The organism is Thalassospira lucentensis, assembly GCF_011806425.1.
GTDB classification, from domain to species: domain Bacteria; phylum Pseudomonadota; class Alphaproteobacteria; order Rhodospirillales; family Thalassospiraceae; genus Thalassospira; species Thalassospira lucentensis_B.
Genome location: NZ_JAATOV010000007.1, coordinates 115,344 through 173,014 on the forward strand (window position 1 = coordinate 115,344; position 57,671 = coordinate 173,014).

General features: G+C 53.0%; 51 protein-coding genes and 1 other RNA gene (1 of these 52 only partly in view). 24 read left to right on the forward strand and 28 right to left on the reverse strand.

All coding sequences use genetic code 11. The annotated features are described in order from the left end of the window. The 14 genes from folP to HCZ99_RS18710 all read right to left on the reverse strand — a co-directional run. Window positions 1-922, reverse strand: partial view of a dihydropteroate synthase gene (folP, locus tag HCZ99_RS18645; RefSeq protein ID WP_167448530.1) — the 5' portion only. The gene continues 194 nt to the left of window position 1, outside the view; 922 of the gene's 1,116 nt are visible here — the first part of the coding sequence; the start codon lies at window positions 920-922; its stop codon lies beyond the left edge, outside the window. 14 nt (window positions 923-936) lie between these two features. Continuing rightward, window positions 937-2,880, reverse strand: coding sequence for an ATP-dependent zinc metalloprotease FtsH (gene ftsH, locus HCZ99_RS18650; protein WP_167448531.1), 1,944 nt, complete (start codon window positions 2,878-2,880; stop codon window positions 937-939). A gap of 86 nt (window positions 2,881-2,966) precedes the next feature. Then, on the reverse strand, window positions 2,967-4,457 hold the full coding sequence (gene tilS, locus HCZ99_RS18655) for a tRNA lysidine(34) synthetase TilS (RefSeq protein ID WP_167448532.1): 1,491 nt from the start codon (window positions 4,455-4,457) through the stop codon (window positions 2,967-2,969). Between the two features lie 12 nt (window positions 4,458-4,469). Next, a complete protein-coding gene (gene ybgF, locus HCZ99_RS18660; protein ID WP_167448533.1) occupies window positions 4,470-5,576 on the reverse strand; it encodes a tol-pal system protein YbgF in 1,107 nt (368 codons plus the stop codon). A 325-nt stretch (window positions 5,577-5,901) separates the two neighbouring features. Beyond that, entirely contained in the window at window positions 5,902-6,402 is a 501-nt protein-coding gene (pal, locus tag HCZ99_RS18665; RefSeq protein ID WP_167448534.1) for a peptidoglycan-associated lipoprotein Pal, read from the reverse strand. Between the two features lie 128 nt (window positions 6,403-6,530). Beyond that, window positions 6,531-7,901 (reverse strand): Tol-Pal system beta propeller repeat protein TolB, encoded by a 1,371-nt coding sequence (gene tolB, locus HCZ99_RS18670; RefSeq protein WP_167448535.1) that lies wholly within the window; start codon window positions 7,899-7,901, stop codon window positions 6,531-6,533. Between the two features lie 40 nt (window positions 7,902-7,941). Continuing rightward, a complete protein-coding gene (locus HCZ99_RS18675; protein WP_167448536.1) occupies window positions 7,942-8,919 on the reverse strand; it encodes an energy transducer TonB in 978 nt (325 codons plus the stop codon). Window positions 8,920-8,925: 6 nt separating this feature from the next. After that, a complete protein-coding gene (gene tolR / locus HCZ99_RS18680; protein WP_167448537.1) occupies window positions 8,926-9,381 on the reverse strand; it encodes a protein TolR in 456 nt (151 codons plus the stop codon). A gap of 2 nt (window positions 9,382-9,383) precedes the next feature. Beyond that, a complete protein-coding gene (gene tolQ, locus HCZ99_RS18685; protein ID WP_167448538.1) occupies window positions 9,384-10,115 on the reverse strand; it encodes a protein TolQ in 732 nt (243 codons plus the stop codon). Window positions 10,116-10,122: 7 nt separating this feature from the next. Further along, window positions 10,123-10,584 (reverse strand): YbgC/FadM family acyl-CoA thioesterase, encoded by a 462-nt coding sequence (locus HCZ99_RS18690; protein ID WP_167448539.1) that lies wholly within the window; start codon window positions 10,582-10,584, stop codon window positions 10,123-10,125. After that, on the reverse strand, window positions 10,581-11,669 hold the full coding sequence (gene ruvB / locus HCZ99_RS18695; protein WP_167448540.1) for a Holliday junction branch migration DNA helicase RuvB: 1,089 nt from the start codon (window positions 11,667-11,669) through the stop codon (window positions 10,581-10,583). The genes HCZ99_RS18690 and ruvB overlap by 4 nt, the downstream gene beginning before the upstream one ends. After that, window positions 11,666-12,376, reverse strand: coding sequence for a Holliday junction branch migration protein RuvA (gene ruvA / locus HCZ99_RS18700; RefSeq protein WP_167448541.1), 711 nt, complete (start codon window positions 12,374-12,376; stop codon window positions 11,666-11,668). Before ruvA ends, ruvB begins: the two co-directional genes overlap by 4 nt. Beyond that, window positions 12,373-12,921, reverse strand: a complete 549-nt coding sequence (gene ruvC, locus HCZ99_RS18705) for a crossover junction endodeoxyribonuclease RuvC (protein ID WP_368484285.1) — start codon at window positions 12,919-12,921, stop codon at window positions 12,373-12,375. Before ruvC ends, ruvA begins: the two co-directional genes overlap by 4 nt. A gap of 88 nt (window positions 12,922-13,009) precedes the next feature. Beyond that, on the reverse strand, window positions 13,010-13,756 hold the full coding sequence (locus HCZ99_RS18710) for a YebC/PmpR family DNA-binding transcriptional regulator (RefSeq protein WP_167448543.1): 747 nt from the start codon (window positions 13,754-13,756) through the stop codon (window positions 13,010-13,012). 481 nt (window positions 13,757-14,237) lie between these two features. On the opposite strand from HCZ99_RS18710, the gene HCZ99_RS18715 reads away from it, so the two are divergent. The 3 genes from HCZ99_RS18715 (at window position 14,238) to HCZ99_RS18725 (ending at window position 21,927) form a co-directional block, all read left to right on the forward strand. Beyond that, window positions 14,238-16,412 carry a HAMP domain-containing methyl-accepting chemotaxis protein gene (locus HCZ99_RS18715; protein WP_167448544.1) on the forward strand — a complete coding sequence of 725 codons (2,175 nt, stop codon included), beginning with the start codon at window positions 14,238-14,240 and terminating at the stop codon, window positions 16,410-16,412. Window positions 16,413-16,769: 357 nt separating this feature from the next. Beyond that, window positions 16,770-18,992, forward strand: coding sequence for a methyl-accepting chemotaxis protein (locus HCZ99_RS18720; protein WP_167448545.1), 2,223 nt, complete (start codon window positions 16,770-16,772; stop codon window positions 18,990-18,992). A gap of 712 nt (window positions 18,993-19,704) precedes the next feature. Continuing rightward, the gene (locus tag HCZ99_RS18725) at window positions 19,705-21,927 is read left to right on the forward strand and encodes a methyl-accepting chemotaxis protein (protein WP_167448546.1); all 2,223 of its coding nucleotides are present in this window, start codon (window positions 19,705-19,707) and stop codon (window positions 21,925-21,927) included. Window positions 21,928-22,026: 99 nt separating this feature from the next. Here HCZ99_RS18725 and HCZ99_RS18730 read toward each other — a convergent pair whose 3' ends face one another. From HCZ99_RS18730 to HCZ99_RS18745, 4 genes are all read right to left on the reverse strand, one after another. Continuing rightward, window positions 22,027-22,842 (reverse strand): TIGR00282 family metallophosphoesterase, encoded by an 816-nt coding sequence (locus HCZ99_RS18730; RefSeq protein WP_167448547.1) that lies wholly within the window; start codon window positions 22,840-22,842, stop codon window positions 22,027-22,029. A 131-nt stretch (window positions 22,843-22,973) separates the two neighbouring features. Further along, window positions 22,974-23,133, reverse strand: a non-coding RNA gene (gene ssrS, locus HCZ99_RS18735) — 6S RNA. 186 nt (window positions 23,134-23,319) lie between these two features. Further along, the gene (locus HCZ99_RS18740; RefSeq protein ID WP_167448548.1) at window positions 23,320-23,667 is read right to left on the reverse strand and encodes a cell division protein ZapA; all 348 of its coding nucleotides are present in this window, start codon (window positions 23,665-23,667) and stop codon (window positions 23,320-23,322) included. Window positions 23,668-23,670: 3 nt separating this feature from the next. Further along, entirely contained in the window at window positions 23,671-23,937 is a 267-nt protein-coding gene (locus HCZ99_RS18745; protein ID WP_167448549.1) for a DUF4164 family protein, read from the reverse strand. A gap of 432 nt (window positions 23,938-24,369) precedes the next feature. On the opposite strand from HCZ99_RS18745, the gene tkt reads away from it, so the two are divergent. From tkt to HCZ99_RS18800, 11 genes are all read left to right on the forward strand, one after another. Continuing rightward, window positions 24,370-26,352 carry a transketolase gene (tkt, locus tag HCZ99_RS18750; protein WP_167448550.1) on the forward strand — a complete coding sequence of 661 codons (1,983 nt, stop codon included), beginning with the start codon at window positions 24,370-24,372 and terminating at the stop codon, window positions 26,350-26,352. A gap of 111 nt (window positions 26,353-26,463) precedes the next feature. Continuing rightward, on the forward strand, window positions 26,464-27,471 hold the full coding sequence (gap, locus tag HCZ99_RS18755; protein ID WP_167448551.1) for a type I glyceraldehyde-3-phosphate dehydrogenase: 1,008 nt from the start codon (window positions 26,464-26,466) through the stop codon (window positions 27,469-27,471). Between the two features lie 186 nt (window positions 27,472-27,657). Beyond that, window positions 27,658-28,380 carry a spermidine synthase gene (locus HCZ99_RS18760; RefSeq protein ID WP_167448552.1) on the forward strand — a complete coding sequence of 241 codons (723 nt, stop codon included), beginning with the start codon at window positions 27,658-27,660 and terminating at the stop codon, window positions 28,378-28,380. 43 nt (window positions 28,381-28,423) lie between these two features. Beyond that, on the forward strand, window positions 28,424-28,858 hold the full coding sequence (locus HCZ99_RS18765; protein WP_167448553.1) for a hypothetical protein: 435 nt from the start codon (window positions 28,424-28,426) through the stop codon (window positions 28,856-28,858). A 72-nt stretch (window positions 28,859-28,930) separates the two neighbouring features. Continuing rightward, a complete protein-coding gene (gene thiE / locus HCZ99_RS18770) occupies window positions 28,931-29,581 on the forward strand; it encodes a thiamine phosphate synthase (protein ID WP_167448554.1) in 651 nt (216 codons plus the stop codon). A 208-nt stretch (window positions 29,582-29,789) separates the two neighbouring features. Further along, complete coding sequence (efp, locus tag HCZ99_RS18775) at window positions 29,790-30,356, forward strand: elongation factor P (RefSeq protein ID WP_167448555.1); 567 nt, start codon at window positions 29,790-29,792, stop codon at window positions 30,354-30,356. A gap of 67 nt (window positions 30,357-30,423) precedes the next feature. After that, a complete protein-coding gene (locus HCZ99_RS18780; protein WP_368484286.1) occupies window positions 30,424-31,233 on the forward strand; it encodes an inositol monophosphatase in 810 nt (269 codons plus the stop codon). Between the two features lie 271 nt (window positions 31,234-31,504). Next, complete coding sequence (locus tag HCZ99_RS20855) at window positions 31,505-32,734, forward strand: OmpA family protein (protein WP_303047865.1); 1,230 nt, start codon at window positions 31,505-31,507, stop codon at window positions 32,732-32,734. A 12-nt stretch (window positions 32,735-32,746) separates the two neighbouring features. Next, on the forward strand, window positions 32,747-33,934 hold the full coding sequence (locus HCZ99_RS18790) for a flagellar motor protein MotA (protein ID WP_167448557.1): 1,188 nt from the start codon (window positions 32,747-32,749) through the stop codon (window positions 33,932-33,934). A 4-nt stretch (window positions 33,935-33,938) separates the two neighbouring features. Continuing rightward, window positions 33,939-35,102 carry a peptidoglycan -binding protein gene (locus tag HCZ99_RS18795; protein WP_167448558.1) on the forward strand — a complete coding sequence of 388 codons (1,164 nt, stop codon included), beginning with the start codon at window positions 33,939-33,941 and terminating at the stop codon, window positions 35,100-35,102. Window positions 35,103-35,244: 142 nt separating this feature from the next. Next, window positions 35,245-36,432 (forward strand): benzoate/H(+) symporter BenE family transporter, encoded by a 1,188-nt coding sequence (locus HCZ99_RS18800; RefSeq protein WP_167448559.1) that lies wholly within the window; start codon window positions 35,245-35,247, stop codon window positions 36,430-36,432. Window positions 36,433-36,448: 16 nt separating this feature from the next. Here the strand turns inward: HCZ99_RS18800 and HCZ99_RS18805 are convergent, their stop codons facing one another. Beyond that, on the reverse strand, window positions 36,449-36,889 hold the full coding sequence (locus tag HCZ99_RS18805; protein WP_167448560.1) for a VOC family protein: 441 nt from the start codon (window positions 36,887-36,889) through the stop codon (window positions 36,449-36,451). Window positions 36,890-36,911: 22 nt separating this feature from the next. Continuing rightward, on the reverse strand, window positions 36,912-37,670 hold the full coding sequence (locus HCZ99_RS18810; protein ID WP_167448561.1) for a hypothetical protein: 759 nt from the start codon (window positions 37,668-37,670) through the stop codon (window positions 36,912-36,914). Between the two features lie 374 nt (window positions 37,671-38,044). Between HCZ99_RS18810 and HCZ99_RS18815 the strand changes: the two genes are divergently transcribed. After that, the gene (locus tag HCZ99_RS18815) at window positions 38,045-41,536 is read left to right on the forward strand and encodes an indolepyruvate ferredoxin oxidoreductase family protein (protein ID WP_167448562.1); all 3,492 of its coding nucleotides are present in this window, start codon (window positions 38,045-38,047) and stop codon (window positions 41,534-41,536) included. Between the two features lie 60 nt (window positions 41,537-41,596). On the opposite strand, the gene HCZ99_RS18820 is transcribed toward HCZ99_RS18815, so the two are convergent. Beyond that, window positions 41,597-42,043 carry an MmcB family DNA repair protein gene (locus tag HCZ99_RS18820; RefSeq protein WP_167448563.1) on the reverse strand — a complete coding sequence of 149 codons (447 nt, stop codon included), beginning with the start codon at window positions 42,041-42,043 and terminating at the stop codon, window positions 41,597-41,599. 106 nt (window positions 42,044-42,149) lie between these two features. On the opposite strand from HCZ99_RS18820, the gene HCZ99_RS18825 reads away from it, so the two are divergent. The 3 genes from HCZ99_RS18825 to HCZ99_RS18835 are packed head-to-tail and all read left to right on the forward strand — an operon-like array spanning window position 42,150 to window position 45,002. Beyond that, window positions 42,150-43,574 (forward strand): hypothetical protein, encoded by a 1,425-nt coding sequence (locus HCZ99_RS18825; protein WP_167448564.1) that lies wholly within the window; start codon window positions 42,150-42,152, stop codon window positions 43,572-43,574. Between the two features lies 1 nt (window position 43,575). Further along, entirely contained in the window at window positions 43,576-44,574 is a 999-nt protein-coding gene (locus HCZ99_RS18830; RefSeq protein ID WP_167448565.1) for a glycosyltransferase, read from the forward strand. After that, window positions 44,571-45,002, forward strand: coding sequence for a GtrA family protein (locus HCZ99_RS18835; protein ID WP_167448566.1), 432 nt, complete (start codon window positions 44,571-44,573; stop codon window positions 45,000-45,002). Before HCZ99_RS18830 ends, HCZ99_RS18835 begins: the two co-directional genes overlap by 4 nt. Window positions 45,003-45,039: 37 nt before the next feature. Here the strand turns inward: HCZ99_RS18835 and HCZ99_RS18840 are convergent, their stop codons facing one another. The 3 genes from HCZ99_RS18840 to HCZ99_RS18850 all read right to left on the reverse strand — a co-directional run bounded on the left by HCZ99_RS18840 (window position 45,040) and on the right by HCZ99_RS18850 (window position 47,359). Continuing rightward, window positions 45,040-45,285 carry a DUF2312 domain-containing protein gene (locus HCZ99_RS18840; protein WP_167448567.1) on the reverse strand — a complete coding sequence of 82 codons (246 nt, stop codon included), beginning with the start codon at window positions 45,283-45,285 and terminating at the stop codon, window positions 45,040-45,042. 102 nt (window positions 45,286-45,387) lie between these two features. After that, complete coding sequence (locus HCZ99_RS18845; RefSeq protein ID WP_439654663.1) at window positions 45,388-46,551, reverse strand: carboxylate-amine ligase; 1,164 nt, start codon at window positions 46,549-46,551, stop codon at window positions 45,388-45,390. A 7-nt stretch (window positions 46,552-46,558) separates the two neighbouring features. After that, the gene (locus tag HCZ99_RS18850; protein WP_167448569.1) at window positions 46,559-47,359 is read right to left on the reverse strand and encodes an N-formylglutamate amidohydrolase; all 801 of its coding nucleotides are present in this window, start codon (window positions 47,357-47,359) and stop codon (window positions 46,559-46,561) included. A gap of 297 nt (window positions 47,360-47,656) precedes the next feature. On the opposite strand from HCZ99_RS18850, the gene HCZ99_RS18855 reads away from it, so the two are divergent. Both HCZ99_RS18855 and HCZ99_RS18860 read left to right on the forward strand, forming a co-directional pair. Beyond that, the gene (locus HCZ99_RS18855; RefSeq protein WP_167448570.1) at window positions 47,657-48,406 is read left to right on the forward strand and encodes a FadR/GntR family transcriptional regulator; all 750 of its coding nucleotides are present in this window, start codon (window positions 47,657-47,659) and stop codon (window positions 48,404-48,406) included. Between the two features lie 59 nt (window positions 48,407-48,465). Next, the gene (locus HCZ99_RS18860; protein WP_167448571.1) at window positions 48,466-49,728 is read left to right on the forward strand and encodes a glycerate kinase type-2 family protein; all 1,263 of its coding nucleotides are present in this window, start codon (window positions 48,466-48,468) and stop codon (window positions 49,726-49,728) included. A gap of 35 nt (window positions 49,729-49,763) precedes the next feature. Here the strand turns inward: HCZ99_RS18860 and otnI are convergent, their stop codons facing one another. Together otnI and HCZ99_RS18870 are read right to left on the reverse strand one after the other, a co-directional pair. Continuing rightward, window positions 49,764-50,564 (reverse strand): 2-oxo-tetronate isomerase, encoded by an 801-nt coding sequence (otnI, locus tag HCZ99_RS18865; RefSeq protein ID WP_167448572.1) that lies wholly within the window; start codon window positions 50,562-50,564, stop codon window positions 49,764-49,766. Window positions 50,565-50,643: 79 nt separating this feature from the next. Continuing rightward, the gene (locus HCZ99_RS18870) at window positions 50,644-51,942 is read right to left on the reverse strand and encodes an NAD(P)/FAD-dependent oxidoreductase (RefSeq protein ID WP_167448573.1); all 1,299 of its coding nucleotides are present in this window, start codon (window positions 51,940-51,942) and stop codon (window positions 50,644-50,646) included. Between the two features lie 173 nt (window positions 51,943-52,115). Between HCZ99_RS18870 and HCZ99_RS18875 the strand changes: the two genes are divergently transcribed. The 3 genes from HCZ99_RS18875 (at window position 52,116) to hemN (ending at window position 54,392) form a co-directional block, all read left to right on the forward strand. Beyond that, entirely contained in the window at window positions 52,116-52,544 is a 429-nt protein-coding gene (locus HCZ99_RS18875) for an HIT domain-containing protein (protein ID WP_167448574.1), read from the forward strand. A 62-nt stretch (window positions 52,545-52,606) separates the two neighbouring features. Continuing rightward, the gene (locus HCZ99_RS18880) at window positions 52,607-52,966 is read left to right on the forward strand and encodes a DUF3088 domain-containing protein (protein WP_175581579.1); all 360 of its coding nucleotides are present in this window, start codon (window positions 52,607-52,609) and stop codon (window positions 52,964-52,966) included. Window positions 52,967-53,036: 70 nt separating this feature from the next. After that, window positions 53,037-54,392, forward strand: coding sequence for an oxygen-independent coproporphyrinogen III oxidase (gene hemN, locus HCZ99_RS18885; protein WP_167448575.1), 1,356 nt, complete (start codon window positions 53,037-53,039; stop codon window positions 54,390-54,392). 70 nt (window positions 54,393-54,462) lie between these two features. Here the strand turns inward: hemN and HCZ99_RS18890 are convergent, their stop codons facing one another. Continuing rightward, window positions 54,463-55,392 carry an EamA family transporter gene (locus HCZ99_RS18890; protein WP_167448576.1) on the reverse strand — a complete coding sequence of 310 codons (930 nt, stop codon included), beginning with the start codon at window positions 55,390-55,392 and terminating at the stop codon, window positions 54,463-54,465. Window positions 55,393-55,657: 265 nt separating this feature from the next. Between HCZ99_RS18890 and HCZ99_RS18895 the strand changes: the two genes are divergently transcribed. After that, on the forward strand, window positions 55,658-56,584 hold the full coding sequence (locus HCZ99_RS18895) for a LysR family transcriptional regulator (RefSeq protein WP_167448577.1): 927 nt from the start codon (window positions 55,658-55,660) through the stop codon (window positions 56,582-56,584). 22 nt (window positions 56,585-56,606) lie between these two features. Here the strand turns inward: HCZ99_RS18895 and HCZ99_RS18900 are convergent, their stop codons facing one another. Next, window positions 56,607-57,602 (reverse strand): mitochondrial fission ELM1 family protein, encoded by a 996-nt coding sequence (locus HCZ99_RS18900; RefSeq protein ID WP_167448578.1) that lies wholly within the window; start codon window positions 57,600-57,602, stop codon window positions 56,607-56,609. Window positions 57,603-57,671: the final 69 nt, after the last annotated feature.

A 57,671-nucleotide genomic window follows, 5' to 3' on the forward strand; every position in this document is an offset into this window, starting at 1 on the left:
GGCAGCCCAAACCGTGGAACAGCGCCAGTCGTGACAAAAGTTCCAAGTTATGCGACAGCGTTTTGCCAAACCCGATACCCGGATCAATACAGATTTTATCGCGTGCAATCCCGGCCCGTTCACAGCTTTCGATACGATCAAGCAGATAGTCATAAACATCAAGTGCCGCGCAATCATATTGCGGGTCTGCCTGCATGGTGCCTGGCTCACCCTGCATATGCATCAGCATCACAGGTGCGCCCAAACGTGCAGCAACCTCAAGCGAACGGTCATCGCCCTCAAGTCCGGTCACGTCATTGATGATGGTTGCCCCTGCCTCAATGGCGGCTTCCATCACATTGGCATGACGGGTATCGATTGACACAACATGCCCGTAATCAGCAAGGGCGCGAATGACCGGCACGACACGTTCGATTTCTTCGGCCTCGGTAACCTCGTCTGCACCGGGACGGGTCGACTCCCCGCCAACGTCAAGGATAGAAGCTCCAAGCGCCGCCAGCTCCCGACCTCGGGCAATTGCCTGTTCTGTGGTGTTATAATCCCCACCATCGGAAAAACTGTCGGGCGTTACATTAACAATGCCCATAACATGGCATGACGCCATATCAAGTCCGGCAAAGTCGGCACGCTTGGTCATCAAGCGATCAAGCACATTGTTTATTTCATCAACACGTCCGCTATTTTGAACCCAGCCTTCAAGGGCAAGGAGCGGTAGGATCATGCTTTCAGCGCCACCGCCATCGCGGCGACGGATGATCTCAAGTGCGGAAAAGCCACGGCGGGATCCCGCCAGTGGAAGCGTATTGGGATCATCGGCATGGTCGATGAAACCGGTAGGTGCGTAATAAAGCGGTCCGTCAAAATCAGCAAAGCCCCGCACATCGGCGGGGCTTCGCAGGACCGATCGGGTGATCTTGTCCATCAGTCTCTTTCTTTTTAGCTGCCCGGTTGCGGCTCTGGGGACAGGTCCCCGCCACTTTCATCCGGGCTGTCTTTGGGGGCAGCGCCAGCACTCGGTACGGTTGAACGACGTCCACCACCCGAATCCTTGCCACTGCCGCTTGAATGACCTGAGCGGTTAATTTCTTCGCCACGCAGAAGCGCGTCGATTTCTTTACCCGACAGGGTTTCGTATTCCAAAAGCGCCTTGGCCAGAACATGCAGGTCATCCAGATGTTCCGTCAGAACCCGCTTGGCGAATTCATAGGCTTCATCCGAATAACGACGCACTTCTTCGTCAATCATCTGCGCAGTTTTCTCAGAGATATTCTTATGCTGGGCAACGCTATGTCCTAAGAAGACCTCTTCCTGATTATCAACATATTTGACGTTACCAAGAATGTCTGAGAAGCCCCATTCAGTCACCATCTTGCGCGCATACTGCGTCACCATGTTGATGTCCGAAGATGCGCCAGTCGTAACCTTGTCCTTACCAAAGATAAGTTCCTCGGCAACACGACCGCCCATGGCGACAGCCAGATCAGAAATCAGCTGTTCATAGGATTTCGAAACCTGATCACGTTCTGGCAAACGCATCACCATACCCAGTGCACGACCGCGTGGGATAATGGTTGCCTTATGGATCGGATCGGACGCCGGGGTGTGCAAGGCGACAAGGGCGTGACCACCTTCGTGATAGGCTGTCAGCTTTTTCTCGTCATCGGTCATGATCATGGAACGACGTTCCGCGCCCATCATGACTTTGTCCTTGGCATTTTCAAAGTCGGCCATGGTGACAACGCGTTTGCCAAGACGGGCAGCAAGAAGGGCCGCCTCATTGACAAGATTGGCAAGATCCGCACCAGAGAAGCCCGGGGTACCACGTGCAACCGTCCGCAAATCAACATCCGGCCCCAAAGGAACCTTACGCGCATGGACACCAAGAATGTGTTCACGGCCTTCAAGATCCGGGTTCGGAACCACAACCTGACGGTCAAAACGACCTGGACGCAGCAATGCGGGATCAAGAACGTCCGGACGGTTCGTTGCCGCAACAAGGATCACACCTTCGTTGGCTTCAAAACCATCCATCTCGACCAGCAATTGGTTAAGCGTCTGTTCACGTTCGTCATTCCCGCCGCCAAGACCAGCACCACGATGGCGACCAACGGCGTCGATCTCATCGATAAAGATGATGCATGGCGCGTTCTTTTTGCCCTGTTCGAACATGTCACGCACACGAGATGCACCGACACCAACAAACATTTCAACAAAGTCAGAACCCGAAATGGTGAAGAACGGAACGTTTGCTTCGCCGGCAATCGCACGTGCAAGAAGCGTTTTACCGGTACCCGGAGGACCAACCAGCAACATGCCTTTGGGGATTTTACCGCCAAGACGCTGGAATTTCTGCGGGTCGCGCAGGAAATCAACAACTTCTTCAAGTTCGTTTTTGGCTTCTTCAATACCAGCAACGTCTTCAAAGGTGACACGACCTGATTTCTCGGTCAGCATTTTCGCCTTTGATTTGCCAAAGCCCATGGCTTTGCCGCCACCGCCCTGCATTTGACGCATGAAGAAAATCCAGACCCCGATGATCAACAGCATCGGCAACCAGCTGATCAGCGCACTCATCAGTGGCGACAGGCTTTCTTCCGGCTTTGCTACAATCCGGACACCCTTATCGTTCAATTTTTCAACAAGGTTCGGATAATCGGGGGTGTATACATTAACAGAGCGACCATCGCGCGTTTGTGCGCTCAGGGTGTTCCCCTGAATTGTGACTTCTGAAATCTGGCCCGTATCAACTTCTGCCAGGAAGTCCGAAAACGCCATCGACGACTGACCGGACTGTCCAGAGGGCGACTGAAACAGGTTAAACAAGGCCACCAAAAGGATGGCTATGATAACCCACAGTGCGAGATTTTTTCCCATATTCATTCCAAGCTACTGGTCGCAAAATATTTCTACCGTCACGCACAATCTTCCTGCGCAAGGCATGGCTAACAAATAGTCAAAAGCCTCGGTTACGCAAGTAGGCAGACGGGGTTCGGTAACGATTTGAACCCACTTTCCCATAAAGGGATGCGTGGTGCAAACCGCCATCGTCCATCCATGCCATATTCACCCCTGCCCTGGGGTTCTGCGCAGCCGGAAGCGGATAATACGTCGGAAAGCTTCGAAACCTCAAGCCCACCAACGGATAGCAAGCCTTCTTTATCGTAGAGAGCAGGCATGGATGCAAGGGCTGCGCGTGGTAATTCAGCAATAAATGCGAAGAATTGCCCCAATGCCGCACGAAATGCCTTCGTGTGAAACACATCACAAAGCATCAGCGGACCAATATAAAGCACCGTTTCAGGGGCAATAGTCGCCGCTGAAACCGTCCATTCAAACCGATGATCCCAAATCACACGACCGCCAGATCGCACCAGATTTGCGTCAACAACCTGCGGTGTTTGGTCCATGCGCCCGACTTCACGGTAAATATAAAGCCGCCCAGCCTTTTGGTGAACAATACACCCACCAAGACTGATCCGGGGTTTAGCGTGCATTTTTAGAGACGTCAAAAGGCTGCTTAACGCATCAAAGGGCGGCATATAAACCATTCCTCCGATGGTCCGAATAACATGCCCCAGCGCATAGCAAGCTACATCAGCATCTGAACAGCTTAAGATTGTCTCGGAGTCGACAACAGCAACTCCAACCGGCAAAATCGTTACCGACTGGGCGAGAAGCCTTGCAAGCTGCGCTTCGATTTCATGTCGGGTTTCGATAGCGTCCGATTGCGTCTTTTCCACCTCACCCACTATGCCGCACGCGGTATCACCAAGTAATTCGTCAGTTTGACGAATCCGCACGCGTTCAAATTTTGGATTTTGGTTCGACGGATCTTCGACCCATTCTTGCCCGCGCTCCTTCAAGGTCGCGATCAGGTCAGCTTTATCGACCGACAAAAGCGGACGCAATAATCGCGTCGACGTCAGAAAACGGCGCGCAGACATGCCAGCACGCCCCATCGGACGGCTACCACGGGACTGACGCATCGCAATGGTTTCTGATTGATCATTGTGGTGATGTGCGACCAAAAGGTGGAAAACACCGTGATCCTCACAGGCTTGATCCAGCAATCGATAACGGGCAATGCGCGCTTTTTCTTGCATCGCCCCTTTTGGCTTTGGGCCAATCCACCGCGAAACAATGTGCGCGATCCCATGGTTCTGTAGCTGTTGTCCGACCCAATGGGCTTCGGCTGCCGAATCGTCGCGCAATCCATGGTCGACGGTCATCGCAATGACTTTGCCACCACGCGCGCTGGCCCAACCATGGGCCAATAGCGCCAAGACCATGCTGTCTGCACCGCCCGATACCGCAACCGCCAGATAAGGTTTGGCCTCAAAGGGGGCGAAACTTTGCATTAGCTCAGCAAAGACAACGGCGTCCAATGGTGTTCCATCGGACGCCGCGCGATCATCTGAATGTGGTTTGTCGGTGTATGTCGTATCAGACTGGGTCATGTTGCCGGGTTCTTAAGAACATCCGCGATTTTTGCGTTCTTGACGCGCGCGATCAAGAACAACCCCCGACGCATCCGGGAAATTATCGATCAGATGACCAAAGGTGGTGCAGGCATCCTCGGTTTTCCCAAGATTAGCCAACGACATACCAAGTTTCAAAAGATTATCAGGCGCTTTTGAACTGTCAGGATAGGTCTGGAACCCCTCGGTAAAGGCAATGGCCGCATTTTCATACTCACCGCGCACGTAATAGGTTTCACCCAACCAATATTGCGCGTTGCCCGCCAACGGGTCCTTCGGATGGTTTTTAACAAAAGCCGCAAGTGCCCGCTGAGCTTCGCCAAATTCCTGACGGCGCAACAACCCAAAAGCATTGCGGTACTGTTCTTCTGGTGTCCCGGTCGCAGCCGTTTCGGTTGGCGCAGAATTTCCGCCAGATGCGCCCTGGGGGATTTGCGGCGGCTGACCTTCGTTTTCGATCACACCAAACAATTGGCTGCCACGATCATTAAGCGTCTCGCCCGATCCCGCGCCACCGGCTGCACCCGCAGCATTTGCGTTCGATGCACCGTTTTGATCCGCGTTCCCGCCATTAGAAGTCGCCGCAAGCGGCGCACCAGCGCCCTTTTCAATCTGGCTAAGGCGATAGTCCACGTCAGAGACCAAGCGATCAAGACGGTCTTCAATTTTGCGGATTCGGAAATCAAATTGTTCGATCTGGCCGGTCAACTGGGTCGCCGTGCGTTCAAGATCGTTAATCTGGACCTGCTGACGTGCGGCTGCCGGGGTGGATGAACCACCACCCGATGCGGCGGAACCTTCTGGAACACCTTCGCGGTAAACATAACGCTGCAGCAGATCAAGATCCTTGCGCAGCTGTTCGACCTGACGTCCAACGTTTGAATCCTGGGCAAATGCAGAAACAGGTGTAAGTGCTGTTACGCTGGCAAGTGCGCCAAGGGTCAAAGCAACCAAAAATCCGCGACCTTTGAACACGGACGCAGCCCCTTTTCCACCGCTAAGAAGGCGGGAATTGGTGTGTGCGCGGAATGCCTGATTGGTATGTTCGCGCGCCTGCGCGGTTGAGCGATCCCGGATCATTGTTAGAGCCTGTTGCATTTAATCTGCTCCATTATTTTGTTTGCTTTGGCGTTTTATGTTGCAAGGCACAGCATGCGCGACGACGCCGTGGCGTCAATCAAACGATGTAACACCGCGAAGCGCGGCGAACAGTATCCCGGCCAGACAGAATAATGTTTCTGGCAAAATGAGGGGATTACATGCAGCAGGCTCTTGCTCCTTTAGCGTCGATGCAAAGTGTTAAATGCCGATTTCAACAAGGCATAAGTATATTTTCAAACATTTCGAGGCGGCAAAAATAAGGCGCCTGCCCCAACCGGGACAGGCGCCTTGGTATTTAAGTCAGGCTTTCACCTGCACGCGCTTAGCGGATAACCGATACAGCGCGGCGGTTTTTCGCCCAGCTTGCTTCGTCATGACCAAGAGCAACTGGACGCTCTTTGCCATAAGAAATGGTTTCGATGCGCGACGGGTCGATGCCCAAAGCGATCAGGTAGTCTTTTGCAGAGCTTGCACGGCGTTCGCCGAGTGCAAGGTTGTATTCACGGGTGCCGCGTTCGTCGGCATGACCTTCAACAACAACTTTGTACTGCGGGTATTTTTTCAACCAAGCAGCCTGCAATTCCAGGGTGCGGCGTGCTTCGCCAGACAGGTCATATTTGTCCAGACCAAAGAAAACACGGTCGCCAACATTAACAGCAAACCACTCTGGGCTGCTTTCTTGCAGCGAAGTGCTAGACGAGGATGACGGCTGGTTTACAGACGACACACCTTCGCCACCAGTGGTAGCCGAGCTATCAGGCGCAGTTTCACATGCAGCCAGAAGAGCGGCAGCAGCAAAGACGCTGAGAATACGAAGTTTCATTCTAATTTTCCCCTTAACACCGGACGCATTCGCCCGAGTTGGTGTTTTCCATGTCTCGCGACACCGAAAATGCCCGCGATTTAAGCGAATCGCATTCAGTGCTTCGCGACAACTATACTCTTGAGATATCAGGGAATCAAGGGCGACCATGCAGGATCCGATCCATCTGCAGGTGTAACGACCTCACGCTCGTTAAAACCTGTCAAATCAATCGAATACAAACGGAAGCGATCCTTGGTTCCGTCCTTGGACGGATGCTGGCGATGATACATCAACACCCGACCATTCGGTGCCCATGTTGGACCCTCTACGAGGAACCCGTCGGCCAGTAGTCTCTCTCCACTACCGTCTGGCCGCATGACACCGATATAGAACCTTCCTCCTTGCGATTTCGTGAATGCAATCAGGTCTCCGCGAGGCGACCAGACCGGAGTGGAATAAAGGCCACCACCGAAACTGATACGCTGTACGCCGCTACCATCACCATTCATCACATAGATTTGTTGACCCCCACTGCGATCCGAAGTGAACGCAATGCGCGAACCGTCAGGCGAATAAGATGGTGATGTATCTACAGCCGGATGACGCGTAAGCTGGCGTTTTTCGCGGGTGCGAAGATCCAATTGATAGATTTCGCTGTTCCCGTCAAGTGCCTGCGACATCACGACAGAGTTACCGTCAGGTGCGAATCGGGGCGCAAATGTCATCCCCGGAAAATCACCCAACAACTCCAACTCGCCCGTATCGATATCCAAAACATAGACGCGTGGTTTGTCGTTAAAGTACGACATATAAACCACTTCCTGTGCCGTCGGCGAGAACCGCGGGTTCAGCACAAGGAAACGACCATCGGACAAGAACCGATGATTTGCGCCATCCTGATCCATGATCGCCAAACGCTTTACGCGCTTGTCGGCTGGACCGGTTTCAGAAACATAAACAATCCGTGTATCGAAATAGCCGCTTTCGCCGGTGATTCGTTTATAGATTTCATCAGCGATTTTATGGGCAATGCGGCGCCAGTTATTGGGCTGCGTACGATACGCGACACCCGCCATCTGGTTTTCTGCCAGCACGTCCCAAAGACGGAATTCAACACGAAGCAAACCGTTGGCTTCGGTAACCACACGACCATTTACCAAGGCCTGCGCATTGATTGCGCGCCACTCGGCAAAGTTCGGGTTCACCGCAAGCGAAGAAGCACTTTGAATAAAGGCCTTTTCATTAATCGGCGCGAACAGGCCAGAACGTTCCAGGTCAGCACTAATGACCTCGGTCATGTTCTGACCAATTTCCGTTTCCGAAACCCCTTCGCCAGGGAACGGGGTCACGGCGATTGGCATCGGTTTAAGCTCACCCCGGGTGATATCAATCCGGAGTTCCGCCTGTGCCGGCGCAATGAAACCGACATTTAGGCCAGCGACAACCGCAAGGGCACATAGCCCAGCTAAGCTGCGGCCAACCCAATTTCGTTTGTTTTCGTTGGTCTTGATCGTCATCCTGCCTCGCTATTTTCCACGCGTGTTCAAGAACTTACTATTAAAGGCCCAGCATTTCACGCATGTCAAAATTGAACGTGAATGTGCGCCACATTTCGTATTTATCCAGCGGCAGTTTCAGGGGGCTGCATTGCGGATTTAGCACTGCTCGAAGTGCACTTTCTGCAATCGTCCTGCGCGATGCATCGCCCTGAATTTCGTTCTGGTTGCTGATCCGCGCCTGTCGCACAGTCCCGTCCGGGTTTGCGCTGACGTGAATTTCCACAGAGAACGCCCCTGCTTCCTTCGCCCCTGCCGGCGGGCTCCAGCATTTTTCGATCTGACGTTTGACCGCATCCAGCTCGCTCATGGTCAGCTTGGCATCCAAACGGGTTGCCACAACTTCGCTGGCGTTTTCTTCTGGCGTTTCCTCAGGTTGCGGCTCGCTCGGATTGGCAGCAGCGGTCTCTTTCAGCTTACTAATATCCTTAAGAACGTTGAGAAAATCGGGTTTTTTCTTCTCTTCCTTCTTAGGCTCTTCTTTTTTCGGTTCCGTTTTTTTAACCGGCTCTGGCTTTGGCTGCTTTGGCTTGCTCTGCGGCGTTACCTCAGCCAATTCCTTTTCCGGCTTCGGTTCCGGTTTCGGATCTGGTTTCTTTTTTACTTCCGGCGTCGGCACAGGTTCGGGCTTTGGCGCCGGTTTGGGTTCTGGCTTCGGCTCAGGCTTTGGCTCTGGTTTGGGTTCCGGCTTAGGTTCCGGTTTCGGTTCAGGCTTGGGCTCTGGCTTCGGCTCAGGTTTTGGCTTGGGCTTTGGTTTCGGTTCGGGTTTCGCCACCGGTTTTGTTTTAGGTTTTTCTTTGGGTTCGGGCTTTGGCAATGCCTTCGTCGGTGCAGCGGAGAACTCATCCACAGTCACGACTTCGACCGAAATAGATTGCAGATCCAGCGGCGTTTCTTCGAACAGGTCAGGCAAGCCGAACCATGCGATCAAAAACAGCGCAAGATGCAAACCAAACGATATGAGAGCGTAGCGCAGCATATTTCGTTACGAACCCTTCGAGGGCAATTCAGCGATCAAGGCGACCTTGGTAAAACCAGCATCCTTGATCAGGCCCATGACTTCCATCACACGACCATAATCAATGGCCTTGTCCCCGCGCACAAAGATGCGGGTTTCCTGTTTATTGTCGGTGATGGCATCAAGTTTCTCGGTCAGGGTTTCCTGCGCGATTTCACTATCCATAATATAGATCGTGCCATCACTGGAAACCGAGACCACAAGTGGCTCATCCTGCCCGGTCATCGGCGCAGCGTTGGTTTCGGGCAGGTCAACTTCGACCCCCACCGTCATCAACGGAGCCGCGACCATAAAGATCACCAGCAGAACGAGCATCACGTCCACCATTGGCGTGACGTTGATGTCACTCATGGCGGCACGGCTGTTGCGCCGCCGTCCGCGACGTCCACCGCCGCCTGATCCTGATGAAAGCTGTGCGCCCATGATTAGTCTCTCGTGTCGTCAAGTTGGCGCGACAGGATCGAGCTGAACTCGTCCACGAAGGCTTCGAGGCGATTGTTGTAGCGGTTCAGGTCGCTGGAGATTTTATTGTACGCAACCACTGCTGGAATCGCGGCAACAAGGCCCATCGCCGTTGCAAAGAGTGCCTCGGCAATACCCGGTGCGACAACGGCAAGCGATGTGTTTTTGGAAGCAGCGATCGACTGGAACGATGCCATAATGCCCCAAACGGTCCCAAACAGACCGACGAACGGTGCGGTTGAGCCGACCGATGCCAGGAACGTCATATAACGTTCTACGCGGTCCATTTCGCGACCCAGTGTAATTTCCATAGACTTTTCAAGGCGCTGCTGCATGCGTGCGCGCATTGTATCGCCCTTGATGCCGCGCGCCTGTGACCGGCGCCATTCGCGCATCGCAGAAACAAAAATCGCGGACATCGGATCGTTGGGCTTATCTGCGATCCGATCATACAGGTCTTCAAGCGATCCGCCCGACCAGAAGGCTTCTTCAAAGGTTGCGGCCTGTGCGCGCAATTTGCGAAGGCGCATCAATTTTTCAATAACAATGGCCCATACCCAGACAGAAGCCAATAATAGCCCGATCATCACCGTTTTGACGACCAGCCCAGCCTGCATGAAAAGTCCCCACAGAGACATATCATGAGACATGACCGACTGCCCCAGCGTTACCGCGTCGACCACTTGATTTTCCATATTCTTTTTAGTCCTCGTTCACATCCAGATAGCGCGCATATGCCGTTCTTACTTCTTCGGGAAGTCTTTGCGCCCGAAGTTCGGTTAGCGACATGCAGGCGAGATAAATCTCGATCACCACAAGTTCTTCGTGTCCGCGCATCACTTTTTGTTCGAAACCAAGTGACGCGCCCCCAACCTTAATCACACGAGTTTCAACCGTCAGGCGGTCTTCCAACAGCGCTGCGCGGCGAAAATCGACCGTACAGTGTCTAACGGCTATGGCAACTTTGTGGCGCTCTGCAATATTTCGATTGGGAAAGCCCAACTGATGAAGCATGGCCGTTCGCGCACGCTCGGCAAATGCCAGATAGTTGGAATGATAGACAATCCCGCCAGCGTCGGTGTCATCGTAGAAAACAATAAACGGATAATAATGCCGCTTGCCTTCAAAATGGCCCAAAAGCGCATCGTGATCATTTTGTGTCATGACGATTGCTCTCCCGTCGGATCGTCACCAGAACCACCACCCTGACCATCAAACAGATCAGAAAGTGGCATGCCCCCCGCTTCGCGCGGCGGCGTCAAGCCAAGGTGTTTGAATCCTTTGATGCCAAGCATACGACCACGCGGCGTACGCTGGATCAGCCCCTGCTGAAGCAAATAAGGCTCGATCACGTCTTCGATGGTGTCGCGTTCTTCTGAAAGCGCTGCGGCAAGTGTGTCCACACCAACCGGGCCACCGCCGTAATTCCCGGCAATACAATTCAGATAGCGACGGTCCTGACTATCCAGACCAAGGTTATCCACCTCAAGCCGGGTCAAGGCCGCATCGGCGATGAACTTATCAACAGGCGACTTTTCCGCGACCGAGGCAAAATCACGCACCCGGCGCAATAGGCGCCCTGCAATACGCGGCGTACCACGTGACCGACGGGCAATTTCCATGGCCCCTTCGACGGTCATTTCAAAGTTCAAAAGTTTCGCGCCACGCGCAACGATGGAAACCAGTTCTTCTGGTTCATAGAATCGAAGCCGCAGCGGAATACCAAACCGATCACGAAGTGGCGTGGTCAGAAGTCCTGAACGTGTCGTCGCCCCGACAAGTGTAAAGGGCGGCAAATCAATCCGAACAGATCGCGCCGCCGGGCCTTCGCCAATGATCAAATCAAGCTGGAAATCCTCCATCGCCGGATACAGGATTTCTTCAACGGCAGGATTAAGACGATGAATTTCATCAATGAACAGAACGTCGCGCGGCTGAAGATTGGTTAAAAGTGCGGCCAGATCGCCTGCCTTAGCAATCACCGGGCCAGACGTCGCACGGAACCCGACACCCAGTTCACTGGCGACGATTTGCGACAGTGTCGTTTTACCAAGCCCCGGCGGACCAAAAAACAAAACGTGGTCCATTGCCTCTTCGCGGGCACGGGCCGCCTTGATGAAGACATCAAGGTTTTCGCGAACTTCTTTTTGGCCGGTAAAATCATCAAGCCGACGCGGACGCAGCGATCCGTCCTGTTGGTCTTCGTCGCGACGCTCGCCACTAAGCAGCCGGTCTTCTTCCTCGCTCACGCGCTAAGCTCCTTTAGTCCCAAGCGGATCAATGTATCAATCGACTTGTCGTCACCTGCCAATTGTGCGGCCTTACCGACCGCGCCAAACGCCTCAGACCGGCCATAACCAAGATTAACAAGGGCGGAAACCGCATCGGCCAGCACAGCCCCATCATCAATCACCGGCGCACTGTTAACAGCGTTATCATCAGAACCGTCTGCATCGTCAGACGCCTTGGCTGTTTTCTTTGATTTCGACTGTGCTTTGGCCGGTGTGACGGTTTCTGGTGCTGCGGCTGGTGCGGCAACCGGGCCAAGGTTAAGCTTGGCGGCCTTGTCTTTAAGTTCGCCCACAATACGTGTCGCAACCTTTGGGCCAATGCCCGGCGCCCGACAAAGTGCCGTGGTATCCTTGGCGGCCAAGGCACGCAAAAGATCGGTTGGGCTTAGAACCGACAAAAGCGCCAAGGCCACTTTTGCGCCGACACCCTGTACGGTGGTCAAAAGCGCGAACCACTGCTTTTCCGCATTATCGGCAAAGCCATACAAGTGAATGTGATCTTCGCGGACATGGGTTTCGATCATCAACCCGGCATCGCCGCCCTTTGCTGGCAGCATAGACAAAGTCCGCCGCGAAGCGAAAACAAGATAGCCAACGCCATTCACATCAATAATGACGCTGTCTTCGCCGATGAAATCGACAATTCCACGCAGTTTTGCGATCACCTGTATTTTCTCCCATTCGCGGTTGGCTTGCCCTTGCTGGCCGGTTTGGCTGTCATGCTTGCGGCAAGCGCACGGTTTCCGGCATGTTGCGCATGACAAATCGCAATGGCAAGCGCATCCGCCGCATCGGGACCGGCAATGTCACACCCCGGTAACAGGGTCGATACCATCATTTCCACCTGTTGTTTGGCGGCATGCCCTGCCCCGACCACAGTCTTTTTGACGGCATTAGGTGTATATTCCATTACCGGAATGCCGCTGCGCGATGGGGCCAGCAAAGCAATGCCCCTTGCCTGCCCAAGTTTAAGCGTGGAAACAGGGTTTTTATTCACAAAGGTTTCTTCAACGGCTGCTTCGTCTGGCGTCCATGTTTCGATCACCTCGATCAAGCCGGAATAAAGCTGATTAAGGCGTTCAGCCAGCGACAACGACTGGGTCGATGTCACGACCCCGTTGGCAACGTGACGCATGCGGTTATCTTGCAGGTCAATCACACCCCAGCCCGTACGTTGAAGACCGGGATCAATCCCAAGGACTCTGACCACTACGTCACCCTTAATTCTTGCCGATAAAGTGCAGACCCTAGATACAAAACACCCGCCATTCAAAAACGAAAGGCGGGTGTAATCAAGATTAGTTATCGAGTGACGCGACGATTTCGTCGGTCCAATTAACGTTGGTCCATACATTCTGAACGTCATCGTTGTCTTCAAGCACATCAACAAGCTTCATGATGCTCTGAGCCTGATCAACGGTGATGTCTGCCTCGGTGACCGCACGGAAGACCATTTTGGCACTTTCCGGATCACCAAACTTTTCAGTCAGTGCTTCGCGAACAGCGTTCAGGTCTTCAAGCTCGGTATCAACAACGTGACTGTTTTCGTCAGACTCAACATTGGCAGCCCCCGCTTCAAGGGCGGCTTCAAAGATTTCGTCCGCATCAGCAGCACTTGCCGGATAAACGATTTCGCCAAGACGATTGAACATAAAGCCAACCGAACCGGTTTCGCCAAGGTTGCCACCGCTTTTGGTAAAAGCAGCACGAACTTCAGACGCGGTACGGTTACGGTTATCTGTCAGTGCCTCAACGATCACGGCAACACCAGCGGTGCCATATCCTTCGTAGCGGACTTCTTCGTAATTATCGCCTTCGCCAGCACCGGACGCCTTTTTGATAGCGCGTTCGATGTTGTCTTTGGGCATGTTCTGCGCACGCCCAGCGGAAATTGCCGCGCGAAGACGTGGGTTGCTGTCGATATCATCACTGATTTTTGCAGCAACGGTAATTTCGCGCGCAATCTTGGTGAAGATCTTGGCGCGTTTTTTATCCTGCGCACCTTTGCGGTGCATAATGTTCTTAAATTGGGAATGGCCGGCCATAACCTACAAACCTGTATTCATTGAACTTCATGTGGATCGATGCCGGTTGGCACCATGCCGGTCATAGGGCATTTCCCATTCAGACCAGCCTGTCTGGGCGTTTGCAGATGGAAACGTGGCGTATCTGCGAAACACGCAAACGAAAATTTCGACCGCTCCTATAGCCTGTTTACCGTTCAAGGTCCAGCCATGCTTCGTCAAACGACGGTTCGCAACCCGCGTTTATCATCATGCTGGGACCTAAACACACCCACCTTAAGTAGATTTCGATTGAGTTTTGCCTGCTACTAAGGGTTAAATGCATAGGTGGGGATGATCTTTTCGATAAAATTATGTCCCTTGCCGACAACGAACAAAAATAACTCTTAGGGATTACAACGACTGCCCGAAAAACCAATGGGTTCGCTCATGCGGGTAGGAACAAGAACCTTGACGGACGAAGAAGCCGCAAGGGAAAGTCAGGAAACAAAGGTTAAAAAGAATGGGAACTAAATTCGGGGTCCAAACAAAGCTCTTAATTTCATTTGCTGTGGTTGGCTTAATGGCTGTCGTGTCGGTTATCGTCGGCACCATATCCTTTAACAAGTTCGGCGATGCGCTGACGACCATCACAGAAGAAAAACTGCCACCCATTGCCGCCGCACAGCGCCTGGCAACCGGAAGCGCAGAAATCGTTGCCATCGCACCGCGTATCGTTGCGGCGGCGAACACCGAAGAAGAGCTTGCCATCAATGAAGAACTTGCAGGGCGCCTTTCGGCACTGGTGAGCGAGATCAACGCGATCGAACAGACCGGCTTCATGCCCGAAGTCATCGCCAGCATCAATAACAGCCGCAGCCTGCTTAAAGACAATCTGGATCAGCTCCATACGGTGACCCAGGAACGCTTTGCCATTGCCAAGGAAAAAGCCGAGAAGCTGACAGAATTCCAAAATCTGGCGAAGCGGTATGGCGATACCCTTAAGCCAGTTCTTTCCTATACTCAGAACGACATGTCTCAAGGCGCGCAATATGCTGCGTCCTTTAAAGATGACCCGACGCTGAAATATAGCGAAAGCAAGGACCAGATCCTTGATATGTTCCAGAAGTTTGCGGCCTCCATCGAAACCCGCACTCCGATTCTCGAGATCGAGCGTCTTGGTTCGTCCGCCTCAAACATGATTATTTCCAGCACGACGGAAACGCAGGCCGTACGCCTGTCGATTATTCCGGTGCGTATTCGCGGCGTTTATGCCGACGCGCTCAGCAAACTTGAATCCATCGATAACGAACGCCTCAGAGCATTCTATGTCGATCTGATCGACAAAATGCAGAATCTCTCGGTCGGTGATGGCAGCATTCCAGAACTTCGCAAACGGGAACTTGCCGCTGCCGAAGCCAGCCAGGGTCTTGTGATCCAAAGTGCGGAATACGCAGCATCAATGCGCAACAGCGTCAATGAACTTGTCTCTGCCCTTAATGCCGAGGTCGATGCGGCGGCAGAACAGGCAAATGTTGTCAAACAACAGGGTCTTCTTGCCCTGATTGTGGTTGCAATTGCAGCGGTTCTGATCTCGCTTGCGATCTATGTTCTCTATGTCCGTGGCAACGTTCTGCGCCGTCTTGGCGGATTGCAGAAAACCATGGTTCAGCTGGCTGACGGCAACCTTGATGTTGCTGTCCCGTCCAAAGGCAATGACGAAATCAGTGCCATGGGTCGGGCAGTTGACGTGTTTAAAGAAAACGCGGTCAAGGTCCGCGACATGCAGGCCGAAGAAGGCCGCCTGAACCGCGAACGCAATGAAGCCCTGCGCGATGAGCTTCTTGGTCTTGCCGATACGCTTCAAAACGAAGTCGAAAGTGCCGTGAATGAAATCGCTGCCCTTGGCGATCAGTTGCAGGGCGTTTCGGGGCAAATGACGTCAAGTGCGGAACTGGTTTCGGGTCAAACCGAAGAAGTTGCGAACTCGGCCCAAGAAGCCACCGGCAATGTTGAAACCGTTGCCGCCGCGACCGAGCAGCTTTCGGCATCGAATGCGGAAATCAACCGACAGATGGCGGAATCAACCCGGATGTCTGGCGAAGCAGCGACCCGTGCACAGCAGACCAACGAACTTGTTCTGAGCCTGTCACAGTCGGCAGACCGCATTGGCGAAGTCATCGCCTTGATTACCGACATTGCGGAACAGACCAACCTTCTTGCGCTTAACGCAACGATTGAAGCCGCCCGTGCCGGTGATGCTGGCAAAGGCTTTGCCGTTGTCGCCGCCGAGGTCAAAAACCTGGCTAACCAAACAGAAAAAGCCACCGAAGAAATTTCGGGTCAGATTTCCGGCATTCAGAAAGCAACCGGTGAATCCGTCTCGGCCATCGGTGACATCGGTCGGATCATTGAAAACTTAAACGAAATTGCCACCACCATTTCGGCAGCTGTCGAAGAACAAGGTGCGGCAACCGATGAAATCACGCGCAACGTCCGTGGTGCGGCTGATCGAACCCGTTCGGTTTCGTCATCCATTAACGAAGTTGCAAGTGAAACCGGCAAAACCGGCGAACTTTCAAGCCAGGTTCTGTCGACCGCACAAGACACGTCCCAAAAGGTCGAAAACCTGCGGTCGCGGATTAACACGATCCTCGATGATCTGCGCCAACAGGCGCATGATCGCGCGGCTTCCTAAACGACCGATACCCTTTGATCCTGATGAAGGCCCGCCATTTTGGCGGGCCTTTTTCGTGGGCGAACCACATAAAAATAACCATAGCGCTTACTGAAAAATATCAATTAAACCAATAGACTATACGCACGGTTACGTATGAAATTTCGTGCCCCTCTTAAGAGCACTATGCTATAGAAGAGCCTAATAACAATATATAAGCCACCTTTCTTCATCTGAACTGCCGCCCCACTATCTGGCAGGAAAGATGCACTCCGAAAGCGGCATTTCCGGGAAGCTTCATCTGAGAGGCCTTTACAACGCGTGCTGACGCAATCTTGTGTCGGCACCCGGCTTATTCGTCTTTGGGGATACCTGATAATGGGACTTAGTATAAAACGCGGCACGAAGCCGTCTGCGCCAAAAACGGCGGGTAAATCGGGACTGGGCGTGCGCGAAAAACTGGCAGGCGCTTTTTTCCTGGTTGGCTTGATTGCTGTTTTGGCAGCGGCCGTTTCCGTATTTTCATTTAATAAATTCGGCGATGAACTTGATAACATCGCCTATGAACAATTGCCGCCGATGTTCACGGCGCAACAGTTGGCAACCGAAAGCGTAAAGATCGTCGCATCTGCACCACGGATTGTGGCGGCCAACACGCTTTCCGAAGAACAGGTTGTCAAAATCGAACTCGACATGCTTCTCGATAGCTTGAAAGAAAAGCTCGAAAAGCTTGAGAGCTCCGGGCTGTCACCAGAATCCCTGTCGCACATCAAGAAAAGCGGCAAGAACCTTGCTGATAGCTTGGAAGCGCTTCATAACAAGACCCTGGAACGGTTCTCTGTAGCAGAAGAACTTGCTAAGGAACTTGATGAGTTTCAGCAGCTGAGCGGTCGTTTTGCATCTATGATCAAGCCTTTGACATCAATGTCGCAAAATCAGATTTCGGGCATCTCGGCACAGGTCGACGAACTGCGTAAAAACGGCAGCTATCTTTCACCGGCTGAATTGGCCAAAAGCAAAGACTTGCTGTTTACGCTTGATTCAACGCTCAGCGACCGTGCGCCGGTTCTTGAACTGTCGCGCCTTGGTGGTGAAATCACCAACACCATTCTGAGCACCGCGTCATCAAATGACGCGACGCGCTTGAAAATCACCAGCGTTCAAATCCGCGGCACGATTGATTCAGCGGAAAAAACGGTCAACCAGCTTGCCAATAAGAAGCTTCAGAAATTCTATATTGGCCTGATCAAAGATATTCGTGGCATGACCATTGGGGATGGCAGCATTCCGGATCTGCGTATGCGCGAACTTCAGCTGTCCAAAGAACAGGCCGAAGCCGTTGCAAACAGCGCTGAATACGCGTCGGCAATGGAAAACGGCGTTAATGCGATGGTCGAAGCCCTTCAGACCGGCGTTGACCGTGCGGCGGGTAATGCAAATACGCTCAACACCCAAAGCACCTATGTGATGTATGCGGTGGGGGCCGCTGCCATCGTTCTGCCGTTGCTGATTTTCGTTATCTATGTCCGTGGCAACCTTCTGCGCCGTTTGGCTGGCTTGCAGGGCACCATGGTGTCCTTGGCCGATGGTAATCTTGATGTCGATGTTCCTTCCAAAGGACGCGACGAGATTTCCGCCATGGGCCGTGCCGTTGACGTGTTTAAGGAAAACGCCATTAAGGTCCGCGACATGCAGGCCGAGGAAGAACGCCTTAACCGTGAACGCAACGAAGCCCTTCGTGACGAGCTTCTGAGCTTGGCTGACACCGTTCAGAACGAAGTCGAAACTGCGGTAAATGAAATCGCCGCACTTTCCGATCAGTTGCAGGGCGTTTCGGGTCAAATGACCCAAAGTGCCGAACTGGTTTCCAACCAAAGCGAAGATGTCGCAACCTCTGCACAGGAAGCAACCGGCAACGTTGAAACCGTCGCCGCCGCGACCGAGCAACTTTCGGCATCGAACGCAGAAATCAACCGTCAGATGGCTGAGACAACCCGCATTTCCAACGAGGCGTCCCAGCGTGCTCAGCACACCAACCAACTGGTCGTCAGCCTGTCGCAGTCTGCCGGTCGCATTGGCGAAGTGATCGCCCTGATCACGGACATTGCTGAGCAGACCAACCTTCTGGCCCTGAACGCAACGATTGAGGCCGCCCGTGCGGGTGACGCAGGCAAAGGCTTTGCCGTCGTCGCCGCCGAGGTCAAAAACCTTGCCAATCAGACCGAAAAAGCAACTGAAGAGATTGCCGGTCAGATTTCAGGTATCCAGAAAGCAACCGGTGAATCTGTCACGGCCATCGGTGACATCGGAACGATCATTGATAGCCTCAATGAAATCGCCACCACCATTTCGGCTGCTGTCGAAGAACAAGGTGCGGCGACCGATGAAATCACGCGTAACGTCCGTGGTGCTGCCGACCGAACCCGTTCGGTTTCCGCATCGATCACCGACGTTGCAAATGAAACCGGCCGAACCGGCCAGTTGTCTGGCGAAGTTCTGACAACGTCAAAAGCCGCCGCTGAGAAAGTTGCTGAAATGCGCAATCGCATTGCCAACATTCTCGAAGACCTGCGTCAGCAGGCGCATAACCGCGCGGCCTAAACAAGACCTTGCTCCTAGGCCTGCCCATCAGGTAGGCCTAGGACACCAACCTCAAACCCCATCGCCGATCCGCACTCAGACATTCAACCGCGCAAGCCGGTTTAAACAAAATGTCGTCAGATCGTGCACCAAGCCCGCAGAAATCTCTGAACTGATCAAAACACGTTCAATGATGTTCTGCCCGGCGCTCCAAAGCCCATCGCCCCTTCCCCACCATTGAACTTAAAATTAACCGCCGGTAATGCGGTAATCATCGTTGCGGCGTAACAGCACAACGCAAGCCGTGCATACCGCAATGCAGCGTAAAACGGTGCTTTGTCTGCGTTTTATCTTCGCAACCTACGATCAAATCGCCCTCAAAAATCGCCGCCCATGTGCACCCTTTTCACAACCTTCTGGTGTCGGTGCACTCCCAAAGATTTGCCCCCCAGACCAAGCTAGCTGAGGCTAAATGCTGCTTGATTTCAAGCGGATCGTCCCCGTCATTTCATCCGGCCTTTATTTTATCACTTACCACCAGATGGAAAATGTACAATAGTGTCAAAACACTCTTAGGTTGACACACATCTTTACTAACGTTCTCATATTATTGAATGTAACGGGGAACATCACCACATTCTAAAATTCTTTCGCATCAGTTTAGGAACCGGAATTTTGTCTATGTGCCGATCTTTCGTCATATAGGTATATGACCTTGGGAGCACCTTATACGATGGGTCTAAAGATACAGCGCGGCGTTAAGCCGTCATCGCCGAAAAAGGCGAAAAAATCGGGGTTTGGGGTTCGCGAAAAGTTGGCAGGTGCCTTCTTTCTGGTTGGGTTAATTGCGATCATCGCAGCTGCAATATCGGTCTTCGCTTTCAACAAATTTGGTAACCAGCTTAAAACAATTGCCTACGAACAATTGCCAACAATGTTCGCAGCCCAAGAACTGGCGGCAACCAGTTCGAAAATCGTCGCTGCCGCACCGCGTATTGTCGCCGCGTCCTCCCCCAAGGAAGAACTCGCGATCAATGCCGAACTTCAAACCCTGATTGAGCGAATAAACAAAGACATCGCGCTCCTCTCAGATTCCGGTCTTTCAGAAGAAACCGTGTCGCGTGTGGCTAGTGACAGCAAAGCCCTGGCCGACGGCTTAAACGAGCTTCATGAAACCACCACCGAACGGTTTGAAGTCGCCGATCAGCTTTCAAGCTCGTTGACCGATTTTCAGGAACTCTCGGCAAGCTTCAATTCAAAGCTCCAACCGCTTCTTTCAAGCAATCAGGCCGAGATCAAAGAACTTACCACCCAAGTTGAAAACCTTCGCGACACCAATGTCCCGCCAACTGCCGAACAAGCTGCTGAATTAAAAGCACTTCTGTTGCGGCTCAATGACTTGATTACCACCCAAGCGCCCTTACAAGAACTTTCCAAAAGCGGTGCGGAGATTATCAATACGGTCCTGTCTGCAGCATCGTCGAATGACCGCATGCGCATGCGCGTCATGGGGCTTCAGGTCCGCGGTGCTGTTGGCTCTGTCACCAACACCATCAAAGAGATCACAGATCCCGAGATCCTGAAGTTTTACAAAGGGCTGATGGGTAAGATCAAGAAGCTGGCAACCGGACGCCGCAGCATTCCATCCCTTCGGTCAAAAGAACTAAAACTGGCCTCTAAACAACTTAAAATCGTTGAAGAAACGGCCGAATACGCTGCTGGGATGGAGACAGTTGTCGCAGAAATTGTCGAATCTCTGCAAAACAATGTCGATACATCGACAGAGGCCGCCAGTACCTTGACCGAGAAAAGCTCGGTCGTGATGTATGCTGTTGGGGCGGCGGCTGTGTTGCTGCCGCTTTTGATATATTTCATCTATGTCCGCGGCAGTCTTTTGCGGCGTTTGGCCGGCCTACAAGGCAGCATGGTGTCGCTGGCCGGTGGTAATCTTGACGTCGATGTACCGTCAAAAGGTCATGACGAGATTTCCGCCATGGGCCGTGCGGTTGATGTGTTTAAGGAAAACGCGGTTAAGGTCCGCGACATGCAGGCCGAGGAAGAGCGCCTGAACCGTGAACGCAACGAAGCCCTTCGTGACGAACTTCTTGGCTTGGCCGATACCGTTCAGAACGAAGTTGAAACGGCGGTAAATGAAATCGCCGCCCTTTCCGATCAGTTGCAAGGTGTTTCGGGGCAAATGACCCAAAGTGCCGAACTGGTTTCCAACCAAAGCGAAGATGTCGCAACCTCCGCCCAGGAAGCCACCGGAAATGTGGAAACCGTCGCCACCGCGACTGAACAACTTTCCGCCTCCAATGCGGAAATCAATCGTCAGATGTCTGAGACGACGCGCATTTCCAACGAAGCATCCCAACGGGCAAAACACACCAATGAACTGGTGGTCAGCCTGTCAGAGTCCGCCGCACGTATTGGCGAAGTCATTGCCCTGATCACCAACATTGCTGAACAGACCAACCTTTTGGCGCTGAACGCGACGATTGAGGCCGCCCGAGCGGGTGATGCTGGCAAGGGGTTTGCGGTTGTCGCGACCGAGGTCAAAAACCTTGCCAATCAGACTGAAAAAGCAACCGAGGAAATCTCGGATCAGATTGCGGGTATTCAAAAGGCCACAGGTGAATCCGTCACTGCAATCGGTGAAATTGGCACCATCATTGATAGTCTCAATGAAATCGCCACCACCATTTCTGCTGCGGTCCAACAACAAGGCTCTGCAACCGATGAGATCACCCGCAATGTGCGCGGTGCTGCGGATCGAACCCGGGCGGTATCGGCATCAATCACCGAAGTTGCCAACGAAACCGGCCGTACCGGGCAACTATCGGGCGAGGTTCTGACAACATCGCAGGCAACCTCGGAAAAAGTGACTGAAATGCGCAACCGCATTGCCCATATCCTCGAAGACCTGCGTCAAAAGGCTCACGACCGCGCCACTTGATAGCTTCTGCAATGCCTACGTAAACACCAAAGGCCCGCCAAATTGGCGGGCCTTTGTCATGAAACGTATTCGGCATTATGCCCTGATAGACTCTAGGCTTTAGGCGCTTGGCCAGCTGCCCTTAAGCCGCCCACCGATGCGAACCGATTCAATTCGTTTGGCCAAACCGGTTTTATCATCGGTTTCAATAAACACACCGCACACGGTGGCAGGCCCGTCTGCTGGTTCGAACCGGCCAGATGGCATCTTGGTCAGGAATTTGCGGACCGAGTTTTCTTTTTTCATGCCGATGACCGAATCAAAGTCACCGCACATACCAACATCGGTTTGATAGCCCGTGCCATTTGGCAGGATTTGCGCATCGGCCGTGGGAACATGCGTATGCGTTCCAAGAACAAGCGATGCCCGACCGTCACAGTGATGGCCAAATGCCATTTTCTCTGACGTGGTTTCCGCATGGAAATCGATGATGATCGCGTCAACATTCTTGCCAAGCTTATGCTTGGAAAACAGCTTGTTCGCCCCTTGGAACGGACAAGAAAGCGGGTCCATAAACAGGCGCCCCATCATGTTGATGACGCAGACTTTTTTGCCTGCCTTGGTTTTGAAAACGTAATCGCCCTTGCCCGGCGTGCCATCAGGGAAATTCCACGGACGCAGAAGTTTTTCATCCTCGTCGATATAGGCAATGATTTCGCGCTGATCCCAAACGTGATTGCCGGTGGTTAAAACATCCGCACCGGCATCATAGAATTCCTTGCAGATTTTGGCCGTAACGCCAAAGCCATGGGCTGAGTTTTCGACATTCACCACCGCGACATCGACAGACAAACGGTCGCGCAGCATCGGCAATGCTTCAAGGGCTGCCGTGCGACCGGTTTGGCCCAAAACATCGCCGAGATGGAGTAAACGCATATTCTTTCCTGTGTTTCTTCACACGCCCAAAATCAGGACATGCTTTTAGTGGGCCGCCCCAAACCCGGGACGCACCGCACATGCATTACGTAAAGGAGACGGGATGTGTTCTGATATAAACAATAAATAAAGCGGGAGCCACACTGCCGTTGGTCATATGGTAATTCCTCGTGACCTGCGTGTGCAGGTGGGCGCCGTATAACGAGACCACGGCCTCGACAGGGACAGCTCCCTAGAGAAATGAGCATCGGCCCCGGGAATTAGCGAACCTGACGCACAGCGCAGCTCCCTTAATGCTGTCGTTCTTGATCACCGCGAACGGCGCATCGCAAACGGGTCAGCGATCAGAACCTAGTCTTCGATTGGGGCAATTTCAAGTGCCTAGAAAACGTAGCACTTGGTAAATTGGCTTCGTTCGGAAACGGTTGGGATACCAATGATGCGCATAAAAGGCGCAAGACCGCGCGAAACAAGCATTTAATGCTGATTAAGTTTCGCGGCGATCCCTTCGATACGCGCGGCCATGTTTTCCATGTTTTCGGCAAGCGCATCACTTTCCGCTGCTGACAGGCTGCCTGGTTCGGCGACCGCGACCTGTTCTTGCCTACACGTTTCAAGTTGTTCATGGGCATTGCCCAACTCGTCAGCAATCAACAAGCTGGTCATGACCAGCAAACGCTGTTCGCCGATTTGGCCGACCGCACCCGAAATTTCTTTCACCCGTTCATCGACGTAATTTGACAGCGCCTGAATGCGTTCTTCCTGCCCGTCGTCACATGCGATGTCGTAACTGCGGCCATTAATGCGAATGGAAACCTGTGCCATGGGTTATGCCTGCTCCTTGACGGGGTCTTCTGCAAGAACGAGTTTTAGCTGATCCACTGCACCATCAAGCCGTGCCGAAACGGTTTCTGTGGTTTGGGTAAGCTTGTCGTAATCTGCGCGCAGCGCTGAGAGTTGACTGCGCAATGCTTCGACTTCCTGCACGTCAGAAGACTGCTTATCGGCATCCTTAACAACCGCCGACTCCACTGCGTTTTCAAGACTGTCCAATGCTGTCTTCAGTCGATCACTTGCTTGTTGCAACCGCGACATAAATTCCTACCCGGTACTAATCGTTTTTCGAGGATCGCAAATCACCTGACTTGCGACGAATCATCACAATCGGCAATAAAGCCAATCGAAAATGTCATGAAAATGGCCGAATGATCATTCATCATCGTATTTATAAATACCGTGTCCCTTACCCATGGCAAAGGCGCGAAATTCAATCATTCCAATACAATGACGCTAAACGCATGAAAACATAGTGCCTCAATCGCATAACCGTCAACATGCAGCGAAAAATCAGGACGTTATCGGAATATCTGTTAGCTTGATTTAAGGTAATCCGCGTCGTTTTTTGACAGAAGCGGTTGACGGATGGCCCCCATTAAGGGCATCTTCCGCGCGAATTCCGTTGATGTTTAAATCACCGTATTTAAGTGTTTCATCGCTCGACCGCGAAACCCTCAGGAACCGCATCTCATGACGACGCAAACAGAACACAACCGCATGGCCAACGCCATCCGCTTCCTTTCGGCCGATGCTGTCGAAAAAGCTAAATCCGGTCACCCGGGCATGCCGATGGGCATGGCAGATGTTGCGACTGTTCTTTACACCAAATTCTTGAAGTTTGATCCGAAGCACCCGAACTGGCCGGACCGCGACCGTTTTGTCCTGTCCGCAGGTCACGGTTCGATGCTTCTGTATTCGCTCCTGCACCTGACCGGATACGAAGATTTCGATCTTGATCAGATCAAGAATTTCCGTCAGATGGGCTCACGCACTGCGGGTCACCCTGAATACGGCCACGGCGAAGGCATTGAAACCACCACCGGCCCACTGGGTCAGGGTATTGCAACCTCGGTTGGTTTCGCCCTTGGCGAGCGCATCATGAATGCCCGTTTTGGCGATAGCGTTGTTGATCACTACACCTATGTGATTGCCGGCGACGGTTGCCTGATGGAAGGGATCTCCCAAGAAGCCATTTCGATGGCTGGCCACATGAAACTGTCGAAACTGATCGTCCTGTTTGACGATAACGGCATTTCGATTGATGGCCCGACCTCGCTTTCGACGTCCGAAGATCACACCAAGCGCTTTGAAGCTGCTGGCTGGGATGTTCAGTCGATTGACGGTCACGATCCGGCTGCCATCGAAGCCGCGATTGCCAAAGCAAAAACCACCAACACCCCGTCGATGATCGCCTGCAAAACCGAAATCGGTTTTGGCGCCCCGACCAAGGGTGGCACCTCGGCAACGCACGGCTCCCCGCTCGGTGCCGAAGAACTCGCTGGTGCACGCAAAAAACTTGGCTGGACGTCTGAGCCGTTTGAAATCCCAGATGACGTGCGTGACGCATGGACCGCTGCTGGTGCGCGCGGTGCAGACGACTTCAATGCTTGGGGTGGTCGCTTCGAAGGTCTTGATGCCGCGTTGAAAGACGAGTTCGAGCGCCGCATCGAAGGCAAGCTTCCGGAAAACTGGATCGAAGCGTTCAACGACTACAAAAAACAGATCACCGAAGACAAGCCAAAGGTCGCCACCCGTAAAGCGTCCGAGAATGTTCTCGAAGTGCTGACCAAAGCGATCCCGGAAATGATCGGCGGCTCTGCCGACCTGACCGGTTCGAACAACACCAAGACCAGCGTTCAGGCCCCGATCAACGCCGACGGCGGTTATGAAGGTGGCTACATCTATTACGGTATCCGTGAACACGGCATGGCTGCTGCCATGAACGGTTTGGCCCTGCATGGTGGCGTTTTGCCATACGGCGGGACCTTCTTGGTCTTCACCGATTACTGCCGCCCGGCGATCCGTTTGTCCGCCCTGATGAACCAGCGCGTTGTTTACGTCATGACCCACGATTCCATAGGTCTTGGCGAAGACGGCCCGACCCATCAGCCGGTTGAACATGTTGCGTCGCTGCGCGCCATGCCGAACGTGACCGTGATCCGCCCGGCCGATGCGGTTGAAACCGCAGAAGCATGGGCAATGTCGATCACCAATGAAAGCGGTCCGACCGTTTTGGCCCTGACCCGTCAGAACCTGCCGGTACTGCGCACCGAATACCGCGAAGACAACCTTGTTGCCCGCGGCGGTTACGTGATTTCCGATTGCGATGGTGATCGTCAGGTCACCCTGATCGCGACCGGTTCAGAAGTTGAAATCGCCGTCGACGCACAGGCCAAACTCAAAGCAGACGGCATCAATGCTGCTGTTGTTTCGCTGCCGAGCTGGGAACTGTTTGACGCCCAGTCACCGGAATACCGCAAAGAGGTCTTGGGCAGCGCACCGCGCATCGCCATCGAGGCCCTGTCGGTATTTGGTTGGGAAAAATATGTTGGCGATACCGGCAAGGTTATCGGCATGCATGGTTTCGGTGCTTCTGCACCGGCCCCGGTTCTGTATGAGCATTTCGGCATCACTGCCGACGCAATGGTCAAAGCGGCCAAGGAACTGGTTTAATTTACGGGGCCGGATCGGTAATATGCCGGTCCGGCCTTTTTCTTTGGGTTTGAACCCTAAGCTGTGATTGATACTCGCCCGGGTGCAATCATTATAATTTTGGAGGTATGAATGGCTATTCGCGTAGCGATTAATGGTTTTGGTCGTATTGGCCGTCTGGTTCTGCGTTCTATCGTTGAAAGTGGCCGTACCGACGTTGAAGTGGTTGCCATCAATGATCTGGGTGACGTCAATACCAACGCGCATCTTCTGAAATATGATTCCGTTCATGGCGTTCTGGCCAATGACGTCAAAGCCGAAGGCGAAAACCTCGTCATCGACGGCAAAGAAATCAAAGTTTGCTCTGAACGTGATCCGGCGAACCTGCCGTGGGCCGCGCTGAACGTTGATATTGCTTTTGAATGCACCGGTATCTTCCTTGACGAAGCGGGTGCTGGCAAACATCTGACCGCTGGCGCAAAACGCGTTCTGATTTCCGCCCCGGCAAAAGGCGACATCAAAACCGTGGTATACGGCGTCAACAGCGACAGCCTGACCGCCGACGACGTCATTGTTTCAAACGCCTCTTGCACCACCAACTGCTTGGCACCGGTTGCAGACGTTCTGAACAAAACCGTTGGCATCACCAAGGGCTTCATGACGACCGTTCACGCCTTCACCGGCGACCAGAACACCGTTGACAGCCTGCACAAAGATCTGCGTCGTGCCCGTTCGGCATCGCTTTCGATGATCCCGACCTCGACCGGTGCGGCAAAGGCCGTTGGTCTTGTTCTGCCGGAACTCAAAGGCAAATTGGACGGTACCGCGATCCGCGTTCCGACCCCGAACGTCTCGATGGTTGACCTGACCTTTGTTGCCGGTCGTGATACGTCTGTTGATGAAATCAATGCAGCGATCAAAGAAGCCGCGAACGGCCCGCTTAAGGGTGTTCTTGGCGTCTGCGAAGCACCGCTGGTATCGGTTGACTTCAACCACAATCCGAACAGCTCGACCTTCGATGCGACCCAGACCCAGGTGATGGACGGTAACTTCGTTCGTATCCTGTCTTGGTACGACAACGAATGGGGCTTCTCCAACCGTATGAGCGACACCGCCGTCGCCATGGCGAAGTTCCTCTAAGGTCCGTTCATCGACAAGCGATCCGGCCCTTCGGCCCGATCAACTTACTGAACGATGATTTTGCGAAGTGCCCGAAGTTTTACTGCTTCGGGCACTTTTCTTTTGCCGGTTGGTGCGCCACAGTTTGACGCATCGGCTTTCGGTCTGCCATATGAAGACGCACCCCCAGCGCACAAGGAGCCCCGCGTGAGCCTTTTATTCAAAGAACTTGATTACCGGCCAACCCCAATGGGGGTTCTTAGCCTGCGCAGGCGGCGTGAACTCAGCCTTGATATCGATATTTATGAAATCAAACTTGATGACGAATATCTGATGTCCAGCCTGTTTACCGATGCCGAAGTCGCCTTGGCCGATCTGGGCCTTGCGGAACTTGACCGTGACGATCTCAACGTCGTCGTGGGCGGGCTTGGTTTGGGCTATACCGCCAAGGCTGCGCTGGATAATCCGAAAACCGGCAAGCTTGCGGTTCTTGATACGCTTAATGAAGTCATTGAATGGCATCAGGAAGGTTTATTGCCGATTGGCGCGCAACTGACGAATGACCCGCGCTGCGCACTGGTGCATGGCGATTTCTTTGCCGCGTCCTTTGCCGATACGCCGGGCATGAACCCGGCTGAGCCGGATGTTAAACATGATGCCATCTTGCTAGACGTTGATCATTCGCCGTCTAATGTCCTGCATCCCGATCATGCGCGGCTTTACACCGAAGACGGCCTGAAACTTTTGGCAAACCACCTTGTGCCGGGCGGTATTTTTGCCCTGTGGTCCACCGAAATGCCCGAAGACTGGTTTGAAGCCAATCTGAAATCTGCCTTTGATACCATCCGCGCCGAAGTCATTACCTTCAAACATCCGGTAATGGACCGCGAAGACATCAATACCGTCTATATCGCGCGCAAAGCATCGTAAGCATCAGTAAAAACGTAACGCCCACCAAGCAACATTCATCACCATGGCATCACCCAAGTCTGATCCGATCATTCGCATTCACGGTATCGCCGGGGCCAAATCAGCCTGCCGGGTGATGGGGGCTGCGCCCTTTACCGTGCTCTCGCCTATGCATGCTGCAATGTCACTTGGGGCGGGATGGTTTGGCGCGCTAGTCGATCAAACCCGCGAAGAATTCCCAAACGCGGACTTTAAGGCCGTTCTTGATTGCCGGGGGCGGCGTTCCGGGGCCTTGGCGGCCTTTGAAATCAGTCTTTCAGGTGTGATTGTCGATCCCATGCCCGATGACGCACTTGATCGTTTGACCGATCTTGGACGCCAGTCGGGCTGTAAGGTCATGATGGCCCTGCCCGTTGATGCTGATCTTTATGAAATGGCCGATACCACCCTGCCCGATCACGAGTTGGACCGGCGGCTACGCCTTCACCTTAACCGTTAAGGCGGCTCAGCAATTGCCAAACGTGATCACAGCGGTTACATAACAGGCAGGAAATCATCAGGAATTATCATCGTGAACGCAGACGAATTTGCCGGTCTTTACCTTCTGACCCCACCGAAAATTGACCTTGCCAGCTTTGGTGAGAAGCTAAAATCGGTTCTTGATACCGGTGCGGTCGATTGTCTGCAGTTGCGCCTTAAAGACGTATCCGATGACGAAATCCGCAAGGCGATTGAAACCATCCTGCCGCTGTGTAATGACCGCGACATCCCGCTGATCCTTAATGACCGGCCTGATCTGGCCAAGGCATCAGGATGTGACGGCGTGCATGTTGGCGAAGACGATGCCAGCTATGATGACGCCCGCGCGATCATGGGCGAGGAACACATTGTCGGCGTGTCATGCTATGACAGCCGCCATCGCGCCATGGAACTTGGTGAAAAGGGTGCTGATTACGTGGCCTTTGGAGCATTTTATCCAACCCAAACCAAAGAAGCCAAAACCAGCGTCACACCAGAAATCATCGAAATCTGGACGACCTTTACCACCGTCCCCTGCGTTGCCATTGGCGGGATTACCGCCGAAAATGTCGCACCGATTGTACAGGCCGGTGCTGATTTCGTTGCCGTGACGTCTGGTGTCTGGAACCATCCCGATGTGCCCGAAGCCGGGGCGCGCGCGATCAAGGCCGCAATTATCGCCGCCACCGAAGACGACGCATAACCATCCCTTCCCGTCATTCCCAAACCGTAAAATCGCAAAGCGGGCAAATAATTGCCCAAGCCATGCGCGAATGATGGGGTGTTATGCACGATAACGCTGCGCAATCTGCTTGCAGCAAACCGGCCAAGCTGGTAGTTAACGCCTCTTAAATGGGGCCAGTGCCCCTTGTTACATCGTGAATCTGTAATCTGAAAGAACGGTTGGTGCCATGAAAATCAACGGCAACGAAATCCGTCCGGGTAACCTTATCGAACATAAAGGTGCCCTGTGGCGTGCGGTAAAATGTCAGGCTGTCAAACCAGGTAAAGGCGGTGCTTTTAACCAGGTTGAACTTAAAGATATTCGTAGTGGTACCAAGCTGAACGAGCGTTTCCGTGCATCGGAAACCGTTGAGCGCGTTCGTCTTGAACAGAAAGAATATACCTATCTGTTCGCCGATGGTGACATGATCACCTTTATGGACAGCGAAACGTTCGAACAGATTACAGTCAATGCAGAACTGGTTGGCGAACCGGCTGTTTATCTTCAGGACAACATGGTTGTAACCATCGAATCGTTCGAAGATGAACCCCTTGCTGTGACCCTGCCCGAGCATGTTGTCTTCAAAATTGTTGAAGCCGACGCCGTGGTCAAAGGTCAGACCCAGTCTTCTTCTTTCAAACCAGCCGTTCTTGAAAACGGTGTTCGTGTGATGGTGCCCCCGCATATTGAATCGGGTACGCGCATCGTCGTGAACACTGTCGAAGGCACCTATCTTGAGCGTGCCAAAGACTAAGGACGGGTTTCCCGTCCTTCTGGTTTAAGACACCCCATCTTTTAATTCCAACACCGGGAGATATGCCGTGCGAGGCGCCGCCCGTCGTTCAGCAAATATCAACGTCATGTTCAAGGCCGTCGAAAAGGCTGCCTATGGACTAAAACGCGACTTCGGTGAAGTCGAGAACCTTCAGGTTTCGATGAAAGGCCCGGCAGATTTCGTATCTTCGGCTGATTTTCGTGCCGAAAAACGCCTGCGCGAGGAACTTGAACGTGCCCGCCCAGGATATGGCTTCCTGCTTGAAGAAGGCGGCGAAGTTAAGGGTTCCGACCCAGACCATCGCTGGATCATTGATCCGCTTGATGGCACCACCAACTTCCTGCATGGCATTCCGCATTTTGCCATTTCCGTTGCCCTTCAGCGGGGCGATGAAATCATTGCCGGCATCATTTATGACGTCGCCAAGGATGAATTCTTCTGGGCGGAAAAAGGCGTTGGTGCCTTTCTTGATAACCGTCGCCTGCGCGTTTCAGGCCGTCGTCGCCTGAACGAATGCGTTCTGGCCTGCGGTGTGCCCCATATCGGACACGGCGATCACGCTGTCTTCGAAAAGCAACTGCATACAGTCATGGACCGTTGTGCAGGCGTGCGCCGCATGGGTGCCGCATCGCTTGATATGGCATATGTCGCAGCGGGCCGTTACGACGGTTACTGGGAATCGCACATCAATGCATGGGACATCGCAGCTGGCCTTATTCTGATTTCAGAAGCCGGTGGTTATGTCCGTGATGCCAACGGTGGCACCAACATGCTTGGTACCGGAAGTGTCGTTGCTGCCAACGACTACATCCAGCCGGTTCTGGCCAAAACGCTTAAGAAAGCAATTGCTGACTAACTGTCAGCTTTTATTACCGTTTTTTAAAAAGGGCCCCTTCGAATTTGATCGAAGGGGCCCTTTTTCTTTTACCGTCAAAGCGGTTGTTCATTACCGGGCTCTAAGCTATGGTACATGTGCGTTGTCGCGCCAATTGTATAAGGTGCTGTCAACCAGAGGGGTGGCATTCGCATGAAAACGGGTGCCTAACGATCGACACAAAACTGTGTGATATAGAAAAACGTTATCCAATACGGTTTCAAACACAGGGTATTAAGGGGCCTGCGATTTGATGGGGTATTCCAAGATTTCGGTGCTGGCGTTAATGACCGCACTGGGAACAAGCGCGTTCTTTGGCGGTAGCGCATCCGCACAGCAATACTCCCCCGTTTCTGTAAACAGTGACGTACAAGTAAATTGGGATGTTGCCGACGGATATGGCGCACAGCCAACCGTGCCACAATATTTATCCCCCACCGTTTCGCGTGAACATATTGCCATGCCTGGTGGCGATTTGATTTACCCCGAAACGCGTCCAAGATCAGAATTCCTTGCCGATAACCAGTTCAACACTGGCGGCTATGGCGATGGTTTTGAAACGGTTGTGATTGATGGTGCAGGTGGCAATAGCTTCCCGACCCAATCACAGTTTTATGGCGTACCGGGCGGGACCATGTCGTCTTCGATGGATGATGGTGCAAACCAAACCATCGCGCTGAACCGGCCCGCACCGACAGCACCACGCACCAAACCAGCCGCACCACGGCAGACTGAAAGCGCGTATTCATCTGATAACGCGCCAAAGCCGTTGACCAAACCGGCACCGGAACCAGCGCCAGAACCGGTTTCTTCACCGGCCCCGGCACCGAAACCGACGCAAACAGAAACGGCAAGCGCGCCAGTCACAGCACCCGCCGCGCCAAAGCCGGAACCGTCAACAGACACAGCAATGGTCGAGCCGCCAAAGGCGCCGCCGCTTCCGTCTGAGGACACCAAAGCACCGGCACCGTCAGCACCTGTTGTTGAACCGCTTGAGCCAAGCTCGAACACACCGGTTGCGCCGACTGCGGCACCCGATACCACGACCGAGCCAACCCAAATGGCCGAAGCTGCACCGAAACCGGCACCAAAACCGACCCCGGAACCCGCAGCAGAAGAAGCATCAATTCCGCCAGCAACAAAGGCCCCTGTGCCAAGCACCTCATCTGGTGCTGGCGAATACAGCCTTGGCTTTGCCAGCGACAGCTTTGAACTGACCAACGCCGCGCGCAACGAACTAAATGAAGTCATTGCCGCGATGAATGACGATGACAATCTGCGCATTCAGCTTCAGGCCTATGCCGAAGGTGACGGGGCCAATGCGTCCAAAGCGCGCCGACTGTCCTTGTCCCGTGCACTACAAGTTCGCTCCTATCTGATCGACCAAGGGGTGCGTTCCACACGCATTGATGTTCGTGCCTTGGGCGCGAATGTTCCGTCTGGCCCTGCAGATCGCGTCGATATCAAAACCGTTCAACGCTAGGATTAAGAAGCTATGAGCACTCATTCGGCCAATGGTACCGGGTCGCTTCCGCCCATTACCAAACCCGGAAGTTATCTGACACGTATGGCGATTTTCGTTGCCATCATTGTCGGGGTTGGCGCCCTGCTTTACCCTGCCCTGTCTGATGCCTTTATGGCCAATGTGGTGCTCAATGGCTTGATCATTGGCGTGTTTATTGTCGGGGTGATTTACACCTTCCGCATGGCCGCCAGCCTGTCGCCGGAAGTCACCTGGATCGAAGATTTCCGCCGCAACCGTCCGGGCCTGACATCGCAAGTTCCGCCAAAACTGTTGGCCCCGATGGCCAGCATGATGAACGAACAGCGCCGCGATCGTCCGCAACTTTCGACCATGTCGACCCGAACGATCCTTGATTCCATTCGTTCACGTCTGGATGAAAGCCGCGAACTGTCACGCTACATCGTCGGGCTGCTGGTTTTCCTGGGTCTGCTTGGGACGTTTTGGGGCCTTCTGCAAACGGTCAATTCCGTTGCCGATGTCATCAGCGACGTTAATGTCGGTGGTAGCGGTTCCAGCATGGATCTATGGTTCTCTGAGCTAAAAAACGGTCTTGCCGAACCGCTTGGTGGCATGGGCACGGCGTTTTCATCTTCGCTGTTTGGTCTTGCTGGCTCTCTTGCGCTTGGTCTTTTGGACATGCAGGCCGGTCAGGCACAGAACCGTTTCTTCAACGAACTTGAAGAATGGCTTTCAAGCTTTACCCGTCTTGGATCGGGTGGCGGCATTAGCGAGGGCGAACAATCTGTTCCAGCATATCTTTCGGCCCTGATCGAACAGATGGCGGACAATATGGAAGGGTTGCAAAACTCGATCCAGCGATCCGAAAGCTCCCAGATCAAAAGCCATAACACCCTGATCGATCTGGCGGATAAGCTTTCGACCCTGACCGATCAGATGAAGGCCGAACAACAATTGATGGTCAAGCTTGCCGAAAACCAGATGCACCTCAAACCGGTTCTTGATCAGTTGGCCGATTCGATGAAAATGGGTGGCTTTGGGATTGATGATAATACCAAGGCACACATTCGCTCGCTTGATAGCCAGCTTGGCCGTATCGGCGAAGAACTGACCATGGGCCGCCAGCAATCGACACAGGAAATCAGAAGCGAAATTAAGCTCCTCGCCCGCACCATCGCCGCCATCGCCGAGGAGGGCTGATCGCATGGCCGGTCTTTCGCGCCGTCGCAATCGCGATGTAAACACGTGGCCGGGCTTTGTTGATGCGCTGGCAACGCTTCTGATGGTGATCATCTTCTTGTTGATGATCTTTGTCATTGCCCAAGTCTATCTTGGCGCGGCCCTGTCTGGCCGTGACGCGGCACTAAGCGACCTTACCGCTCAGGTCAACGAACTGACCAACCTTCTGTCGCTTGAGCGCGGCAACAATCAACGCATGGAACTGGAATTGACCCAGCTCACGACCGAGCTTTCCAATACCAGCGACCAGCGTGATGACCTCAAAGCCCGTGCGGCCGCCCTCGCCAGCCAGCTTTCCGACGCCAAGCTTTCCGCTGACGAGATCGAGAAAAAATTGCTCGCGGCCTTGGCAACGCTTGAAAACAAAGAAGCCGAGTTGACCGAGCTTCGCCAAAGCACGGACGAGAAAATCGACGATCAGGATGCCCGGATCGAAGAACTTTCCGCCCTTTTGGCATCGCGTGCCGCAGAACTCGAAGACCAGAAAGACCTAAGCGAAGAAGCACAGGCTCAGGTTGCCGCCCTTAACCAGCAAATGCTGGCCCTGCGTCAACAGCTTCAGCGCATCGAAGCAGCGCTTGAAACCTCAGAACGCGAAAACGAAGAAAAAGACGCCCAGATTGTTAATCTTGGCAACCGCCTGAACGCAGCCCTTGCCACCAAGGTTGCCGAACTTCAACGTTATCGTTCAGAATTCTTTGGTCGCCTGCGCGAAGTGCTGGGGGATCGTCAAGACATCCGGGTTGTGGGTGATCGCTTTGTCTTCCAGTCCGAAGTTCTGTTTGGATCAGGCTCCGCCGATCTTGGCGAAGGCGGTCAGGAACAGCTGGCCAAGCTTGCCGATACGCTTAAAACCATTTCCGCAGAAATCCCAGATGATATCGATTGGGTGATGCGCGTTGATGGTCACACGGACAAGGTGCCAATCAGGAACCTGAAATTTGCGTCAAACTGGGAACTGTCAGCGGCACGCGCCATTTCGGTTGTTAAATTCCTGATCGAACGCGGCGTTCCGCCAAATCGTTTGGTTGCCGCTGGGTTTGGTGAATACCAGCCCCTTGATAACCGCGACGATGAAATCGCCTTCCGTCGTAACCGACGCATCGAATTCAAGATCACTGAACGCTGATCCTCTGATTATCCATCCCAAAACCCCGCAGGTCATAGCCTGCGGGGTTTTGTTTTTTCTGGCTTGAATAAATACTTGCCGCTAATGTCACACACTTTTTGCGTTAATAACCTCATGAACATTCCCACCTGACGGAACCACTATGCTGCGTGATATCTCCCCCCAAAGTCTTTTCATGGGCCTTTTGGCCGGCTTCGTTGGCTGGGCCAGTGCCTTTGCTGTGGTTTTGCAGGGGCTATCTGCGGTGGGGGCAACTCCGGAACAGGCCGCATCGGGGCTTATGGCGCTTTCTGTGTCGATGGGGCTTTGTGCAATCGTCTTATCCCTGCGAACAAAGCTTCCGATCAGCATCGCGTGGTCAACACCCGGTGCAGCGTTGCTGGCAACATCCGGGGCGATTGACGGTGGTTTTTCCGTCGCCGTCGGGGCGTTTATCATTTGCGCCATCCTGATCATCATCAGTGGCGTTTGGAAACCATTGGGCCGCGCGGTTTCCCGTATTCCAGCACCGCTCGCCAATGCCATGTTGGCCGGGGTGTTGCTTGGCCTCTGCCTTGCGCCGGTTAAGGCCGTTGCCTTTAATCCCATATTGGGTTTGCCAATCGTGATCGCCTGGCTGGTGGTTGGGCGGTTTAACCGTCTGCTTGCCGTTCCCGCCGCCCTTTTGGCTTTTATTGCTGTAATGATTTTCGGTATCGATTTTCCGCCAAACGCCTTGGCAGACCTTGGCAGTTCCATCGCCCCACCGATTGAATTCGTGATGCCTGACTTTACCCTTGCCGGGCTGGTTGGCATCGCGTTACCGCTTTTCGTTGTCACCATGGCATCGCAGAACATTCCGGGCACGGCTGTTTTGCGGGCCAATGGTTATGACACACCACCCGGACCGCTTTTTGCCACGACTGGCTTCTTTTCGTTACTATCCGCCCCCTTTGGCGGCCACGCAGTGAACCTTGCGGCGATTACGGCGGCACTTTGTGCGGGCGAAGATGCCCATCCAGATCCGGCCAAACGATATTGGGCGGCTGTATTTGGCGGTGTGTTTTACATCGTGTTTGGTCTATTGGCCGGTTTTGTCACCGCCTTTATCACGATCGCACCCAGCATCCTGATCGAAGCCGTCGCGGGGCTTGCCCTGATCGGGGCCTTTGCCGGGTCCGTCGTCGCGGCGTTCAAGGACGACGACGCCCGTGAAGCCGCTGCTGTTACCTTCATCGTCACGGCGGCCGGACTGACATTCTATGGGGTATCGGGTGCGTTTTGGGGATTGCTGGCCGGCGGGCTTATTTACGTCCTGACGCATTTGCGCAATCGCAGAAATACCAACTAGATTTGGTAACGCTGTCCTAGTCCTGCTTTGGAAGATGAAGGTTGCCAGCCTTATCAAGTTCCCAGAATGGATTGAATGCCACTTCCCACGCATGCCCGTCGGGATCTCGGAAATATCCAGAATACCCACCCCAGAATACCTTTTCAGCCGGTTTCTGGATTTTTGCCCCGGCTTTTTCAGCCTCACGCATCACCGCGTCCACCTCGGCCTCGCTGCGCGCATTAAATGCCAATGTCACTCCGCCAAATGTCGCCCCGCTATCGTCGTCAAACTTGCCATCTTCAACAAGCGCGGCCCGACCAAACAGACCAAGTGCCAATCCATTGGACAACTGATAAAAAACCACCTGGCCTTCGACCATCTGGGTCACCTGCCAACCAAGCCCGTCTTCGTAAAACCGCCGGGACCGATCCAGATCAGCCACGCCAATTGTGATCAGTGAAACACGTTGGTCCATTCAGTACTCCTACACATAGCTTTCAGTGCTCACGCAACCGCGCGAGATACTCTTCTTCCGGAAAATCTCCGGAACGCTTGTAAACACTGAAATCGAGTTTATCGACTTTAGGTTTCCGGAAAAGAAAGGAGTTCTTTAGAGTGTTACCTCTTCGCGACAATACTTCACTAAGCAAGTATGCATACGCTGCACAACTTCTAATAGCGACGTCCATCTGCTCAATAGAATCGCTGTTTCGGGTATCTACGTACCCCGAATCCAACCTTCTGCCTAAAAACCGAAACGCACTCTCCTTATGAGCTGCAGCGTCGTTTCGCATGCTTTCCTCAACCAAGCGATTGTAGTTTTCAATTGTAGCTTCCAGCAGAGTAAAAGACCTAACTATTGCATAGAAGTATAAGAGTGCCGCCCCCGTCACATCTAAGTGTTTATGCAGAACTGTTGACAGTTCATCAATGGGAGGCCAAATCTTCGGTAAATGCAGATATTCGATACTAATATGAATTTCATCAACGTCACCAAACTCCTCACTTCTCTCCAAAAGATCATCAATTCTCTGGTTTTCGGTTTCTATAAACGACCTGATACCATTAATGTGCTGTACTTTTAACTGTAAAACAGAATCAAATACCGCAGCAGTCGCTGCTAGCGCTCCGTTCACAGCCCTAATCTGTCTACGCTTATATGAAAAATTCTCCTTCAATATTAAGAATATTTGGGTGCTGAGCGCCCCAATTACTGCACCAGCAACAGAACTAACATTAAGTAAATTCAGCTCCACCGATCATCCCCTCCATTTTATCGCGCAAGCCTTCCGACTCTGCCTCCTTTAAGCAGCACTACCAAATCCGAATTTGCGATGCACCGCAACAACGACGCAATTATATTGCGCATAAATCGGTACCGGAATAAGTAAATAATAAGTTGACGTAACGTCAACCGATGCAATCAGGCGTTTTACGCATTGCAATGCGAGTTCGTTTTGAAAAAAGGTCAGTCTTTATTACCATTCTTGTGTCTGGTGCTGGTCCCGCAAACCGTGTCAGATGAATTCAAGCACGGGTCATCCCAAAACACTGCCCCCACACCAATATAAAAATAAGCAGTGCATCAAAGACCCGGCATATCAGAGAGAGATCCCAAGGGAGACTGGTCATGGCACAATTGGCGGCAGTTCGTCTTGATGACAAATATACGCTTGAAGAAGGCCGGGTATATCTAACCGGTATTCAGGCGCTGGTACGATTGCCCCTGATGCAGCGCCAGCTTGATGCGCGCGCGGGGCTGAATACGGCAGGCTGTATTTCCGGTTACCGGGGCTCTCCGCTTGGTGGCCTTGATCAGCAACTTTGGCGCGCCAAGAAATTCCTGACCAAACAGCAGATCGAATTTCAGGCCGGTGTGAACGAAGACCTCGCCGCCACCGTTGTCTGGGGCAGTCAGCAGGTCAACATGTATCCGGATGCCAAATATGATGGCGTATTTGGTATGTGGTACGGCAAGGGACCGGGTGTTGACCGATCCGGTGATGTGTTCAAACACGCCAATCATGCGGGGACGTCAAAACATGGTGGCGTTTTGGTTTTGGCCGGTGACGACCATTCTTGCAAATCATCCACCCTGCCCCATCAAACCGAATATGCTTTTATCGATGCGCAAATCCCGGTTCTAAACCCATCGGGTGTTCAGGATATCCTTGATTTCGGTATCCATGGCTGGGCCATGAGCCGTTATTCCGGTTGCTGGGTGGCGATGAAAACCATTGCCGAAACGGTCGAAAGTTCCGCAGCTGCCGATGTTGCGCCTGATCGCATTACCCCGATCATACCCGACGATTTCGCAATGCCCGAGGGCGGCCTGCATATCCGCTGGCCCGACACGCCCAAGGAACAAGAACATCGTCTGATGAAGTATAAGCTGTATGCCGCCCTCGCCTACGCGCGCGTCAATAAGCTGAATAAAACCGTGATCGACAGCCCCAATGCCCGCCTTGGCATCATCACAACCGGCAAGGCGTACCTTGATGTCATGCAGGCCTTTGATGATTTGGGCATATCCGAAGATGACGCTGCCAAGATCGGCATCCGCGTTCTAAAGGTCGGCATGAGCTGGCCACTGAACCGTGACGACGTGCGCGAATTCGCCATGGGCTTAGAGGAAATCATCGTCGTCGAAGAAAAACGCGCGGTGATGGAAAATCAGGTCAAAGAACAGCTCTATAACTGGCGCGAAGATGTCCGCCCGCAGGTCATCGGCAAGTTCGATGAAAAAGGCGAATGGATCCTGCCATCAATGGATGAACTGACCCCGGCCCGCATTGCGGTTGTCTTGGCCGCGCGGATCAAGCGGTTCTATGACAGCCCCGCCATTCACGAACGCATCGATTGGCTGGCCGAAAAAGAAAAAGAAATCGCCGAACCGCGCCCGGATGTTGCCCGCATTCCGTGGTTCTGCCCGGGCTGCCCACATAACAGCTCCACCAAGGTCCCCGATGGCAGCCGCGCCATGGCCGGGATTGGCTGTCATTACATGGTCAATTGGATGGACCGCTCGACCGAAACCTTTACCCATATGGGCGGCGAAGGCGCGACTTGGATCGGCCAGGCCCCCTTTACCAATGAAAAGCACATTTTCCAGAACCTTGGCGATGGCACCTATTACCATTCCGGGTCTTTGGCAGTGCGCGCGGCTGTGGCTGCGGGCGTCAACATCACCTATAAAATCCTGTTTAACGACGCGGTTGCCATGACCGGTGGCCAGCCGGTTGATGGCCCGCTGACCGTTCCGCAAATCACCCGTCAGATGTTTGACGAAGGCGCAAAACGCATCATCGTTCTGTCTGACGAGCCGGAAAAATACCCAATGGGGTCTGATTTTGCCCCGGGAGTGGATATCCGTCACCGCGACGAACTTGATGCCACCCAAAAAGAACTGCGCGAAATCGAAGGTGTGACGATCTTGGTCTTTGATCAGACCTGTGCTGCGGAAAAACGCCGCCGTCGCAAACGCAAACTGATGGTCGATCCACCCAATCGCATCTTTATCAATGACCTTGTCTGTGAAGGTTGTGGCGATTGCGGTGAAAAATCCAACTGCCTTGCGGTTGTTCCAGTCGAAACCGAATTTGGCCGCAAGCGCGCCATTGATCAATCCGCCTGTAACAAGGATTTCTCTTGCCTAAACGGCTTCTGCCCAAGCTTTGTCACCATCGAAGGCGGATCGCTGCGCAAACCCGACGCCGCCGCAAAAAGCGATGATCATGGCGATAATCGCACCAACATCTTTGCCAACCTGCCGCGCCCGACCCTTCCTGATATCGACCAACCTTGGTCGGTCCTGATCACCGGCGTTGGTGGCACCGGCGTCGTGACCATTGGTGCGCTGCTTGGCATGGCCGCCCATATGGAGGGCAAAGGCATCGTCGGGCTGGATATGGCCGGGTTGGCTCAAAAAGGTGGGGCTGTTGTCAGCCACATCCGCTTTGCCAATGACCAAAACAAGCTTCACGCTGCACGCATTCCGGCGGGCGAAGCCAACGTCGTTCTGGGCTGTGATCTGTTGGTGGCGGCAAGTTACGAAGGCCTCGCCAAAATGCGCCGCAACTTTACCCAGGCGGTCATCAACACCCACGAAACCGTGACCGGTGCCTTTACCCGCAACCCGGATTTCGAACTTAAAACCAACGAACATATGAAAGTCATCTCCGACACCTGTGGTGCGGATGCCGTCCGTTTCGTTGAAGGCAGCGATATTGCCACGCGTTTGATGGGTAATTCGATTGCCACCAATCTGTTTATGCTGGGTGTTGCATGGCAGCGCGGCCTGATCCCGATAACGGAAGAATCCCTAATGCAGGCGATTGAGCTGAATGGTGTGGCTGTCGATATGAACAAACAGTCCTTCTACTGGGGCCGCCTTTATGCCCACGATCCCAAGCGCGTGCTTGAAGTTTTCGGTCCCAACGAAACCGAAGCCCACCCCATCGCAACGTCCCTTTCCGACATCATTGCCAAACGCCGCACCTTCCTGACTGGTTATCAAAACGCGGCCTACGCCGATCGCTATAGCACCCTTGTCGATCAGGTTGCCGCGGCGGAAAAGCGTCTTGATGGCGGCGACGAACTGACCAAAACGGTTGCGAAATACTACTTCAAGCTTCTGGCCTATAAGGACGAATACGAAGTCGCACGGCTTTACACCGACCCCGCGTTCCATAAGAAATTGGCCAAGACCTTTACTGGCAATTACAAAATCAAATTCCACCTTGCCCCGCCCGCTGTCGCGGACAAGGACCCGGAAAATGGCGAACTGAAAAAGTCGGTTTATGGACCGTGGATGATGACGGCCTTTGGGGTTTTGGCGAAACTCAAATTCCTGCGCGGCACGGCCCTTGATCCGTTTGGCCGAAACCATGAACGCAAAATTGAACGCCAATTGATTGCCGATTATGAAACGCTGGTGGCCGAAGTCATTTCTGGGCTGACCCATGATAATGCCCGCATCGCCAACGCCCTTTTGGCCTTGCCCGAACAGATCCGCGGCTATGGCCATGTAAAGGACGCCAACATTGCCAAGGTCAAAAAACGCGAAGCCGAACTGATCGAACAGTTCCGCAATCCACCAGAACACCTTAAAGCAGCGGAATAACCCCCGCGTGACGTCAAAGTCCAGAAGGCCCGGAACAATGGACCCGGGCCTTCTGCTTTTTTAGCTTGTGAAAACGGCGTCCCGCGTCCCCGTCCCCGTCCCCAATCGACTGGCGGCAGTTTGACCAAATGAAATCAAAAGCTTTTTGCGCCGTGCGGCCGACAGTTTACTTTCTTCGGGCATGCGAAGGATTGCGGCCTCAAACCGGTCCGCAACGATAAGCCCAACATTCTCGGAAATCAGGTCTTTTGGAAAATCCATTGGCACAGCAAAGAAAAGCCGGTCGCAATAATCGATATAACTTTCCCACTTCTGGTCGGCCTTGAAATCCTCAATCGATGATTTCACCTCAACCGCCCAAAGTTCTCCCTTTGGGCCTAACGCCAAGACATCAAGCCGCCGCCCATTTCCCAAACGAAGTTCGGTCAAACAAGCCATCTGATAATGATACAAAAGCCGACAGACACCCTCGGTGACCTCGGCTGTAATTTCGGGACGTGGTTTCATCTAAGACAATTTCACAAATAAACTTCATTCTAACTAAACTAAAAAATTTACCTGCAAATTCAATCGCATTATGCTGCGCCCATCGTTAATGGGGGGACACAAATTAATGATGCGCAACATTTTTGCTGCATTGAAGCCACTTGGAAAATCTCAGTTTTTCTGGTGCTTAATTGGCTCTACTATCTGTCTAATCTGGATGGCTACACTCAAAGAAGCACCACGCCCAGATTACGCAGATGCGAGACAATATATTGCGATCGCGTCGAACTTGGCTAAATTTGGCACGGTGAATGCGCGCCTTCACGCAACCGAAAAGACTATCGATCCCAGTATTAGTCGAGAACCCGGATACCCTTTTTTATTGTCAGTCGTATTCCAGCTTGATGATAGCCTGGAACATATATCCGCCGACTGCCTTTACGCTGAAGGATGCGGAACTGAGCCATATATTATTGCTAAATGGACAAACCGCATACTGATCATCGCCGCTGGTTTTGTAATGTTCTTCGCGGTTCGCTGTATAACTGGAAGCCCGTTCGCTGCAATCATGGGCGGTATGCACATCTGGCTGAACCATCAGGCACACAAAAACTATGATTATGTGATTTCAGACCCTCTCGCACTTTTTCTCGCAAGTGCACTTGTCTTTGCCATCGTATGGGCATGGAAACATAAAAGCCCCGCATCGTGGATATTTCCGGGACTTGTCTTTGTATGTCTCGCGTTTACGAAGGCCATATACATCTATTTATTGCCCATCACATTTCTGGTTGGTGTCCTGTTTGTTCTTCTCAGCAAACAAAGATGGAAGTCTTCCCTCGCAAAACTTATGATTTTTATCATAGTTTCCGCGACACCCATTGCCCTCTGGTTGGACCGCAATCACGACATTACTGGACGCTATCAGTTTACGGACAGCCGCGGCGGTATAGCATTAAGCACCCGAGTTGTTTTCAATGAAATGGACTTTACAGACTATCTCGCCGCCTTCACCTACTGGACGGGCAGTGCTGGTGATGGTTGGGCAGAGAAACTATTCCCAGCGGATGTTGTTAGACCATTCGGTTGGTATGAGGAAGATGGTTACTATCTCAGAGGACAGCTAGGCTTTGGCAAGCGCGTCGATCAACTGATTGAAGATCGGGGGCTCTCAAAAGTTCAAGCTAATGATCTTGCTGAACAAGAACTCAAGGAAGCCATCCTATCTCGACCGGTCAAGCATCTCGTTACAACCTTACCCCTGATTTATCGCGGAATTTGGATCGACGAGTTTGCAATCATCACTTTCCCGGCTTTTATTGCACTACTTTTCTATGCGGTGCGTCGAAGAAAGGGACTGTTGATCGCAGTTTTATTGCCCTCACTGTTTTCAATAGTGTTTTATGCCGCTTTTAGCTTAAACCTATCGCGCTATCAGATGACAGCTATCCCCGGCTTTTCAATCGCTTTTGCCTATTTCGCGCTATGGGCTAGTCGCCAAATAAATAACTGGCGTGCGCGCCGCCAGATACCTTTGGAAAAAGGAAATTAATATGTCCAGAGGTTACGCAATAGAATCTCTATCCATTTATGAAAGTGCCCGCATTGCAATCATTCTTCCGTGCTATAATGAGGGCAAGGCGATTGCGCATGTCATCGGTGCTTTTCGCAAAATCGTTCCAACTGCGGAAATCGTCGTAATCGACAATGCATCGACTGATGACACGGCACAACAAGCCCGCTCAGCCGGCGCTAAAGTCGTGCGAGAGAGCCTTCCAGGCAAAGGTCATGCCGTAAGGCGAGGCTTTTCCGAAGTCGAAGCTGACATCTATGTAATGGCTGATGGGGATGGAACTTATGATGCCACAGCGCTACCCGCCCTGATTAACCGATTGGTGGTTGATCGGCTAGACATGGTCGTCGGCACCCGAGCAGAGAAAGAGGAAGCCGCCTATCGCAGCGGTCACCGTATTGGCAACCGCCTTTTTAACACCGTATTTGCCAAATTATTTGGTGCCCGTTTTACTGATATTTTCTCAGGGTACCGCGTTTTCTCCCGGCGCTTCGTCAAAACTTTCCCTGCAATTTCCACAGGGTTTGAAATTGAAACCGAAATATCGGTTCACGCCATTATGCTACGCGCTCCTGTAACGGAAGTTCCGACTTCTTACGGAGCTCGTCACGAGGGAACAGAAAGCAAGCTTCGTACGTATCGGGATGGAGCTCGTATCTTAAGCCGAATTTTGTTATTTACCGCCACCCATAAGCCGTTCGTTTTTTATGGAATTCTTGCTGCGTTCCTTACATTTGTAACCATCTTGCTTGGGCTACCACTGGTTTTCCACTACCTAGAAACAGGGCGCGTGGAACGACTACCAACTGCAGTTCTCACTGTAGGCTTTATGATTTCGGCGGCTTTAAGCTTTGTCACCGGTGCGATTTTATCTAATATCGGCATCGGGCAATGGGAGGTCAAACGACTTGCCTACCTACAGCAAAAAGACCAGCTAGATCCTTTACGCAAACTTCTCTCTGAAACCGAAACCGAATGATAACTAAACCTTTGTTAGAAAAAGGCTTCCGTTTTGTACTTGTCGGAACCATTGGCTTTGTTTGTGACGCAGGATTACTGTGGCTTACCACCCACCAAGCTGGTCTTGACCCGTACAGCGGAAGGTTGATTTCATTTTCATTTGCGCTGTTTTTAACCTGGTTGCTGAATGCTAATTTCACATTCAAAAGTCCAAACAGCAAGCGCAGTAAAAGCCGTTTTGCCGGATACGTAGCCGTTCAACTTAGTTCATTTTCACTGAACTATGGTATTTATAGCGGTCTTGTTGGTCTCGGCCTCGTCTTGCCCATTTTCGCACTTGTGATCGCATCGCTGATTGCGATGTTTTATAGCTTTACCGCAATGAACATGTGGGTATTCAAAGAAAAAACACATAAAAAAAGGGCCCAGAAAGGCCCTTTTTTTTAGTCAAATCGGGCAGAAAACCCTTCGCCGTTTTATCTGCTTAGCTCATCCCAAGGGCGCGTTTATAGACTTCAAGAATTTCTTCCTGTTCGCTGCGCTCGTGGTCTTCCATTTTGCGCAGGCGGATGATCTGGCGCAGGATTTTCACGTCATAGCCAAGGGCTTTGGCTTCGCCGTAAACTTCTTTGATGTCGGCCATCAAGTTGGTCTTTTCTTCTTCAAGACGCTCAATACGCTCGACATAACTCGCAAGCTGATCGGCTGCGATACCACCGACTTCGGTCATTTAATTCTTCTCCGATGATGGGCTGCACAGCGGATACCCGGTGCGCGGAAACTTTTAATGCGGCGCGACGATACTCAATGCACTGCCTGCTGACAAGGGGCGTTACACGACCGATTGTGATCCCGGTACGGTCTGCGCAATCAAGTGATCCGCCACCCCCAAAAGCGCATCGCGCGGGGATGCCCCTTTTTCCACGGCATCATCATACACTTCGCGCTGCTGACGCGCGCTGGTGCCGCGGCGTATGATTTCACGCGCATGTTCGATTTCGGCAACACAGCCGAAAAATTCCGCGTCGGGTCGGATCAATTCAATAATTTCTTCGACCAAATCACCGTATGGCACAATTTCAGCCCGGCCAAAATCAATCAACCCGGCCTGATCGCCCGGATCACTACCATATCGGCATGCCCGCCACCGGTTTTCACGCACCAGCATATGGGCATAAATCCGCCACCGCTGATTATTACGCCGCAACCGATATAACATCCGAAGCAAACAGCGCGTGATTGATGCGACGCACACCGCATCTTCCAGATCGGTACAGACATCGGCAATCCGCATTTCAAGGGTCGGCCACCGGTCTGAGGGGCGCATATCCCACCAAAGCTTGGTGCCATCTTCAATCACGCCGGCCTGAACCAGCATATCCACATGACGACGATATTCTGCCCACGATCCAAATACTTCAGGCAATCCGGTCCGAGGCAGATTATCAAACACCGACAAGCGAAACGTTTGAAGTCCGGTATCGCGGCCCCGCCAAAATGGCGAGCTGGTGGTAAGTGCCAAAAGATGCGGTAGAAAATAACTGGCCTGTGCCATCAATTCGATCCGAAGGTCATCATCTTCGATCCCGACATGGACATGCATGCCGCAAATCAACAAGCGATCTACCACGGTGCGAAGATCGCGTGCGATGGTACTGTATCGTTCACCTTCGGTATGTTTTTGGCTATCCCATTGCGCAAATGGATGGGTCGATGCCGCCAGCAACGCCATATCGTATTTGCTAGCAATCTCGGCAAGGGTTGACCGCATATGGGTCAGTTGATCACGGGCTTCCCCGGCACTGGTACAAACCTTGGTGCCGGTTTCGACCTGACAGCGCATAAACTCGCTCGACACCTGATCGCCCAGCTTGGCTTTGGCGTCTTTTAAAAAATCTGCTGGTGGATCAGTCGCAAGATCGCGGGTTTCGCGATCGACAAGCCAGAATTCTTCTTCTATGCCAATGGAAAATCCCGGTTCTTGCGCCTGAAACACCGTCAAATCAGTCTCTCCTGATCTTATAAAGGTCCGGATCGGCAAGAATGTCGGCAAACGCATCGCCGAGGATCTTTGCCCATTTTTCGCATCCTTCATCAGTATCAATCAGATCCTGACGAATTTCAATCGACACACAGGGCAGCCCGCCGGCTTCTCCGTGATGGTCGATGGTGTAATCAGCCATTTGCTGCCCGGAATAAGGTTCATTATCCCCAATTGTCAGATCAGGGTTCTGTTCACGCAACTTTTCCAGAAGCGGACCGGGAATACGACCATCCTGATCCCAAAGAATGCCAATTTCCCAAGGGCGTTCAAATCCTTGAAACACCGGGGTAAAGCTGTGAATTGCGATCAACGCCGGCACAATTTTATGGGCATGGAAATTGGCAATGCGTTCTTCAATCGCCCAGTGATAAGGCAAGAAAATCTCGCGAATGCGCGACATGCGTTCTGTTGGGGTGACGTTTTTGTTGCCGGGAACCACCGTCTGATCGGCGATTTCGGGCATGCCGGTCGGGTCCCAAAGCTGACGATTACAATCAATCACCAAACGCGAATAGCCGCCCAAAACTGCGGGGCAATCAAACCGGTCGACGAGAATTTCGGTCACTTTGCGCGCCCCGATGTCCCAGCCAATGTGGCGTTTGCGTTCTTCTTCTGGCAGGCCAAGTGTGCCAAGGCTTTGTGGAATCTGGCGCGATGCATGGTCGCAGACAAAAAGCGAATGTCCCTTGCCATTATCGTTTAAAACCTCAAACGGGGCTGGATCATCTTTGCCCAGAAGGGTTCCTGCAGTGTGACGCACGCTTAAGTCTCCTGAAAATCAGTGGTCGCGGGACAAATCAAACAACCTAGCACACGTGCATCCCATGTCACGGTGCGCGCTGTTTGAACCGTCCGTTTTGAACTACCCTTTTATGCCGTTTCAAACTAGTTCGCACAAGGTCAACAAGCGACGCGATCCAACCTTAAGAACATGCCGTTGCGTGATCGTGCTTTGCGTCCGCCCCAAACATCCCCTAAACTGGTATGACCATTCAAAAGACACGCAAAGAATCCGTGACAGAATTGGCGGATCAATCGCGATTGGAGAAGACCCAACATGCCGTCTGCCAAAAAGACCCCGGCCCCGGACGATCAAGAAACCAAACGTCCCAAACGGATTGCCGATCAGGTCGCAGACCAGATACTTGAAAAAATCTCAGACGGTATTTTCCTGCCCGGTGATCGGCTTCCGGGTGAACGCCAATTGGCCGAAACCATGGAAGTCAGCCGCGTTTCGGTCCGTGCCGCCTTACAAAAGCTGAAAACACGCGGTTATCTGCGCGCGGTTCAAGGCGGCGGCACTGAAATCTTGTCGTCCACCGGGATCGACATGGATACCGCCATGACTGATCTTGTCCGCGATTCCATCAGCAACCTGCGTGACCTTCAGGAAATCCGCTGTACGCTTGAAACATGGGCGGCGCGACGTGCCGCCACCAATGCCAGCGACGAAGACATCAAATTATTGCGTCTGGCCTATCGTCAGGCCCATGACCCACGCCGCGCCGAAAAATACCGCGCAGATGATGACCATCGCCTGCATATGATGATCGGGCGCGCCACCGGATCGATCATTTACTATCACGTGATGAAAATGCTTCATGACGTCTTGCAGGCGGCCCTGATGGAAATCCGGTTTAATAATATGTCCGGGCCAAATTTTGATCGCATGGTACAAGAACACCATCACGCCATCATCGAAGCCATCGCCGTACGCGATCCCGATGCGGCGGAAAAGGCCATGTCCAACCATCTGCAAGCCGTACTTGATTTCTTTAAAAGCGCATCGGACAAACAAGCTACCTAAAGACAAAGACCGCAAAAAAAACGCGGCCATGAAAACCATTCCATTCAGGGGACCCAAACATGACAACCGCACGCGAGAAACTTTTGGCTTTGATGGATGCGGCTCTAACGGCTGCTGATCCCGGTGTTCAAATCCCATTGAACCTGCCGACAAAGCCAAAAGGCAAAACCATCGTCATTGGCGCTGGCAAAGCATCGGCCAACATGGCGCGTGCCTTTGAAAAGGCATGGGATGGTCCGCTTGAAGGATTGGTTGTCACCCGCTATGGCCATGCAGTCGCGTGCGATAAAATCGAAATTGTCGAGGCATCTCATCCTGTCCCGGATGCAGCCGGGCAAAAGGCTGCCGAACGCATTCTTGAAATCGTTCAATCGGCGGGCCCGGATGATTTGGTGGTCTGCATGATTTCCGGTGGTGGTTCGGCATTGCTTGCCCTGCCCGGTCCGGGCTTAACGCTTGAGGATAAACAAGCCATCAGCAAGGCGCTTTTGCGCAGTGGTGCGACCATTTCAGAAATGAATTGCGTGCGCAAACATCTGTCGGCGATTAAAGGCGGCAGACTGGCGAAGGCATCCGCACCTGCGCGCATGGTGACCTATCTTGTGTCGGACGTCCCGGGCGATGATCCAGCCATCATTGCATCGGGCCCCACCGTTGCCGACCCGACAACGGGCAAGGATGCGCTTGATCTTTTGCGCCATTACCAAATCGATATTCCAAATGCCGCCAAAGAACTTCTGTCTGACAGCAGCCAAGAAACCGTTAAACCCGGCGATGATTGCTTTGACGGACATGAAACCGTGATGCTGGCCCGCCCACAAGACAGCCTTGAAGCGGCCGCCAAGGTTGCCCGCGACCTTGGCCTGACCCCGGTCATTTTGGGCGATGCCATCGAAGGCGAAGCACGCGAAATCGCCATTATGCATGCCGGGATCGCCCATCAAGTGGCCAATCACGGCCAACCGGCGACAAAGCCATGTGTGTTGCTATCAGGTGGGGAAACAACGGTCACTGTGCGCGGCGAAGGTGGGCGTGGCGGCCGTAACAGCGAATTCCTGCTATCCCTGCTTGTTCAGTTGCGCGATCAATCAGGCTTTAGCGCCCTTGCCATTGATACCGATGGCATCGACGGCAGCGAAGACAATGCGGGCGCAATCATTGACGCGACAAGCTGGCAAAAGGCCAAAGACGCCGGAATTGATCTTCGGGAATATCTTGCCAATAACGATGCCTATAGCGCCTTTGCCAAGATCGACGACCTGCTGATGACCGGTCCGACCCTAACCAACGTCAATGATTTCCGCGCTATTCTAATCGAATAGGCGACGCGACGTGTGGGCTTAAGTCTGAAGTACGATTAATCTGCGGCTTCCCCTGGTTTTGGCATCCAGGGGCGCAGCCAGCCAAGGCCGTCTTCAGTCCGCCCATGCGGTTTGTATTCGCAACCAATCCACCCGTCATAGCCGATACGATCAAGCAGATATAACAAGAACGGATAGTTTAGCTCCCCACTATCGGGTTCATGGCGTCCCGGTGCGCCTGCAACCTGCACATGTCGGGTAATGTCAAAATGCTGATCAAGGCGCGCGGCAATGTTTCCGCCCACGATTTGTGCGTGATAAATATCAAACTGCAACCCCAAACGCGGATGGTTCATTTGCTCTAGGATCACCGCCGCTTGCTCCACGGAGTTAAGCAAATATCCCGGCATCTCATTCGGATTAATCGGCTCGATCAGAATATCAACACCCGCTTGATCAGCAAGGTCGGCAGCATAAAGCAGATTGTCGCAATAAAGCCGGGCCAGTTCCCCGGCATTTTCATCCTTGCCCATCACACCGGCCATGCAATGGAGCATTTTGCAATCAGTGGCGGCTGCATAATCAAGCGCCTTAACCACGGAATCACGAAATTCCTCTTCGCGTCCGGGACGGCAGGCAAGCCCACGGTCGCCCGCTTCCCAATTCCCGGCAGGCAGATTGAACAAAACCTGCTCCAGCCCGTTATCCGCCAAAAGCGATTTGACCGTCGTCATCGGCAAATCATAGGCGCCGATATATTCCACCCCGGCAAATCCGGCCGCCGCCGCCGCCTCAAAGCGTTTTTCAAACGGAAGATCCGCGAACAAGAAAGACAGGTTGGCAGCAAAACGGGGCATAGGGCACCTTTGGGATAAGCAGATTGCATAAGCGAAACAGTCCAGCCATGGTTTCCCATCGCCGGGGCAAGGTCAATCATCAATGATCTGACTGGGGCGAAACACCGTCTGATGGACGGTGCGAAGCAGCACTTTCCTCTTCGCCGGTAATCAAACGCGCCCCCTTTTTACGAAACAGATAACTCCAGACCCATTGCACCATCACAAGGGCCGGCGCACGAAGGCCGATCAGGAAGTAAATATGGGCAAGCCCCCAGAACCACCACGCCAGCCATCCTTTAAGCTTAAAGCCATTAATATCGATTACCGCACGGTGGCGGCCAATCGTCGCCAGGTTTCCGGCATGGCTATATTCAAAGTCGCCGGTTTCGCGTCCTTCTTTATGATCGATAATCCGGCCCGCAACATATTTACCCTGCTGCTTGGCCGCCGGCGCAATGCCCGGCACCGTCATGCCATCACGCCACGGAACATGGGCGGCATCCCCAATCACAAACACATTGTCATGATCAGGCAGCGAAAGATCACCACTGACCATAATCCGCCCGCCTTTATCGGCGGGCTTTTCTGTCCAGTCCTTAAGGTTCGGGACTGTAACACCCGCCCCCCAAATCACATTGGCGGTCGGGATAAAGTCATCGCCGATTTGAACACCCTGCTCGGTAATATCCGACACAGCTTCACCAAGGCGGACCTCAACCCCCAAATATTCAAGCGATTTACGGGTATAGTCTGACAGGCTTTCGGGAAACGCACCCAGCAATCGGTCGCCGCCTTCGGCAAGAATAATGCGGGCATCGCGCGGATCAATGCGTCGGAAATCATCCGAAAGCGCCTTTTTGGACAATTCGGCAATCGCACCGGCCATCTCGACACCGGTTGGCCCACCGCCGACCACAACGAAATTCAACAAGCGACGTTTTTGTTCTTCGTCTTCGCTGTTTTCCGCCCGTTCAAACGCCAGAAGAAGGCTTTTGCGAATGTCGGTGGCCTCGGTAATGTTTTTCAGGCCCGGCGCAACGTCGGCCCAGCCATCATTGCCGAAATACGATGTCACCGCCCCGGTGGCTAACACCAGATAGTCGTAATCAAGGTCCCGTTCACCCGATAGGATCCGCTGATTGGCCAAATCAAGCCCGGTGACCTCACCCATAAAGACGTACACATTTTGATGTCGGCTAAAAATACTACGAATGGGCCAGGCGATTTCTGCTGGCGAAAGATCAGCTGTCGCGACTTGGTACAATAACGGCTGAAACAGATGGTGATTGTGTTTGTCGATCAACACGACATCCACATCTTTGCCCGCCAATTTCTTGGCCGTGCTCATCCCGCCAAACCCGGCACCAACAATCACGACGCGCTTTCGATCCGACATCGTCCGGTTTCCCTTTCCTGACCAAGTCCTGAAACTCTAACCAATTGGAACTAGGCAGAAACCTTTGAAAACGCAACCAACCGACTGTGACCAACACCACAAGGAACCCAAGACAACAGATCGCGTTCACGCTATAAAAGCGTTCGTTTTGCCCCAAAGATTAAGGTCCCCCCATGAGCAACACATTCTCCCTTCATCCTCAGCTTGCGGCTGACACCACATTGGTCACCGACGGGCCTTTGTCACATGTTTTGTTGATGAATGATGCGCGTTATCCATGGCTCATTCTTGTTCCTAAACGTCCTGATCTTGTTAATTTTGATGATCTCAGCGCCGACGACCGCAAAACGCTTGGCGATGAAACCGCGACGGTTTCTGCCGTGCTTAAACGCCGGTTTGATACACAGAAAACCAACGTCGCGATGCTGGGCAACATGGTTCCGCAGCTCCATTGCCATGTGGTTGCACGCTTTACCGACGATCCGGCATGGCCCGGTCCGATCTGGGGCGTTGGCGAAGCGCAGCCCTATGACGAAGAAACCGGCCGCGATCGTCTTGCCACCTTGCGCGCTGATTTGATTTCCGCATTTAAGCATCTTTGATACGGCTGGGCGTTATCGATCACGGATTGCGATAACGCCCCCACATAAAAAAGGCGCCAGCCATGCCCATTATCGACCGCGACACGATCTTTTTGCTAAAACCGGACTTCGAAGATCCGGCATGGCCAGAACAGCGTTTCTATTGCTGGCATTGCGTGCTGATTGACGGGGTACTAGCATCCTTTCCAAATCTACAAGGCTCTCTTGCAGTACGTCACATTGCCTGGTCAAAGCCGCGTACAGAAATTGTTGATCTTCTGGGCGCGGATCATCAATCGCTTCCGGTGATGATCTTAAATTCCGCTGAGATATCCTCATCTCTTCAAACCAATACGGCCAATGGATATACGTTCATTGATGACAAAGACGCGATTTTACAGGCCCTAAGCGAACGGCATGGTTTCCCTGTTCCGCATCCTTGACGCACATCAAGGCGCGCTAAATTGGAATAATGCAAAAGACGGACAGAACACACCAATCGGGATGTCCGTCATGCAGCTTGCTCTTTACGAAAAATACGACCTACGCCTGCCGCGCTACACCAGCTATCCAACGGCACCGCATTTCCATGACGGCATCGATGGTCAGGTCTTTGCAAGCTGGCTTGGCGATCTGGATCCCGACCAACCTTTGTCGCTGTATCTGCATGTCCCCTATTGCGAGGAAATGTGCTGGTTCTGCGGCTGCAACACCAAAATCACCAAGCATTACAAACCGGTTGGCACCTATGTCGCCGCCCTTTTGGCGGAACTTGACAGCACGCTTAGCAAACTAAGCCCGGGCCAACGGTTTAGCGTATCGCATATTCATTTTGGCGGCGGCAGCCCAACCATCCTGCGCGCCGATGATCTGCGCGCCATCATGGCCAAAATCCGCGATAAGGTCGACATCCTGCCCGACGCGGAAATCGCCATTGAAATGGACCCGCGCACCGCCAGCAATGATTTGATGGATGCCATGGTTGAATGCGGTTTTAACCGCGCCAGTATCGGCATTCAGGACTTCAATATCGACGTGCAAAAGGCCGTCAACCGCGTTCAAAGCTTTGATCTGGTGCGCGATGTGATTGCCGGACTGCGCCATCGTGGCATTCGCGGCATCAATGTTGATCTGATGTATGGCCTGCCCAATCAGACGGTCAAATCAATCCGTGAAACCGTCGATCAAACCGTGGAATTATGCCCGGATCGTTTGTCGGTCTTTGGCTATGCCCATGTGCCATGGATGAAAAAGCACCAAAACCTGATCCCGACCGAAACCCTGCCCGATACGCAGGAACGCTGGGCACAGTACGAAGAAATCCAAAATCGGTTGGCTTATCATGACTATGTCGCCATCGGTCTGGACCATTTCGCCCATCCAGCCGACCCGATGGCGCGGGCCCTTTTGGACGGTGCCCTGCATCGTAATTTCCAAGGTTACACCACCGACCGGGCCGAAGCATTAATCGGGTTTGGACCATCTGCCATTTCATCCCTGCCACAGGGCTATGCGCAGAACGATCCTGCACTGGCGCGTTGGCAGCGCGCGGTTGAGGACGGCAAATGTGCGATTGAAAAAGGCATTGCTGTTTCCAACGAAGACCGCCTGCGCCGGGACATCATTAACGAACTGATGTGTAACCTGTCCGTCGATGTCGCTGAAATCTGTGCCGAACACGGCACATCGGCTGATCGCTTCATCCCGGAACTTGATCGTATCAAGGCCATGACCGCGGATGATATTGTCAAAGTTAACGGCACACACATTGAACTGACCGAAACCGGACGTCCGTTGGTCCGTGCGGTTTGTGCGGCCTTTGACACATACCTTAATCACGCGCATGGCCGTCACTCACAAGCGGTCTAAGCGTTCGCACTTCCGTCATAGAAAAAGGGGCCATTTGGCCCCTTTTTATTTTTAGCCTGTCGCTCACGGATTAGGCCGATTTGCGCAAGCTCAGGATCACAATCCCGCTGATCACGACAAGGCCGCCCGCCATCTGGACCGGGCTGATCATTTGCCCCAACACCACCCAGGCAAACAGCAATGTGACAATCGGCTCCACATTCATCACCGACGCATTGCGCGCCATATTCAAACGTGGCACCGATATAAACAGAACCGAAAACGCTGCCCCGTATAACACCACCAACGCGCCAAGCCCGGTCCACCCCGCCGCAGTGCTTGGCAACGCCATGCCACCGGGCACAAGTTTGGCAAATCCGGCAATGATCATGCAGCCAAACACGACCACCATCGAAAACATGCTGCGCACCGCCCCCGGCAGTGCCGACAATTTATAATCGGTGATCCAAAGCGCCGCGGAAAACGACGTCGCAGCACCAAGGGCAAAGCCAATCCCCTGCCACCAATTCCCACCCAAATCACCATCCATCGCCAAAACCGCGGGTACATCAAGTGCCAACACAAGCCCCGACAAAATAAACAGCATCAATGCCGCCGCCTTTAAGGTCGGACGCGCCCCACCCAAACCCCACGTCAGCAACGCCAAAATGATCGGAAAACTGTTGGCGGTCAAAAGGGCCAGCGCAACCGGAATGCGGGCCACCGCCGAATAAAGGCACAGACTTTGGATCGTAATCAAAAGCCCCAATAACACTTGCCATTTGCCCGACCCTGCTGGCAATCGGATCGTCCGTCCTTGCCACAACACAATCGCAATCAGGATCAAAAGCGCCACGCCGGACCGACACAGGATCGCCAACAGCAATCCGGTCCCGTTTTCAAACGCAAGCCTAGCCGCTACGTGATTGCCCGCAAATCCACAAGCCACCAAAACAAGGATCAAAATCGCCAATTGGCGCGGAAAATGGGTGGGATGAGAAGCAGCAACATGTGTCGACATAAATATCTTAAACCCAATTGAATGATTGAAATGCCAGAAGACGCAGAAAACAACGTAAAAACAATCGATTAATTAAATTCACTACCCTGCCTGCAACCCTTACCCCAACGGGACAGTAGTCTGAGGTCAACCGCCCCTAGCCGTGCCGGTATCAGGGTAACTCTGTGTAAGTGCAGGGCCGCCGACTATGCCCACAGAACCCTTGCGTGATAATCCAGATTGCGCGACAAATGCTTTTGAATTCAATTCAAAGATAGAGGGTCAGTTGGATAATCGCGCAGGGGAAATGGATGTCTTCATCCGGGTGGCAGAACTTAAAAGCTTCTCCGAAGCAGGCCGTAAATTGCATCTGTCGCCATCGGCTGTCAGCAAACTTGTACCCCGCATCGAAGACCGCCTGTCTACCCGCCTGATCGTGCGGTCCACGCGGGGCTTGCAGCTCACCCCAGAGGGCGAAATTTACTTGGCGCGTGCGCGTCGGGTATTAGATGAAATTGATGATGCCGAACGCACCGTTGCCAGTGGCGGCAAAGTGGTGCCACGCGGTCGCTTGCGGGTGAATGCGCCAATTGCCTTTGGGATTAAATATGTTCAGCCGCTTATTCCGGCCTTTTTGGAACGCTTTCCCGAAGTCGAACTGGATTTCTCCCTGACCGATGGGATCATTGATCTCCTCGAAGAACGGGCGGATATTGCGATCCGGTCTGGTCCACTGCCCGACTCATCGCTTAAGGCCCGCAAATTGATCGAAAGTCACCGCATCTTGGTGGCATCGCCCGATTATGTTGCAAAACATGGGCAGCCCGCCCACCCTGATGATCTGGCAAATCATAATTGCCTGCGGTTTAACTTTCCCCTGCCGTTAAACGAATGGGCGTTTCGCACACCCGGCGCACAAGACCGATTAACCCGGACCGTGTCGGGCAATTTCATGTGCGACAATGGTCCATCCATGCGGCGTATGTGCCTTTTGGGCATGGGCATTGCCCGGCTTGGCCATTTTCACATTCAGGACGATATCGCTGCCGGGCATCTGGTGGAAATCTTGCCCGACTGGGCGCCAAAGGATGAACAGCTTATTCATGCGATATTCGCTGGACACGAACATCTTGCCACCCGCATTCGGGCCTTTATCGATTTTCTAACCGATCACATCGATCCGATGGGAAACGGGGTCCGCATCCCCGCCTAAAACTTACAGCCAAAACGAATTCTTACGAAACCGGGGCGTTCAGCAATTCCATACACCGCGCGGCGACCATGCGTGCCGGGTGCAAGGACGGATGTTCAAACGGCACAAGCTCCGTCGTATCAAGCAACGGCTTGGCATAGTGCCCATCATAAAGTGCTTGATGCAAACGACGATGGCGGGTGGATGCCAATCCTTCGGGGGCGTAAATATAAACCCCACCCGGTGCAGCGGCGGCCTCGCAGCACATCGAGACGGAATCGCCGGTCACGATCAAAACATCTGCCAACGCCAAATAGCCAAAATACGGATTTTCCGCATCCGACATCCAATCATGCAGGTGATATGACACCCCGGCATCCGCCAAACGTTTGGCTATTAATTCTTCGTTTTCACGCCCGGTTCGGCGGCTTGTTGTCACCAACAAACTGCCATCCACCGCACGGGCCGCATCAATCGCGCGTGTGATCAAACTATCGGCCATGGTGGCGGTAAAAGTCGTTTTTTTCGAACTACCACCGATGATCAGGGCAAATTTCGGCCCAGGCAAACCTTTGAAATGGGCACGCCAATTATCCGCTTCGATCAAAAGACGGGTTTCTGTAACCCGGTGCGGGGCGCCGGGGATTTGCAAAACATTGTCGCGTGCGGGCATCTGATCGTGGGCGGGCACCGCAATCAGGTCAAAGTCACTTTCACCGCTATCGGGGCGCATGATCTGACAAATGCAGGTGTGTCCGCGGCTTTGCTTTTTGATCCAGCGCGCAATTGGTGCGGTTCGCCGCCCGGCTGCAATCACAAGATCCGGCCACGGCGCAATCAGGCGCGATCGCGACGCGTCATCAACCCCGATCAAACTTGCCCCACGAATAAGGTTGGGAAGCCGCGCCAGCTTGGTATAGCCGATATCAACCCGCTTGAATGGCTTACCTAGCGCCTCGGCAACGCCGATGGCCTGATTGATGTTTCCGGCCCGATCATCGGCCAAAACCCAAATCAGGTGTGTGTCTTGTTCGCTCATTCAAGGGGAACTTTCTTGATACGATATTGGCGTTATGACAGTGGCGCTTGCCACGTTCTGCCGTCAAAC

What these genes read in the sequence shown, in the direction of transcription:
- HCZ99_RS18815 (WP_167448562.1), top strand. Translation starts at nt 38,045, where the DNA reads ATGGCACAATTGGCGGCAGTTCGTCTTGATGACAAATATACGCTTGAA.
- efp (WP_167448555.1), top strand. Translation starts at nt 29,790, where the DNA reads ATGAAAATCAACGGCAACGAAATCCGTCCGGGTAACCTTATCGAACAT.
- tolQ (WP_167448538.1), bottom strand. Translation starts at nt 10,115, where the DNA reads ATGGAAAATCAAGTGGTCGACGCGGTAACGCTGGGGCAGTCGGTCATG.
- HCZ99_RS18790 (WP_167448557.1), top strand. Translation starts at nt 32,747, where the DNA reads ATGAGCACTCATTCGGCCAATGGTACCGGGTCGCTTCCGCCCATTACC.
- HCZ99_RS18690 (WP_167448539.1), bottom strand. Translation starts at nt 10,584, where the DNA reads ATGACACAAAATGATCACGATGCGCTTTTGGGCCATTTTGAAGGCAAG.
- otnI (WP_167448572.1), bottom strand. Translation starts at nt 50,564, where the DNA reads ATGCCCCGTTTTGCTGCCAACCTGTCTTTCTTGTTCGCGGATCTTCCG.
- HCZ99_RS18805 (WP_167448560.1), bottom strand. Translation starts at nt 36,889, where the DNA reads ATGGACCAACGTGTTTCACTGATCACAATTGGCGTGGCTGATCTGGAT.
- HCZ99_RS18765 (WP_167448553.1), top strand. Translation starts at nt 28,424, where the DNA reads ATGGCATCACCCAAGTCTGATCCGATCATTCGCATTCACGGTATCGCC.
- HCZ99_RS18725 (WP_167448546.1), top strand. Translation starts at nt 19,705, where the DNA reads ATGGGTCTAAAGATACAGCGCGGCGTTAAGCCGTCATCGCCGAAAAAG.
- HCZ99_RS18745 (WP_167448549.1), bottom strand. Translation starts at nt 23,937, where the DNA reads ATGTCGCGGTTGCAACAAGCAAGTGATCGACTGAAGACAGCATTGGAC.
- tkt (WP_167448550.1), top strand. Translation starts at nt 24,370, where the DNA reads ATGACGACGCAAACAGAACACAACCGCATGGCCAACGCCATCCGCTTC.
- HCZ99_RS18715 (WP_167448544.1), top strand. Translation starts at nt 14,238, where the DNA reads ATGGGAACTAAATTCGGGGTCCAAACAAAGCTCTTAATTTCATTTGCT.
- HCZ99_RS18875 (WP_167448574.1), top strand. Translation starts at nt 52,116, where the DNA reads ATGAGCAACACATTCTCCCTTCATCCTCAGCTTGCGGCTGACACCACA.
- HCZ99_RS18900 (WP_167448578.1), bottom strand. Translation starts at nt 57,602, where the DNA reads ATGAGCGAACAAGACACACACCTGATTTGGGTTTTGGCCGATGATCGG.
- HCZ99_RS18720 (WP_167448545.1), top strand. Translation starts at nt 16,770, where the DNA reads ATGGGACTTAGTATAAAACGCGGCACGAAGCCGTCTGCGCCAAAAACG.
- HCZ99_RS18880 (WP_175581579.1), top strand. Translation starts at nt 52,607, where the DNA reads ATGCCCATTATCGACCGCGACACGATCTTTTTGCTAAAACCGGACTTC.
- HCZ99_RS18825 (WP_167448564.1), top strand. Translation starts at nt 42,150, where the DNA reads ATGATGCGCAACATTTTTGCTGCATTGAAGCCACTTGGAAAATCTCAG.
- HCZ99_RS18800 (WP_167448559.1), top strand. Translation starts at nt 35,245, where the DNA reads ATGCTGCGTGATATCTCCCCCCAAAGTCTTTTCATGGGCCTTTTGGCC.
- tolR (WP_167448537.1), bottom strand. Translation starts at nt 9,381, where the DNA reads ATGGGCGCACAGCTTTCATCAGGATCAGGCGGCGGTGGACGTCGCGGA.
- HCZ99_RS18710 (WP_167448543.1), bottom strand. Translation starts at nt 13,756, where the DNA reads ATGGCCGGCCATTCCCAATTTAAGAACATTATGCACCGCAAAGGTGCG.
- HCZ99_RS18860 (WP_167448571.1), top strand. Translation starts at nt 48,466, where the DNA reads ATGACAACCGCACGCGAGAAACTTTTGGCTTTGATGGATGCGGCTCTA.
- tilS (WP_167448532.1), bottom strand. Translation starts at nt 4,457, where the DNA reads ATGACCCAGTCTGATACGACATACACCGACAAACCACATTCAGATGAT.
- HCZ99_RS20855 (WP_303047865.1), top strand. Translation starts at nt 31,505, where the DNA reads ATGGGGTATTCCAAGATTTCGGTGCTGGCGTTAATGACCGCACTGGGA.
- HCZ99_RS18870 (WP_167448573.1), bottom strand. Translation starts at nt 51,942, where the DNA reads ATGTCGGATCGAAAGCGCGTCGTGATTGTTGGTGCCGGGTTTGGCGGG.
- hemN (WP_167448575.1), top strand. Translation starts at nt 53,037, where the DNA reads ATGCAGCTTGCTCTTTACGAAAAATACGACCTACGCCTGCCGCGCTAC.
- gap (WP_167448551.1), top strand. Translation starts at nt 26,464, where the DNA reads ATGGCTATTCGCGTAGCGATTAATGGTTTTGGTCGTATTGGCCGTCTG.
- HCZ99_RS18890 (WP_167448576.1), bottom strand. Translation starts at nt 55,392, where the DNA reads ATGTCGACACATGTTGCTGCTTCTCATCCCACCCATTTTCCGCGCCAA.
- HCZ99_RS18840 (WP_167448567.1), bottom strand. Translation starts at nt 45,285, where the DNA reads ATGACCGAAGTCGGTGGTATCGCAGCCGATCAGCTTGCGAGTTATGTC.
- HCZ99_RS18830 (WP_167448565.1), top strand. Translation starts at nt 43,576, where the DNA reads ATGTCCAGAGGTTACGCAATAGAATCTCTATCCATTTATGAAAGTGCC.
- HCZ99_RS18675 (WP_167448536.1), bottom strand. Translation starts at nt 8,919, where the DNA reads ATGCTGCGCTACGCTCTCATATCGTTTGGTTTGCATCTTGCGCTGTTT.
- HCZ99_RS18820 (WP_167448563.1), bottom strand. Translation starts at nt 42,043, where the DNA reads ATGAAACCACGTCCCGAAATTACAGCCGAGGTCACCGAGGGTGTCTGT.
- ybgF (WP_167448533.1), bottom strand. Translation starts at nt 5,576, where the DNA reads ATGCAACAGGCTCTAACAATGATCCGGGATCGCTCAACCGCGCAGGCG.
- tolB (WP_167448535.1), bottom strand. Translation starts at nt 7,901, where the DNA reads ATGACGATCAAGACCAACGAAAACAAACGAAATTGGGTTGGCCGCAGC.
- HCZ99_RS18855 (WP_167448570.1), top strand. Translation starts at nt 47,657, where the DNA reads ATGCCGTCTGCCAAAAAGACCCCGGCCCCGGACGATCAAGAAACCAAA.
- HCZ99_RS18740 (WP_167448548.1), bottom strand. Translation starts at nt 23,667, where the DNA reads ATGGCACAGGTTTCCATTCGCATTAATGGCCGCAGTTACGACATCGCA.
- pal (WP_167448534.1), bottom strand. Translation starts at nt 6,402, where the DNA reads ATGAAACTTCGTATTCTCAGCGTCTTTGCTGCTGCCGCTCTTCTGGCT.
- ftsH (WP_167448531.1), bottom strand. Translation starts at nt 2,880, where the DNA reads ATGAATATGGGAAAAAATCTCGCACTGTGGGTTATCATAGCCATCCTT.
- HCZ99_RS18835 (WP_167448566.1), top strand. Translation starts at nt 44,571, where the DNA reads ATGATAACTAAACCTTTGTTAGAAAAAGGCTTCCGTTTTGTACTTGTC.
- HCZ99_RS18795 (WP_167448558.1), top strand. Translation starts at nt 33,939, where the DNA reads ATGGCCGGTCTTTCGCGCCGTCGCAATCGCGATGTAAACACGTGGCCG.
- HCZ99_RS18730 (WP_167448547.1), bottom strand. Translation starts at nt 22,842, where the DNA reads ATGCGTTTACTCCATCTCGGCGATGTTTTGGGCCAAACCGGTCGCACG.